Annotated in this window: 40 protein-coding genes, 1 tRNA gene and 1 other annotated feature; of the genes, 16 read left to right on the top strand and 25 right to left on the bottom strand. The window is 56.8% G+C overall.

Annotated elements, in window-relative coordinates; translation table 11 throughout:
• Positions 1-262: 262 nt before the first annotated feature.
• Positions 263-485, top strand: a binding site (T-box leader).
• A gap of 106 nt (positions 486-591) precedes the next feature.
• The 7 genes from LBO03_06320 (at position 592) to ligA (ending at position 11,474) form a co-directional block, all read left to right on the top strand.
• A complete protein-coding gene (locus LBO03_06320) occupies positions 592-2,058 on the top strand; it encodes a tryptophanase (protein ID MDR3349200.1) in 1,467 nt (488 codons plus the stop codon).
• 618 nt (positions 2,059-2,676) lie between these two features.
• On the top strand, positions 2,677-4,047 hold the full coding sequence (locus LBO03_06315; protein MDR3349199.1) for a phosphomannomutase: 1,371 nt from the start codon (positions 2,677-2,679) through the stop codon (positions 4,045-4,047).
• Positions 4,048-4,086: 39 nt separating this feature from the next.
• Positions 4,087-4,965 (top strand): UTP--glucose-1-phosphate uridylyltransferase GalU, encoded by an 879-nt coding sequence (gene galU / locus LBO03_06310; GenBank protein ID MDR3349198.1) that lies wholly within the window; start codon positions 4,087-4,089, stop codon positions 4,963-4,965.
• Between the two features lie 15 nt (positions 4,966-4,980).
• Entirely contained in the window at positions 4,981-6,447 is a 1,467-nt protein-coding gene (locus tag LBO03_06305; GenBank protein ID MDR3349197.1) for a glucose-6-phosphate isomerase, read from the top strand.
• A gap of 20 nt (positions 6,448-6,467) precedes the next feature.
• Entirely contained in the window at positions 6,468-7,073 is a 606-nt protein-coding gene (locus LBO03_06300; protein ID MDR3349196.1) for a response regulator transcription factor, read from the top strand.
• Between the two features lie 223 nt (positions 7,074-7,296).
• Positions 7,297-9,492: a UvrD-helicase domain-containing protein gene (locus tag LBO03_06295; protein ID MDR3349195.1), complete on the top strand. Its 2,196-nt coding sequence runs from the start codon at positions 7,297-7,299 to the stop codon at positions 9,490-9,492.
• Positions 9,489-11,474, top strand: a complete 1,986-nt coding sequence (gene ligA, locus LBO03_06290; GenBank protein ID MDR3349194.1) for an NAD-dependent DNA ligase LigA — start codon at positions 9,489-9,491, stop codon at positions 11,472-11,474. Before LBO03_06295 ends, ligA begins: the two co-directional genes overlap by 4 nt.
• 129 nt (positions 11,475-11,603) lie before the next feature.
• On the opposite strand, the gene LBO03_06285 is transcribed toward ligA, so the two are convergent.
• Positions 11,604-12,134 (bottom strand): hypothetical protein, encoded by a 531-nt coding sequence (locus tag LBO03_06285; GenBank protein MDR3349193.1) that lies wholly within the window; start codon positions 12,132-12,134, stop codon positions 11,604-11,606.
• A 303-nt stretch (positions 12,135-12,437) separates the two neighbouring features.
• Between LBO03_06285 and LBO03_06280 the strand changes: the two genes are divergently transcribed.
• From LBO03_06280 to typA, 5 genes are all read left to right on the top strand, one after another.
• Complete coding sequence (locus tag LBO03_06280; protein ID MDR3349192.1) at positions 12,438-12,896, top strand: tRNA (cytidine(34)-2'-O)-methyltransferase; 459 nt, start codon at positions 12,438-12,440, stop codon at positions 12,894-12,896.
• Entirely contained in the window at positions 12,893-13,762 is an 870-nt protein-coding gene (locus tag LBO03_06275; protein ID MDR3349191.1) for a TIM barrel protein, read from the top strand. The genes LBO03_06280 and LBO03_06275 overlap by 4 nt, the downstream gene beginning before the upstream one ends.
• A gap of 15 nt (positions 13,763-13,777) precedes the next feature.
• Positions 13,778-14,128 carry a YlbF family regulator gene (locus LBO03_06270; GenBank protein MDR3349190.1) on the top strand — a complete coding sequence of 117 codons (351 nt, stop codon included), beginning with the start codon at positions 13,778-13,780 and terminating at the stop codon, positions 14,126-14,128.
• Positions 14,121-15,026 (top strand): UDP-N-acetylmuramate dehydrogenase, encoded by a 906-nt coding sequence (murB, locus tag LBO03_06265; GenBank protein ID MDR3349189.1) that lies wholly within the window; start codon positions 14,121-14,123, stop codon positions 15,024-15,026. The genes LBO03_06270 and murB overlap by 8 nt, the downstream gene beginning before the upstream one ends.
• Positions 15,027-15,176: 150 nt before the next feature.
• Positions 15,177-16,979, top strand: coding sequence for a translational GTPase TypA (typA, locus tag LBO03_06260; GenBank protein MDR3349188.1), 1,803 nt, complete (start codon positions 15,177-15,179; stop codon positions 16,977-16,979).
• Between the two features lie 86 nt (positions 16,980-17,065).
• On the opposite strand, the gene csrA is transcribed toward typA, so the two are convergent.
• From csrA to LBO03_06230, 6 genes are all read right to left on the bottom strand, one after another.
• Entirely contained in the window at positions 17,066-17,284 is a 219-nt protein-coding gene (gene csrA, locus LBO03_06255) for a carbon storage regulator CsrA (protein MDR3349187.1), read from the bottom strand.
• Entirely contained in the window at positions 17,256-17,780 is a 525-nt protein-coding gene (locus tag LBO03_06250; GenBank protein ID MDR3349186.1) for a flagellar assembly protein FliW, read from the bottom strand. The genes csrA and LBO03_06250 overlap by 29 nt, the downstream gene beginning before the upstream one ends.
• 138 nt (positions 17,781-17,918) lie before the next feature.
• Positions 17,919-18,842 (bottom strand): flagellar hook-associated protein FlgL, encoded by a 924-nt coding sequence (flgL, locus tag LBO03_06245; protein MDR3349185.1) that lies wholly within the window; start codon positions 18,840-18,842, stop codon positions 17,919-17,921.
• Between the two features lie 162 nt (positions 18,843-19,004).
• A complete protein-coding gene (gene flgK, locus LBO03_06240) occupies positions 19,005-21,395 on the bottom strand; it encodes a flagellar hook-associated protein FlgK (GenBank protein ID MDR3349184.1) in 2,391 nt (796 codons plus the stop codon).
• A 12-nt stretch (positions 21,396-21,407) separates the two neighbouring features.
• A complete protein-coding gene (locus LBO03_06235; protein MDR3349183.1) occupies positions 21,408-21,914 on the bottom strand; it encodes a flagellar protein FlgN in 507 nt (168 codons plus the stop codon).
• Complete coding sequence (locus tag LBO03_06230; GenBank protein ID MDR3349182.1) at positions 21,914-22,210, bottom strand: flagellar biosynthesis anti-sigma factor FlgM; 297 nt, start codon at positions 22,208-22,210, stop codon at positions 21,914-21,916. Before LBO03_06230 ends, LBO03_06235 begins: the two co-directional genes overlap by 1 nt.
• A gap of 386 nt (positions 22,211-22,596) precedes the next feature.
• Between LBO03_06230 and LBO03_06225 the strand changes: the two genes are divergently transcribed.
• Positions 22,597-23,196 (top strand): HD domain-containing protein, encoded by a 600-nt coding sequence (locus LBO03_06225; GenBank protein MDR3349181.1) that lies wholly within the window; start codon positions 22,597-22,599, stop codon positions 23,194-23,196.
• A gap of 30 nt (positions 23,197-23,226) precedes the next feature.
• Here the strand turns inward: LBO03_06225 and LBO03_06220 are convergent, their stop codons facing one another.
• Together LBO03_06220 and LBO03_06215 are read right to left on the bottom strand one after the other, a co-directional pair.
• Positions 23,227-23,931, bottom strand: a complete 705-nt coding sequence (locus LBO03_06220) for a double zinc ribbon domain-containing protein (GenBank protein ID MDR3349180.1) — start codon at positions 23,929-23,931, stop codon at positions 23,227-23,229.
• On the bottom strand, positions 23,925-26,084 hold the full coding sequence (locus LBO03_06215) for an ATP-dependent RecD-like DNA helicase (GenBank protein ID MDR3349179.1): 2,160 nt from the start codon (positions 26,082-26,084) through the stop codon (positions 23,925-23,927). The genes LBO03_06220 and LBO03_06215 overlap by 7 nt, the downstream gene beginning before the upstream one ends.
• 155 nt (positions 26,085-26,239) lie before the next feature.
• Here LBO03_06215 and LBO03_06210 point away from each other — a divergent pair, with 155 nt between their 5' ends.
• Positions 26,240-26,713: an S-adenosylmethionine decarboxylase gene (locus tag LBO03_06210; protein MDR3349178.1), complete on the top strand. Its 474-nt coding sequence runs from the start codon at positions 26,240-26,242 to the stop codon at positions 26,711-26,713.
• Positions 26,714-26,820: 107 nt separating this feature from the next.
• Here LBO03_06210 and LBO03_06205 read toward each other — a convergent pair whose 3' ends face one another.
• The 9 genes from LBO03_06205 to LBO03_06165 form a co-directional block, all read right to left on the bottom strand.
• Positions 26,821-27,576: a tetratricopeptide repeat protein gene (locus LBO03_06205; protein ID MDR3349177.1), complete on the bottom strand. Its 756-nt coding sequence runs from the start codon at positions 27,574-27,576 to the stop codon at positions 26,821-26,823.
• Positions 27,577-27,611: 35 nt separating this feature from the next.
• Entirely contained in the window at positions 27,612-29,459 is a 1,848-nt protein-coding gene (glmS, locus tag LBO03_06200; protein MDR3349176.1) for a glutamine--fructose-6-phosphate transaminase (isomerizing), read from the bottom strand.
• A gap of 128 nt (positions 29,460-29,587) precedes the next feature.
• Entirely contained in the window at positions 29,588-30,928 is a 1,341-nt protein-coding gene (gene glmM, locus LBO03_06195) for a phosphoglucosamine mutase (GenBank protein MDR3349175.1), read from the bottom strand.
• Positions 30,929-30,957: 29 nt separating this feature from the next.
• A complete protein-coding gene (locus LBO03_06190) occupies positions 30,958-32,553 on the bottom strand; it encodes an FAD-dependent oxidoreductase (protein ID MDR3349174.1) in 1,596 nt (531 codons plus the stop codon).
• Between the two features lie 4 nt (positions 32,554-32,557).
• Positions 32,558-33,502, bottom strand: coding sequence for a hypothetical protein (locus LBO03_06185; GenBank protein ID MDR3349173.1), 945 nt, complete (start codon positions 33,500-33,502; stop codon positions 32,558-32,560).
• A 1-nt stretch (position 33,503) separates the two neighbouring features.
• The gene (gene cdaA / locus LBO03_06180; protein MDR3349172.1) at positions 33,504-34,337 is read right to left on the bottom strand and encodes a diadenylate cyclase CdaA; all 834 of its coding nucleotides are present in this window, start codon (positions 34,335-34,337) and stop codon (positions 33,504-33,506) included.
• A 250-nt stretch (positions 34,338-34,587) separates the two neighbouring features.
• Positions 34,588-35,460, bottom strand: a complete 873-nt coding sequence (gene thiD, locus LBO03_06175; GenBank protein MDR3349171.1) for a bifunctional hydroxymethylpyrimidine kinase/phosphomethylpyrimidine kinase — start codon at positions 35,458-35,460, stop codon at positions 34,588-34,590.
• 16 nt (positions 35,461-35,476) lie between these two features.
• A complete protein-coding gene (locus LBO03_06170) occupies positions 35,477-36,283 on the bottom strand; it encodes a hypothetical protein (protein MDR3349170.1) in 807 nt (268 codons plus the stop codon).
• Between the two features lie 92 nt (positions 36,284-36,375).
• Positions 36,376-36,452 (bottom strand) — tRNA-Asp (locus LBO03_06165).
• Positions 36,453-36,680: 228 nt separating this feature from the next.
• Between LBO03_06165 and LBO03_06160 the strand changes: the two genes are divergently transcribed.
• Positions 36,681-37,010: a transposase gene (locus tag LBO03_06160; protein MDR3349169.1), complete on the top strand. Its 330-nt coding sequence runs from the start codon at positions 36,681-36,683 to the stop codon at positions 37,008-37,010.
• Between the two features lie 80 nt (positions 37,011-37,090).
• Here the strand turns inward: LBO03_06160 and LBO03_06155 are convergent, their stop codons facing one another.
• The 5 genes from LBO03_06155 to LBO03_06135 all read right to left on the bottom strand — a co-directional run bounded on the left by LBO03_06155 (position 37,091) and on the right by LBO03_06135 (position 43,175).
• Complete coding sequence (locus LBO03_06155) at positions 37,091-37,273, bottom strand: hypothetical protein (GenBank protein MDR3349168.1); 183 nt, start codon at positions 37,271-37,273, stop codon at positions 37,091-37,093.
• A gap of 4 nt (positions 37,274-37,277) precedes the next feature.
• On the bottom strand, positions 37,278-38,114 hold the full coding sequence (locus tag LBO03_06150; GenBank protein ID MDR3349167.1) for a hypothetical protein: 837 nt from the start codon (positions 38,112-38,114) through the stop codon (positions 37,278-37,280).
• Positions 38,115-38,591: 477 nt separating this feature from the next.
• The gene (locus LBO03_06145; GenBank protein ID MDR3349166.1) at positions 38,592-39,959 is read right to left on the bottom strand and encodes an MmgE/PrpD family protein; all 1,368 of its coding nucleotides are present in this window, start codon (positions 39,957-39,959) and stop codon (positions 38,592-38,594) included.
• 20 nt (positions 39,960-39,979) lie between these two features.
• Positions 39,980-41,635, bottom strand: a complete 1,656-nt coding sequence (locus tag LBO03_06140) for a methylmalonyl-CoA mutase family protein (protein ID MDR3349165.1) — start codon at positions 41,633-41,635, stop codon at positions 39,980-39,982.
• A gap of 25 nt (positions 41,636-41,660) precedes the next feature.
• Complete coding sequence (locus tag LBO03_06135; protein ID MDR3349164.1) at positions 41,661-43,175, bottom strand: succinate CoA transferase; 1,515 nt, start codon at positions 43,173-43,175, stop codon at positions 41,661-41,663.
• Between the two features lie 112 nt (positions 43,176-43,287).
• Here LBO03_06135 and LBO03_06130 point away from each other — a divergent pair, with 112 nt between their 5' ends.
• On the top strand, positions 43,288-44,172 hold the full coding sequence (locus tag LBO03_06130; GenBank protein MDR3349163.1) for a LysR family transcriptional regulator: 885 nt from the start codon (positions 43,288-43,290) through the stop codon (positions 44,170-44,172).
• Here LBO03_06130 and LBO03_06125 read toward each other — a convergent pair.
• Complete coding sequence (locus LBO03_06125) at positions 44,130-44,660, bottom strand: transcriptional repressor (protein MDR3349162.1); 531 nt, start codon at positions 44,658-44,660, stop codon at positions 44,130-44,132. The genes LBO03_06130 and LBO03_06125 overlap by 43 nt on opposite strands.
• A 326-nt stretch (positions 44,661-44,986) precedes the next feature.
• On the bottom strand, positions 44,987-46,046 hold a 1,060-nt coding region (locus LBO03_06120), incomplete at its 5' end, for a porin (GenBank protein ID MDR3349161.1).

The raw sequence follows: 46,046 nt of genomic DNA, 5'->3' as shown, positions 1-46,046 counted from the left end.
GCCCGGCGCTTGTCAAGTGGTTTTTGCAATTTGCCGGTTTTGGAGATTGCGCTTTTCCCGCGTGCGCGAGAAAGTTTTTATATCGCGTTTGCGCGAAGGCGATTTAACTTCGGCGGCGGGAGCGCGGCAGACGCCGCCGCGCCCGGCATGATTTTAGGTTTTGCGGTCCGCCGCAAGGAAATTTTTCCCCAAGCAACCCTTGGCAAAATAGTTATAAAGTTGACAAAGCGGGGTTGCCCGTGATAGAATTTCAACAAACAACATACAGGCTTTGATGGAGAGAAAGACGATGCCGATGCCGGTTGCCAGAGACCCTGCGGCAGGTGCGAGCAGGGCCCGTTAGGCGCGTGTAAATACACTCCTGAGCCGGCGCCGCGTCCAAGCGGCGCCCGGATCGCCGCCGTTACAAGGCGCGCCGAGCGACAGCCGGGTTTTTCGGCTGTAATAAGGGTGGTACCGCGGGAGTTTTAGCTTTCGTCCCTTGAACATTGACTGTTTTGTTCAGGGCGCGGGGGCTTTTTGTTTTGAAGGAAAGCATCCGCCCCGGGGATTTCCTTGAGACTGATTTACTGAAATAAGGAGGAAAAACCAATGCCAAACGATCAAAGCGAAGAAAAAGTAACCTTTTTTTCCGGCGAAAACATCCCGCTGGAAATGCACAAAGTCCGCATGGTGCAGCGCGTCAACCTTCTGCCGGTCAACGAGCGGCTGCGCGCCGTGCAGGAAGCCGGCAACAACACCTTTCTCCTGAAAAACCGCGACGTTTTTCTGGACATGCTGACCGACAGCGGCGTCAACGCCATGAGCGACGCGCAGTATGCGGCCATGCTTACGGCTGACGACAGCTACGCCGGGTCGGAAACATTTTTCCGCCTGTCTGCCGCGTTAAGCGATGTATTCGGCACAAAATATTTCCTGCCGGCGCATCAGGGCCGGGCCTGCGAAAATATTATCGCCAACGCTTTCGTTGCCGAAGGCAAATATACGATAATGAACTATCATTTTACCACAACCAAAGCGCACATAACCCGCTTGGGCGGAAAAGTCGTCGAAGTCTGCTCCCCCGGCGCGACCAACGCTGTCAGCGGCGACCCTTTCAAAGGCAATTTCGACCTGGACTTGCTCAAAGCCGCCGTGGAAAAAGCCGGGGTTGGCAATGTCGCCTTCGTGCGCATTGAATCCGGCACCAACCTTATAGGGGGGCAGCCGGTGTCTTTGGCGAACATGCGCGAAGTCTCGGCCTTCTGCCGTTCGCGGGGGATACTCCTGATCCTTGACGCCAGCCTGCTCGCCGACAACCTCTACTTTATCAAGGCCCGGGAAGCGTCCTGCGCCAACCGGCCGCTTAAAGACATAGTGCGGGAAATCGCCTCGCTCATGGACATATCTTATTTTTCCGCCCGCAAGCTGGGCTGCGCGCGCGGCGGCGGCATAATCACGTCCAATGCCGAGTATTATAAAAAACTGCGTCCCCTGGTTACCCTTTACGAAGGATTTCTTACCTACGGCGGCATGTCGGTGCGCGAAATGGAGGCCATTGCCGTGGGGATAAAAGAAACGCTTGATTTTAACGTGATAAACCAAACGCCGATTTTCGTCGAGGCTTTGGGCAAAATGCTCACGGAAAACGGCGTGCCGGTCGTTACCCCGTTCGGCGGCCTGGGCTGCCATGTGGACGCTTCAAGGTTCGTTGGCCATATCCGGCAGGAAGAATACCCGGCCGGCGCCCTGGCCGCAGCTATCTACATCGTCGGCGGCATTCGCGGCATGGAACGCGGCACCTTGTCCGAGCAAAGAAATCCCGACGGCACGGAAAAAGTATCCGACATGGAATTAGTGCGCCTGGCCATTCCCAAACGGGTATTTACCTATTCGCAGATGAAATTTGTCGCCGACCGCCTGTCCTGGCTGTATAAAAACCGTGCCTGCATCGGCGGATTGGAATTTGAAGAAGAACCTGAAATGCTGCGGTTTTTCTTTGGGCGGCTGCGCCCCATCGGCGACTGGCAGGAACGGCTTGCCGCAAAGTTTTGCGCCGATATGCCCTCCGGCCTGTAACGCCCCTGCCGCCAACGGCCGTCCGGCTAAAGGCGGGCGGCGGTTGGCCGGATCAGCCTGCCGGCGCAAGCCGCTCCCTTCGGCGGACGGTCTGCCGCGGCGCCGATAGCGCTGCCCCGCCAATTCAGCGTTGCGCAATGGACGGGCGGGCAGCGTGAGCTTATGGGAAACAATTGGCCGGCCATATAAAATGCGCCATATTTAATCGGCATTTCAATGGCCCGGAGTATTACTGCGCGGCAAGCGGCGTTTTCAGGGGCAAAAGCGGTTTTGTGCCGCCCTTTATGCGGCCCATCCTAAAGGAAAAGTTGATAAACTGTTCTGTTGTGTGGTACAATGTTCCCATTATGAACCTAGTTCGTCCCCCGCAAAAACTGATTTTTCCGGGAAGCGGCCCCCTTTGATTATTGTCGGGCTTTTGGCCTTCATTGCCTTTCCGCTGCGGCCTAAAGAAGCGGGAAGCGGCGGGTTTTTTGCCGTTTCGGGCTGCGCCGGGAAGCTTTGCGCCGCTTCTTTTGAAACTTTTTGTTTTCATGGCGGCCGGCAGGTCAACCCGGTTTCAGCTTGAATATTTAAATAGCGGCGGCAATTTATTTTCGGGGAGGAACGGCTATGGATTTGACAAAATGCAGAAGCGCATTTAAGGCGTATGATTTGCGCGGCAAGGTACCGGACGAATTGAACGAGGAAATGGCTTACCGCATCGGCAGGGTTTTCGCCGGCCTGCTTACGGCAAAGAAGGTGGTTTTAGGGCGTGACGCGCGGCTTTCCGGCGAGAGCATACAGAACGCTTTGGCGGAAGGCTTGACGGACGCCGGCTGTTCTGTTTTGGATATAGGGCTTTGCGGCACGGAGATGGTGTATTTCGCCACTACTTTCCTGAAAGCGGACGGCGGCGTTATGGTTACGGCCAGCCACAATCCCAAAGAATACAACGGCATGAAATTTGTGCGGGAAGGCTCGCGCCCGATTTCCAGCGACAGCGGCCTCATGGAGATCGCCGACCGCGCGCTGGCGGGCAGTTTTACGCGCGGCGCGCAGGACGGGCCGGAAAAGGGCCTTGTTACCAAGGTGGATGTGATGGGGGACTATATCGGGCATCTTTTGAGCTATGTTGATTCCGGCGCTTTAAAGCCGCTGAAGATAGTGGCGAACGTGGGCAACGGCTGCGCGGGCGCGCCGCTTGAACAGTTGGAAAGGCGCCTGCCGTTCAAATTTGTCAAACTTTACAGCCAACCTGACGGCAATTTCCCTAACGGCGTGCCCAATCCGATCCTGCCGCGAAACCGTGCGGAGACAGCCGCCGCCGTCAAAAGAGAAAAAGCCGATTTGGGCGTGGCCTGGGACGGCGATTATGATCGTTGCTTTTTGTTCGACGCGGACGGCGAATTTATTGAAGGCTATTATATAGTAGGCATACTGGCGGAGGCTTTTTTGCGCAAGGTGCCCGGAGCCAGGATAATCCACGATCCGCGCCTTATATGGAACACGTTGGAGACGGTAAAGAGATTGGGCGGAGAAGCGGTTGAATGTAAAAGCGGGCACGCCTTCATAAAAGAAAAAATGCGCCAGGTGGACGCCGTTTACGGCGGCGAGATGTCGGCGCACCATTATTTCAAAGACTTTACTTATTGCGACAGCGGCATGTTGCCTTGGCTGCTGATAACCGAATTGATGTGCGTGTCCGGCAAGCCTTTGTCCGAAATGGTCGGCGAATGTATCGCCAAGTTCCCTTGCAGCGGAGAAATAAACAGGCGGGTGAAAGACGGCCCCGGCGTGCTTGCCCGCATCAAGGAAAAATACGCCGGGCTCGGCAAGGCGGAAGAAGTGGACGGCATAAGTTTTGAATTCAGCAAATGGCGTTTCAATGTCCGCATATCCAATACCGAGCCGGTAGTGCGGCTGAACCTGGAAACGCGCGCCGACCGGGCGCTCATGGAAGAAAAAACAGCGGAATTGCTGGCGGTCATCGGCGGCGAGCCCGATTGAAGGTTTAGATTTTGCGAAGGGCGGCGGAACGCGAAAGCAATGAAAAAAATCACCAAAGTAATAATCCCGGCGGCGGGCCTGGGCACGCGCCTCTTGCCGGCAACCAAGTCGCAGCCGAAAGAGATGCTGCCCATAGTAGATAAGCCGGCCATCCAGCATATCATAGAGGAAGCCCTGCTTTCGGGGATAGAAGAAATCCTCATAATCACCGGGCGCAACAAGCGCGCGCTGGAAGATTATTTCGACCGGGCGGTTGAGCTGGAACTTTTGCTGGAAAAGCAGGGCAAAGAAGAACTGCTGCAAGCCGTGCGGGACATTGCCGATATCCCGATACACTATATCAGGCAAAAGGAAGCTTTGGGGCTCGGCCACGCCGTGGCCGCCGCCCGCCAGTTTATCGGCGGCCAGCCCTTCGCCGTGATGCTCGGGGACGACATAGTGGACGCAAAAACGCCATGCCTTAGCCAATTGCTGGATGTCTACGGGGAATACGGCGGCAGCGTGATCGGCGTGCAACCGGTACCCAACTCCCAAGTGTCGAATTACGGCATAGTAAACCCGGCCGAACGGATCAAAGACGCTGTCTGGCGGGTTGCCAGCCTTGTGGAAAAACCGCCGGCGGAAGAAGCCCCCTCCAATCTGGCTATATTGGGACGCTATATTATCCGGCCGGGGATATTTCCCCTGCTGGCCAAAGCCAAGCCCGGCGCGGGCGGCGAGATACAGTTGACCGATTCGCTTTCCGCCCTGGCGCGCAAAGAAAAAGTTTTCGCCTTCAATTTTTCCGGGCGCCGTTATGATATTGGCAGCAAGAAGGGCTTTTTGGAAGCCACGGTGGATTTCGCGCTCAAAGACCCGCAGCTGCGCGATGATTTCCAGCGATACTTGAGCAAGGCCGTAAAGGGCAATCATACATAGAAAGGCGCGTAGACTATGCGAGACGACACGTTGGCCAATGCCGCCGGGATCTCCTTTGTTTATAACAACTTATATGGCGACAACATGGTAAGCGGCGCCATGTTGGCAGAAATATCGGACAAGATCAAAGCCGCTGCGTCCGCCGTTGCCCACATGCGCAAAAGCGGCGAGGTAAAGGGCCATCTGTCCAAAGACGGGCAGCCGGAAAAGGTTTTGTTCAGCCAACTGCCTTATGTGGAAAGAGGCCATATAAACACGCCGGAATCCATGGACGCTCTGGCGGCTTTCGGCGCCGGTTTAAGAAACCGCGTGGACGCCGTAATATCTTTCGGGATAGGCGGTTCTTTTTTAGGCAACAAAGTGCTTTTCGACGTAGGTTGCGGCGAATTTTGGAATCAAAAAGGGCGGGATAGCCGCAGCGGCTGGCCGCAGTTTTATTTCAGCGGCAACAATGTCGACGGGGCGCGCACGGACGCGCTTTTGCGGGAGATCGCGGCGCAAGCGCGGGCGCTGAAAGAAAACGGCGCCCGCCGGCTTTACAAAATTTCGCTTATCGTCATTTCAAAGTCCGGCGCGACCTTGGAGACCATGGCTTGTTTCATGTACGCGCTGGCGGAACTTGACAAACAAAAAGATGTTTTGGAGGTTGAAGTAACGGCGGTTACCGACCCGGCGGAAGGCGCGGGGGAAACTTTGCTGCACAAACTGGCGCGCGAGAACGGCTGGCGGCTGTTTTGCGTGCCGGACGGCGTGGGCGGGCGCTTCAGCGTATTCAGCGACGTCGGCTTGGTTACCGCTGCGGCGGTTGGGCTTGATTTCAAAAACTTCCTCGCCGGGGCCAGGGACATGGACAAAGCTTGCCAGTCTGACGACCCTTATGAAAACATGGCGCTTTTAAACGCCGCGCTGAAGTTTCTGGCGGCGGAAAAATTCGGCCGCGACATGGAAGTATTCATGCCCTACGCCGACAGCCTGAAATCGCTGGCGGAATGGTACATCCAGCTTTTGGCCGAGTCGCTTGGCAAAGGGCGTACCCGGGACGGACTGCCGGCGCATTACGGGCGCACCCCCATCGCCGCGGTCGGCACGACCGACATGCACGCCCAGACCCAGCAACATCAGGAAGGGAAACTTAACAAAGTCGTGCAGTTCGTCAAAGTTGCCGCCTGGGACAACGATCCCGCAATCCCCAACTATTTTCCGCAGGAAAGCGCGCTTGGCAAAATTTCCGGCGTTACTTTCAGCAAGGCGATGAATGCCGCGCTGGAGGCGAACGCGGAGGCTTTGGCCGGCAACGGGCGTTTCTGCGCCGTGTTTGTCCTGCCCCGGCTGAATCTTTACTATCTGGGTGCCCTCATGTACCTCTTGGCGCTCTCGATCGCCTACGAGGGAGAATTGGCCAATGTGGACGCTTTCGACCAGCCGGGCGTGGAGGCATACAAAAAAATACTGAAGGTAAAAATGGCCGCTTTGCAAAAATAGCTTTTGGAGACAAATGCAACATGAAAATCCTCATAGCTGACGGTTGTACGTTTGTCCGCGAAGGAATCAAAAGCATTTTGCGGGCGGAAAAGGACATGCATGTGGCCGGGGAAGCGGAAGACGGGGAAATTGCGGCAAAATTGGCCAAAGAACTGAAGCCCGACATCGTGCTGCTTGACAGCGGGCTGCCGAAAATGGGCGGATTTGAGCTGAATCGCCGTTTGCGCGGCCATTGCAAAGTAATTTTTATCGCAGGCGAAAAAAACGCCCCCGAAGCGGATCTTTCCCGCATAGAAGCTGCCGGCTGCCTGCGCGGGAATATTCCGGCCGCTTCGTTGGCCGGCGCCCTCCGCGAAATAAAAGGCGACGGCGCGGATTGGGCAAAGGGCGCCAAACCTTCGCCGCCCGGCGCAGGCGGGGCAAAAGAGATCCGGCTGACCGCGCGGGAGATGGAAATATTGCAATTGATCGGCTGCGGCATGAACAACCGGGACATTGCCGGAAAACTTTATTTAAGCGAAAAAACCGTCAAGAACCACTTGACCAACATATTCAAAAAACTCAAAGTTCATGACCGTACGCAGGCCGTGCTATATGCTTTGAAAAACAAAATGGTTTCGCTGTGAAGCGGCGCCGGAGGGCAAGATAGCGTCCTTGCCGCGACCGGCCAAGCCGCGTGGCGCCCCGCCTCGGCCCAAGGGCGCTTCCGGCAAGCGGCTGGCGCCGCTGCGCCGAATATTTTCATGCAGGGCATGCCGGCAAGATTTTTAGCCGAAGGCGCGCAAAAAAGCGCCGACAAGCGGCCGCCGCCGATGGCGGCTTGTTTTGCCAAGGGGGGCGTTTTTGTCATTGGAAGAAATATTAAAGGGCCTTAACGCCGAACAGGAAAGGGCCGCCAGGCACACTAACGGGCCGCTTCTTGTGCTGGCCGGCGCCGGCTCGGGCAAGACGCGCGTCCTTACGTCGCGCATAGCCTGCCTTTTGGCGGGCGGGGTGCGCCCTTGGCGGGTGCTGGCGATTACTTTCACCAACAAAGCGGCGCGGGAGATGAAAGAGCGGGTAGAGAGGCTGGTCGGCGCCGCCGCCAAAGACATCTGGCTTTATACTTTCCATTCTTTCTGCGCGCGCTTTTTGCGCACGGAAATATCCGCGCTCGCGGGATACAACCGCAATTTTGTCATATATGACACGGCGGACTCGCTGAACGTACTGAAAAGCTGCCTCAAGGAGCTGAATCTGGACGATAAGCGTTTCAAGCCCGGCAGCGTGCTGGAGGCAATATCCACCGCTAAAGCCGCGCTGCGCGGCGCGGCGGAATTCAGCCAAAACGCCGGCGGTTTTTATGAAGGCAAAATCGCCGGCCTTTACGAAATGTACGAGCGCAAGTTAAAAGAGAGCAACGCGCTGGACTTTGACGACCTGCAGCTTTTGACCGTGCGCCTTTTGAGCAAGGATGCCGAAGTCCGGGAGCGCTGGCAGGACAAGTTTCTCTATGTGCTTGTCGATGAGTATCAGGACACCAACAGGCCGCAATATCTGATAACGCGCATGCTTTGCGACAAAACGCGCAACCTTTTCGTCGTCGGGGACATCGACCAGAGCATTTACGCCTGGCGGGGCGCGGACATAAGAAACATTCTCGACTTTGAGACGGACTACCCGGAAGCGCAGACGATTAAATTAGAGTGCAATTACCGTTCTACCCGCAATATATTGGATGCCGCCAACGCGGTGATCAAAAACAACGCGCAAAGAAAGCCCAAATCGCTTTGGACGCTCAATGAGGCGGGCGCGGCGCTTGTTTATTGCCGCGCCGCCAACGAGCGCGCCGAAGCGCGGTTTGTGGTGGAGAAAATGATGGCTTTGCGGCGCGGCGGCGACAAATACGGTTCTATGGCGGTGCTTTACCGTACCAACACTCAGTCGCGCGTTTTTGAGGAAATGCTGATAAGCGGCGGCGTCCCTTACGTAATCGTAGGCGGCCTTAAATTCTACGAGCGCATGGAGATAAAAAACATGATCGCCTATTTGCGGGTGATCTTCAATCCCGGCGACGAAGTGAGCCTTTTGCGGATCATCAATGTGCCGGGGCGCGGGATCGGCGCGGCTACCGTCGCCAAATTGCGAGCCTTTGCCGGCAAGCGCGGCTGCATTTTGTACGACGCTCTGCTTGAGCCGGAAGCGGCGGGGCTTACGGGGCGGCTTGCCGGCAAGATCCGCGAACTGCGCGGCCTTTTGGACGGATTGCGCTCCGGAATGGGCGCCTGGCCTTTGGCTGACCTTTTGGAGCGGATTATGGACGATACCGGTTTCGCCGCGGAACTTAAAGCCGAAAACAGCGTACAGGCGCAAGGGCGGTTGGACAACCTGCGGGAGATGTTGACCGTGGCCCGGGATTTCGCCAAAGAAGAAGACGCTTCCTTGGAAACTTTTTTGCAGCATATCGCGCTGGTGTCGGACATTGACGAGGCCAAAAACAACGAGGACGCGGTTACGCTGATGACGCTGCATTCGGCCAAGGGGCTGGAATATCCGGTGGTGTTCATGCCCGGCATGGAGGAAGGCATCTTTCCCCATGAACGCTCTTTGCGCAATGAAAGCGCGATCGAGGAGGAACGGCGGCTTTGCTATGTCGGCATTACCCGGGCGCGGCGGCTCCTTTTTGTTTCCGGCACGGATTCGCGCTCAATTTACGGACGGACAGTAAGTTACCGGCCTTCGCGTTTTTTGCTGGAAATCCCGAAACAGCTTTTGGACGTTTGCGAAGGGGCAAAGGCCTTTTTGCCCCCTGCGCCGGCGCAAAGAGCCGCCCCTTGCAACAGTTTGCCGCCGCCCGCGCCGCCGCGGGCGGCGGGCGGCGCCGTGTTCGCGGCGGGAGACAAGGTGAGCCACCCTCGCTTCGGCCTGGGAACAGTCGTCTCTTCCATTGAGCGCGACGGTTTTCAGGAAGTGGCGGCCGCTTTCCCCGGGCAGGGAATAAAAAGGCTCAATACGAAGTACGCGCCGCTGACTAAACTTTATTTTGGCGGCCGGAGTCCAACATGAGAGAAATAGACGCTTTGCGGGCGCAAATCCGCCGACAGGAGTACAATTACTATGTGCTGGACCGCCCGGAAATATCTGACGCCGAATACGACGCGCTCCTACGGCGGCTGCGGGAATTGGAAACGGCACATCCCGAACTTAAAACGGCCGATTCCCCGACGCAAAGGGTAGGCGGCGCGGTCGCGCCCGGTTTTGGCGCGGCGCAGCATATTGCGCCGCTGCTGAGCCTTGCCAACGCTTTCTCCCTTGAGGATCTTGCGGCGTTCGATGCGCGGGTGCGCGGCGTTTTAGGCGGCGAGCCGGTTGAATATGTGGTCGAGCCGAAAATTGACGGCCTGGCGTGCAGCCTGATTTATGAAAACGGCGTTCTGACGCGCGCGGCGACTCGCGGCGACGGTTTTGCCGGCGAGAATGTAACGGCCAACATCCGTACCGTGCGGTCAATACCGCTGAAGCTGCTGGAAGAGAAAGAAACCGCTCCGGCGCTTCTTGACGTGCGCGGCGAGGTTTATATGTCGCGCGACGCTTTCGCCCGGCTGAATCAAGAAAAGGAAGACGCCGGCGAAAACGGGTTCGCCAACCCGCGCAACGCGGCGGCCGGCTCTTTGCGGCAACTTGACCCGGCGGTAACGGCCAGGCGGGAGTTGAGTTTTTTCGCCTACGCGGCCGGGACCGGCGCGCGGGCGTATCATTCGGAAACGCTCGGCATGTTGGCGCGCCTGGGATTTTTGGTGAGCGCGGGTTATAAAGTGATAAAAGATATAAAAGAAGTCGCGCCGCTCATTCAAGAGTACGCCGTTAAGCGGCAAGAACTGCCCTTTGCCATAGACGGCGTAGTGATCAAAGTAAACGACGCGGCGCAGCAGGAGCGCTTGGGCGCGACCGGCAAAGACCCGCGCTGGGCGATCGCCTATAAATTTCCGGCGGAAGAGGCGCAGACCCGGCTGAAAAAAATAATTTTGCGGGTAGGACGCACCGGCGTCGTGACCCCGGCCGCCGAACTCGAACCGGTCAAGCTGTCCGGCAGCACGGTCAGCCGCGCCACTTTGCATAATTTCGACTATGTGGCGCAAAAAGACATACGCGAGGGCGACGCGGTAATCATACACAAGGCCGGCGACATTATCCCCGAAGTAGTGCGGGTGCTGCCGGACAAGCGCCCGCCCGGGGCGCTTCCCTATTCCCCGCCCGGCGCCTGCCCTGAATGTGCGGCGCGCATAGAGCGACGGGAAGGCGAAGTGGCGTTTTATTGTTCCAATCCGCGCTGTCCGGCGCTCGGGCGCGAAAAAATCGTCCATTTTGTTTCGCGCCCGGCCATGGACATAGAAGGGGCGGGCCCTAAGCTGATCGGCGCCTTGACGGAGGCGGGGCTGCTCAAGGACGCGGCGGATCTTTACGCGCTCAAACGGGAGGACATCAGCCAGTTGGAGCGCCAGGGCGACAAATCGGCGGAAAACCTTGTCGCGGCAATCGCCGCCAGCAAAGGGCGCGGCCTCGCGCGGCTGCTTTTCGCCCTGGGGATACGCCATGTGGGGGAAAAGGCGGCCAAAGCATTGGCCGGCCAATTCGCCACGCTTGATCGCCTTTTCGCCGCCAAGGAAGAAGAAATAACATCCCTGCCGGACATCGGCGGCAAAATTGCCGAAAGCATCGTTTCCTGGTACGGCGTTCCCGCCAACGCCGAATTGATCGAGCGCCTGCGGGCGGCCGGCCTTGCGTTTGCGAACCGTCCGCCCCTTGCGGCGGACGGTCCTTTAAAGGGCGAGATTTTCGTCTTTACCGGCGCGCTGGAACGCTTCACCCGCGACGAGGCGGCAGGCATGGTCGAGGCCGCCGGCGGCAAAACGGCGTCCGCCGTAAGCAAGAAAACTGGCTATGTGGTGGCAGGCAAAGATGCCGGCGGGAAATTGGAAAAAGCGCGTTCCTTAGGCGTCAGGGTTTTGCGCGAGGAAGAATTTTTGGCCTTGCTGGGCAAATATTGAGCGTATCCTGCCGTTGCCGGTGAAACCGGCCCGCCCCTTTGCCGCCGTTTTAACGCCGGCAAAGGGGCGGGCCCTGAAACAAAACCGGTTCATCGCCGGCGGCCGCGCCGCCGGCGATTCATCCGCAAATTACCGATAATAACCTTTGCCGCCGCCGCGGCCATAACCGCCGCATCCTTCCTCGCCGCCGCGGCGGCAGCCGCCGTATCTATAGCCGCCGTCATTTTCCAGGCGTTCAATCATCCTCTCGCCCTTCTCTTTTTCTATCCGGCCGGCGGCAACCGCTTTTTGGATTGATGCGATTTCCAGCGCGCGCACTTTATCGAAATAATCGCGCCTGGCTTTGCGGGCGGCTTCTCTCTCCGCCGCGCTTTCGGCGCGGCGCCTCTGCCCGCCGTCCTTAATTTGCGCCAAACGTTCGTCCATCAGCGTGATATGGGCGTCCGCCGCTTGCCGCGACAGGCGGCCGGCGGCGACTTCGCCGTTTAGAAAGTCGGCGCGCAGTTTGTTTTTTTCGGCCACAAACTCGACCCATCCCGCCTTGCGCCCGGGATCAAACTCCCGGACTTGCCGGCCTTCCCGCCCGGGATAAGCCCATCCGGCGGCGCTGAAACAAGTCATTAGTAATACTGCGGCAATACCTGTAAATACTTTTTTCATTTCTTTCACCCCTTAAAATTTTCTGGCGTTCAGAAAACCGGCCAAATTCCCGGCTGCCAGCCGTTAAAAAGGCTTGCCCTTACGGGATCGGCCATGTCTTTGCCGCCGTGCTTATAATATAAAACAAAATTTTGACCAAAAAAAGGCCGTCAAGTGAACTGTTTGTGAACAATAACAGAAAAATCCGGGCGCGGCAAGCAAGCGCCGGCGGGCGCCATTTGCTCAAGGCGCTTTATGTTCCCGCCGCAGGTTTGATATGTTATAATTAACAAAAGCAACCTATGGCCATCCAGAGGGAAAAACATGCGCGTAGTCCTTGTCCAGCCAGAAATACCCGGCAATACCGGCAATATCGCCCGCCTTTGCGCGGCCAGCGGTTCTATCTTGCATCTCGTGCGCCCGCTCGGGTTTTCCACCGAAGACCGTCATTTAAAGCGCGCCGGCCTTGACTATTGGCATCTTGTCAACATTCGTTACCATGATTCGGTTTACGAAGTGCTGAAAGAATATCCGGAGAGCAATTTTCACCTCCTGACCACAAAGGCGGCAAAGAGACATTCGGACGCCGTCTACCGCGCGGACGATCTGTTAGTGTTCGGGCGGGAAACCGCCGGCCTATCGGCGGAGCTGCTGCAAGAACACCCCGGCCGTTGCGTGCGCATCCCCATGAAGGATCCCGCCCGTTCGCTCAACCTGGCCAATTCCGTGGCGGTGGTGGTCTATGAGGCTTTGCGCCAGACGGGTTATGGGGATCTGTCATGAAAACAGCCGAAAAAGCTTTGTTTGGCACGGCCGGCAGCCCGGCGGCGTTTTACGCCGACCGGCTCAGCGCATCCGCCGACATGCCGCGCTGGCTGGCGGACAAAGGCCTGGACGCCTATGAGTATTCCGCCGGGCGGGGAATGCGGCTGCGCGACGATGCCGCCGCCCTGCTCGGCGCGGCAGCGGCGGAGCGCTCCATTGTCCTCAGTCTGCACGCGCCTTATTTTATCAATCTGGCGACAACTGACCAAGCGCAGCAGGAAAAAAATCTCCATTATCTTATGTCTTCCATAAATGCCGCCGCCTTGATGAAAGCGGGCCGGGTGGTTTTCCATGCCGGCGGGCAAGGCAAGGCCGAACGTACGCGCGCTTTCGGCCAGGTCAAAAAAAATCTTGGGGCAGCGCTTGAAGAGTTGTCCCGGCGCGGCATGGACAAGACGACTTTGCTGCCGGAAACAATGGGCAAAAAAGGGCAGATTGGCTCGTTGGCGGAAACGGTCGAACTTTGCCGCCTGTGGCCGGAGATGTTGCTGCCGGCGGTGGATTTCGGGCATCTGCATGCGATAACGGGCGGCGGTTATATAGCCAAAAGCGAATATTTGGCGGCTTTTGACTATATCGGGGAAAATTTGGGGCCGGCGGCGCTGCGAAACTTGCATGTGCATTTCAGTTGCATTGAATTTACCGGCTCGGGAGAAAAGAAGCATTGGAGCTTCTCCGACCCTTACGGACCGCCCTTTGAGCCGTTTATTGAAGCCGTACTGGATTACGGCCTTGCGCCGCTGGTCATCTGCGAATCGGCGGGGACGCAGGACATTGACGCGCAAACTATGAAAAACTACTATATGGAAAGGTTGCCTGAATAAAATGGAGGGATTGCGATGAACGCTTATGATTTGGCCAACCAACTTGCCCGGGCGCTGAAAGAGGGCCAAGAATACAGCAAGCTTTTGGCGGCGAAGAGTGTCTTGGGCGCGGACGGCGACGCGCAAAAAATGGTGAAAGACTTTCTCGCCAAACAAGCGCAGCTGCAATTAGAAACGCTAAGCGGCAAGGAGGCCGCCGCCGGCAAACAGGAACAGCTGCAGAAGCTCTACGAACTTGTCGTCCAAAACCAGAAAGGGCGCGATTATCTGCAAGCGCTTATGCGCTTTCAGCTTTTGCTTGACGATATTTACAAAATTTTGGGCGATGCGGTAAAACCGGTACTGGGCGAAGAAAAAAGTGATTGAGGAAGGATTTTTGACCGCGCTGAAAAAAACCGGCGTGAAATACGCGACAGACGAGCCCATGTCCAAACATTGCTCTTTCCGGGCGGGCGGCCCGGCCGACGTTTTGGCCATGCCCGGCGACGAGGAGGAAATCGCCGCAGTCGCCGCCTTGGCCCAAAATTACGATCTGCCGTTGACCGTGCTTGGCAGCTGCACGAACGTTTTGGTAAAAGACCGCGGCATACGGGGGGTTACGCTTAAAATTGGCGGCGGGCCCACAAAAGTCCTGATCCTGGAAAACGGCATGTACTGCCAGGCCGGCCTGCCGCTTTCCGCCGCCGCGCAAAAGGCGGCGGCGTCCGGGCTGGCCGGCCTGGAATTTCTTTACGGCATACCGGGCAGCGTGGGCGGCGGCGTTTGCATGAACGCCGGCGCTTACGGCGGGGAAATAAAAGATTTTATCGTCGAAGTTGACTCGCTGGATCTTGCCGGCAAACGGTCCGCCCGGCCGGCGGCCGAACTTGCTTTCGGCTACCGGGCAAGCGCCTTCCTGTCCGGCGGCGAAATAATAACCGGCGCGCGTTTGCGGCTGGCGGCGGGCGAAAGCGAACAAATAAAAGCTAAGATGGAAGAATTTCTGCGAAAGCGGCAAGCGGCGCAGCCGCTGGAGATGCCGAGCGCGGGCAGCGCCTTCAAGCGGCCGCCGGACAATTTCGCCGGCAAACTGATTGAGCAGGCGGGGCTATGCGGCTTGGCGGTAGGCGGCGCGCGGGTATCGGAAAAACACGCCGGGTTCATCGTGAACGCGGCGGGCGCCAGCGCCGCCGACATTTTGCGGCTGATGGAGCAAGTAGCCGCAAGGGTCTATAAAACCTTCGGCGTGCCGCTGGAGCCGGAAATCAGGATAATCGGCGAGTAGCGCCCTGTTTTCCCGCAGCTTTGGATTTTCCGGCCACGATTCAAACCGTTGGGCTTGCCGCCATTTGAGGGGACGCCGCCCATTTTGCAAAAACGCCGTGATTTTAGTCGGCAAACAGTATTATAGCCGAAGCCTGGGAGGAAATTATCAATGAAAAAAAAATTGCGCAATATCGCTATCATAGCGCATGTCGATCACGGCAAAACTACGCTGGTGGACGCTTTGCTCAAACAAAGCGGGGTTTTCCGCGCCAATGAGCAGGTGGCGGACTGCGTCATGGACTCCAACGATCTGGAAAGGGAGCGGGGCATAACCATTTTATCGAAAAACACCGCCGTGCAATACGGCGACATCAAGATAAATATATTGGACACGCCCGGGCACGCCGACTTCGGCGGCGAGGTGGAGCGGGTGCTCAACATGGTGGACGGCGTGCTGCTATTGGTGGACGCTTTTGAAGGCCCCATGCCGCAGACGAGGTATGTGCTGCGCAACGCCCTGGAACGCAATTTAAAGCCGATCGTCGTCATCAACAAAATCGACCGGCCGGACGCGCGGGCAGAAGAAGTGCTGGACGAGGTGATAGATCTGTTCATTGATTTGGAAGCGAACGACGCCCAGCTTGACTTTCCGGTGGTGTACGCTTCGGCGAAAAACGGCGTGGCCAAACTTTCCATGGAAGAAGAAGGGCGCGACATATCGGCGCTCTTTCAAACCATAGCCGACAGCATACCGGCGCCGGAGGGCGACGATGGCGCGCCTTTGCAGATGCTGGCCAACACGCTCGATTACGACGATTATGTCGGCCGCATAGTCATAGGGCGCATAGTGCGGGGCGTAATCAAAAACGGCCAGCAGGTCAGCATTATCAACGAAACAGGGGAAAGAAAGGGCAAAATCGGGCGCCTGTACGAATATCAGGGCCTGAAAAGGATGGAAATCCCCCAGGCGGCCAGCGGCGAAATTGTCGCGCTCGTCGGGTTGTCCGACGTCAGCATCGGCGACACCATTGCCGACCCGGACGCGCCGGAGTCGCTTCCGGGGATAAAGATAGACGAGCCTACCCTTTCCATGGTTTTCAGCGTCAATAACGGCCCGTTCGCCGGCAGGGAGGGAACCTACGTTACCAGCCGGCATTTGCGCGACCGGCTGTTTCGCGAGGTTGAAACCAATGTCAGCATGAGGGTCGAAGAAACCGACAGCACAGATTCCTTTGCCGTTTCAGGGCGCGGCGAGCTGCACCTTTCCATACTGATAGAGACCATGCGCCGCGAGGGGTTTGAGTTGCAGGTCGGCAAACCCAAGGTAATTTATAAAACAATAAACGGCGAACTTTACGAGCCGATTGAAAAATTGACGGTTGACGCGCCGCGGGAATTTATGGGCACGGTCATGGAAACGCTCGGCCTAAGGCGCGCCGAACTGGTCAACATGCACGAAATCGCCGCCTGCCTGCGCCTGGAATTTCTGGCGCCGGCGCGCGGGTTGATCGGCTTTCGCAACGAACTGCTTACCAACACCAAAGGCAACGGCGTCATGCACAATGTCTTTAACGGCTACGCGCCCTATAAAGGCGACATTCCGGGGCGCACGCACGGCGCGCTGGTAGCTTTCGAGGAAGGCGAAACCACCGGATACGGCATATACGGCTTGCAGGATCGGGGCGTGATGTTCGTGTCCCCGGGCGAAATGGTGTACGAGGGCATGGTAGTCGGCGAGAACAGCCGCGAATTGGATATGGACGTCAATCCCTGCAAGAAAAAGCATGTTACCAACATGCGCTCCTCCAGTTCCGACGAAGCCGTCCGCTTGATCCCTCCCCGCGTACATTCCCTTGAGCAGGCGCTTGAATACATAAACGACGATGAAACGGTCGAGGTTACGCCCAAGAGCATCAGGATAAGGAAGAAAATACTCAGCCGGGTGCAAAGGGCGCGACTGCGCGGCAAATAGCCCATAATGCCGGACGGTTCCGGCAATAGGACAGCCGGGCGCATCGCTAATCGATGCGCCCGGCTGGCTTGGTTTTTCGTTGAAAACTACTTCGGCGCCGGCAAATCGAAATCATTCTGCGGCAGCCCCATGGAGGCCTTGTTTGCTTCGCTGATCGCATCGTATACTTCGCCGCGGTAAATTTTTATGGAGCGAGGGGCTTCTATGGCGATGCGCACGGTATCTCCCCGTATGTCGGCCACGCGCACGATAATATTGTCGCCTATGACAATGCTTTCACTTATTTTGCGGCTCAGTACCAGCATCTTGCGACACCTCCCCGCTTTTTTGCTCTTTTGGCGCATCCGTCATCCTTTCGCGGATGTCGTCGGAAAATATTCTGTGCCTGGTGCTGTATTTGTTGTTGTCAAGGATAAGCTGCGTGGCTTTGTGATTTTCTAAATTGAAAAGCACCGGCGCCACCAAGTTTATCGTCATGTTCTCCACTTTGTCCGGGATCATGGCGATGGACCAAACCATCGGCAGGTTGGCGGCCGAGGAGCCGAGACTTTCTTCGGTGGCGTCGTCTACGGTAAATTCATAATCAGGGAAAAAGGCGAAAGGATCCGCCAAGAGAAAGGTCAGTTCCGGCGTTGAAAGCGACTGCAGATAGGCGAAATTGGGTTTTTCGTTCTCGCCCGCGTCATGCGGCAGAAAAGCAAAGCGGCGCTCAGCGTGAAAACCGGGCAGGCCTTTGGAAAATTCAAAAATCTGCCGTTCGTCCACTTCTATCGCGCCAAAACGCATAGTATTTACCATCATTTGCGCAAATCCCCCATGTGTCAGAGTTTTTATTTTTTGCGGCCGCCGGCCCGCCGGCGCCAAAGATACCGCCACAAAAACGCGCGCCCACGCGGGCGCGCCCCATATCAAGCAAAGACGACCGGCGCCGGGCCCTTGTTACAAAAACTCAACCAAAGACATGGGCAGCACCATCGCCCCGGTTTTCAAGGCGGCGTTGTAGACATTGTCCCAGAGTTGGTATTCGCTTATAGCTTTGGCGTAGTCCGTATCCTCGTTGTTGCTTATGTCGATGTTGATGTTGGTGTCGCGATCGAGCAGCATGTTGCCGAGCATCTCATAGGAATTCATGCGCGCGCCCAAGGACGCGTCCGCCTGGAGGAGGCGCTCATGGTTTGTATCCACGTCAGCCAAGGCCACGTAAGAAAGCCACTGGCCCATAGGCCGACCGTCAGGCGTTTCGTTGCTCGTCAGCGCCTGCGCTATTTCATTTATTTTATTGAACATTTCGCAGTCGGCGCCAAAAGCCTCCGCGCAGGTTACGTTTATCGAATCCTGCACCGGGCTGACTCCGCCCGCCTGCAAGCGCATGGATATGAAATGGTTGTCGCCGGCAAAAGACACCGTGCCGTCGGGATTGCGGGTGTAGGGCTGGCTCCGGTCAGACTGCCCGCCGAAAAGATAGCGGTCGCCCACTTTGGAGTTGGCCGCGTCCACCAGGGTGTCCACCAATTTATTGATCTCCGTGCCGATCGATTTGCGCTCGTCCTCCGTGTTTGTGTCGTTGGCGGCCTGCACGACCAGTTCCTTCACCCGGATAAGCACCGAGCCCATGGTCTGGAGCGCATCGTCGCTGTTTTTCATCCAAGTTTCGGCGTCGCCGTAGTTGCTGACATATTTGTCGTTTTGTGCCAGCGCGCTGTGAAAACGCAAACTGCGCGATATGCGGATAGGGTCGTCGGAAGCGCGGTTAAGCGTCTTGCCGCTGGCCATCTGTTCCTGCAATTTGTTCTCCCTCACCAGCGCCCGGTTCAGATCGGTCAGATATTGAAAACTCATGTTGCTTGTGCTGATTCGCTGCATAACCTGAAAATTACCTCCTTATACTGTGCGTACTGTTCCCCGGCCCAAACATGGACAAAGCTTGCGCGGCGCAAAACGCAGGCGGACCGGGGGGCGGCGAAGATTCTGCGCAAAACGGTGCGGCAAAACAGACGCAAAGACGCCCCGAGCCTGCGAGCCGCATTATAGCCCAACCCGGCCGGTGCCGTTGATCAGCCGGTCAAGCATCTCGTCCATGGCGGTCAGCATACGCGCGTTGGAGTTGTAGCCCTTTTGGAACATGATCATATTGGTCATTTCCTCGTCAAGGCTCACGTCTTTGTAGTTGGCGCGCACGGTGGTTATCTGCTCCACCAAGGTAGTCTGGTTCATCCACATGCTGTAGCTTGTTTGGGTCTGTACGCCCAGCGCGCCCAGCCCGTCGTTGTATTCTTCGTCGATCGAGCGGGCGGAGAGGGCGGGCTTGTAGGTGGCGTCGCCCATGTACATGGAATGGACGGTTACGGCCGCGTCGTCGGCGCCGTATTTCAAAAACTGCGACAGCCGCACGGCATTGTCGCTGGCTGCCTCGCTCGGCGGCATTTTAAAGACATATTTGTCCGCTTTGGCGATGTCGGCATTTCCCACATTGCCAATATCGTCCTTGATCTCCAGCTCGAAGGTAAAGGCGTTGCCGTCGGGCAGAACGCCGGAGATGGTAAACACGTTGCCCTTGCCGTCGGCCGCAGGCTGGATCGGCCCTACGGTATAAGTGGCGTATTCATTTTTGCCGTCCAGGGAAAGCTTTATGGCGGTGACCCGTCCGGTCGGATCGACGGCGGCATCGGCGATGGTGAAAGTATACTGGTTGCGGCTCTCAAAGCGCGTGTAGGCGGTATTGACGAGTTGGGCGGCGCCGCCGGTCGAAGGATAAAGAACCAAGTCATAAGTGTCGCCGGCGGCGAGGGTGTTTTCGTCCGTCCGGGGATCAACGGCGACTTGAATGTTGTACTCAAAAGGCGCTATGCCCTGCAGTTTGAGCACGGAGCGGCCGGTATCGCTCGTGCAGTCGGCGGCCAGCCAAGTCGCGCCTGCGTCCATCGTGTAATCGGCGTTGTCGATGAACCCGTCCGCGTTTACGCTATTTACCCTTATCTGAATGCGCTGCTCGGCCGGCCCTTTAAAGACGATCTGCGACTCGCCGACGAAAATGGCCTTGGCCGGAGGCGGAACGGTTCCCGGAACGGTCGGCGCAATGGTGCTGACCCGGTTGGAGGTGGACAGCGTTACCTCAAGGTTGCCGGCCAAAGTCTTGGCCGCGATTTTTTCAAGGCCGCTGGTCGGGTCGAAGAATATATCGTTTACTTTCAGATGGCGTATCCAGTTGCGCTCGGTGTTGTTCGCGCCGCTTGCGGCCGGGTCAAAGCCGGCATCGGAGGAGATGGGCAGCCCGGTTATGGGATTGGTCCCCGGCGCAATGCTAAGGCCGGTGGCCGGATCAACGGAAAGCGTGGACCCTATGGCGGCGTATTGCAGCGCGCTTCGCGTACCGGTCAGCGGATCCACCCAGTCCTGTTCGCCGAAGAAATTAAGGCCGGTAGAATTGTCAAGCCCCAAACCTTCTTTGTGTATTTGGTTAAAATCGCAAAGCAACGCTTTGGAAATGCCGTCAAGCATGTTGAGTTTTGACAATACGCCCTGCCGGTCCGAGTCCCTTGCTTCCAGCAGGCCGGCGACCGAGCCGTCCGTAAATTTAAGCGGCACCGGCGGGATGGTCACCACCCTGACGTTGAGGGTCTGATAACCGTAGTGCCGGTATATTTCGGTATTTTTGTTTTCATATACTTCCAGCTTGGTAGCGGACATGGCGTCAGCCACTACCTGCCCGTCGAGCACGACCGTATAATTGCCCCGCTTGTCCTCGGTTACGTTGACCCGGGCGTACTGCGACAGCTCGTCGACCAAGAGGTCGCGCTTGTCGCGCAGGTCGTTGGCCTTGGCGCCGTTGACCTCCGACAGGGCGATTTGCTTGTTGAGCGAAAGTATTTCCACGTTTATCTGATTTATCCTGTCAACGCTCTTTCTGATGTTGTCATTTATTTCCACGACCTGATCGCCCAACTGCTTGGCCGCCGTCTGTATCTTGTCGACCAAGTCCACCGCCGATTGCAGCATGGTGGTCCTGGTGCCCATGTCGCCGGGGTTAGCCGCCACGTTTTGCACCGACGTCCAAAATTTGTCGAGCCCGGCCTGGAAATTAGTGTCCGAGGGTTCGGTGAAAATAGTTTCCATTTTCGACTGCACATAATTGAGATTGGAAAAATAAGCGTTGGTCGCCGTCTGTTTCCAGAACTGGCGGTCAACCAAAAAATCGCGCGCGCGGTTTACGGACTGAATGTCTACCCCGGTCCCGACCCAATAGCTGCCGAGCGCGCCGTTAACGTCGACGGACGGCATGGTGGCCTTGGTAACCATCTGGCGCGAATAGCCCACGGTATCCGCGTTGGCAATATTGTGCCCGGTCGTATAGAGGGCGCTCTGATGCGACATGAGCCCCAGTTTGGAAGTATTAAGCCCCAAAAAAGCTGATAACATGGCGATTCTCCTTTATGCCTTCCTGTCGAGGACGCCAAGCCTAAGGTCGCCCTTGCCGTCGCGCGATTGCCCGCCGCCGGCTTCATAAACGGGCGCCGCCTGCGCCCGCGACAGAATGTTGATATTGTAATCGACAATATGCATGGCCTGTTTCAGAAGATTGTTGTTGATTCCGTTCAACATGGCGATACGCATGACAATGTCGGCCAATTTATGGCCGGTCTGCTTCATGCGTTCCGCGAATTTTTCCGGCGCCCTTTCCACCAGATGCAAGAGCTTGATCTTTTGGTCGGTCCAGCCGCTTTCGGCCGCAATCTGCCCGACAAGGCCAACCCTTTTTTTTTCGAGCGCGCCTATTTGCCTGATGAGCGCCTCTTCCCGCGCGATGATGCCGCTGATTTTATTGGCCTGGACGTTAATCAGCGCGGCGCGCTTTTCCTCGGCCAGCCCGATCATCTCGAGATAATGTCCGGACATGGCGTCCAAGAGGCCAATCACCTCTTCCCACGCCGCATCCATCAAGGTTCGACCTTTGACGCTTCAATGATCTTGTCGGCAATCTCTCCCGCCTCAACGTAATAGCTGCCGTCGCGCATGCGCGTTTTTATTTGCTCCACCAATTCCTGGCGCAAATCTATAGTATCGCGGATTTGCTTCATGTCCGGGCCAATCTCCGTGTTGCGGCCGGAAAGTATCACCTCGTCCGGCTGCATGTTGGCGTTCTTTTTGTTTTCGGCGCCAGCGCGCTTTTGCTGGAGCGCCTGGCTTTTATAAGCTGACAAACCATGCAGTAAGTCGGTAGATTTTATGTTCATAATTGCCACCTCTTATTTTATTCGGCATGTAAAAATAAACTTCTTACTCATAATATCGTGTAAAAGCCGCCATAAATTAAATGTTTTATCATATTTTTTTGCCGTGCGGCAAAAAATAGGCCTTTTTTCCTATTTGAATGTTTCGTTGAAATCTGCTAAACTTCAAATGCCGCCTGTATATCTTCTTTCACGCCTGCGGTTGGGGCCTACAAAAAAATCGTTTTGTCAAGTTAAAAATTTTCGACTTTTCGCGGCCGTTATAAATTCCGGCCGCCGTTAGGATACAATTGCAAATCCAATCATAAGCGTTTAAACGCGGCGCGGCCCGACGACAACTGGACTTTCCCGGCGGTGCCGGCGCGTTTTTGCCGGAAAGGACGATTTTCTTGTCTGACTTTATTGATCAAACCACCTTGGCCCTGGAAGAAGAAGGTCCTGTAAACGCCATTGCCTTCACTTGGCTTAACCGTTTGCGCGTCAAAAACAAGACCGTTTATAATCACAGCATACAGGTCGCCAATTACGCCGTCAGCATAGGCGCCAAAATGGGCCTGCCCGAGGAAGAAATAAGCGTGCTGAAAGCGGCCGCCCTGCTGCACGACATCGGAAAGCTCGCCCTGCCCAACGAGCTTTTGAGGAGGCTGCCCTGCGTTTACAAGCGCGAGGTAAGCCTTTACAAGAGGCATTGCGACATGGGCATGAACATGCTGGAAAACGAACCGGGGTTCAAAGACAACATCTGCGTTTTCATTCGTTCGCATCACGAAAGATGGGACGGCAAAGGTTTTCCCAGACGGCTGAAAGGCTCTAACATACCGTTAAGCGCGCGGATCATCGGCGTGGCCGATTACTACGACACGGTCAATCCCTGCTCCGGCAACTGGCCGAAAACCGTCAAGGCGGCCATGCGGGAAGTTTTCGAACAGTCCGGCACGGCTTTTGACCCGGAGGTGGTCAAGGCGCTGGCCGGCGCCTTGGGGCATTGACGCCGCAAGGCGCCTGAAATCGGCCCCGCGTCAGTTTGGCGCGGGGTTTTGTGCATCGCTGGCCACGGCCAGCCCTACGATGATTTTCTTCGCGCCGCCCGCCGACCTGAGGGCGCGCGCGCACTCGCAAAGCGTCGCCCCGGTGGTCAATATGTCGTCGACAATCAGCAGGGCGCCCTCTTCCGGCACATATTCCGCCGCTACCGCGCCGGCCATGTTGTTGCGGCGCTCAAGGCCGGTAAGCTCGTATTGCGGCCGTTTGGCCGCGCATCTTTTCAGGCATTCCCGCCAGGCGTAGTTTTGGCGGCGGCTCCAGGCCTGAAAAATGACTTTGGGCAAATCATAGCCGCGCGCAATTAGCCTCTGCCCGTCCGTCGGGACAGGGATTGCGGCGATGCCGCCGCTGTAATTTCCCAGCAATCTTTCCAGGCCGGCCCTTCCCGGCCCTTCCCATAAAAATTCAAATTCCCCGGCCAAAAGTGGCAGCAGTTCCTTTTGCCCGGAGAATTTGACCTTATGCAGCAGCGTTTGCAGCCCGCCCCGGTAACGCGCCAGCGCCAATACGCCGTCTATGTGCGCAAGGCCGGCCTCGCGCGCCGCGTAGGCGCGGGGGTGGGCCGCCCGTGCGCGGCAGCGGCCGCACAAGCGGCCGCTTGCTTCGGCCGTTTCGCCGCAGACGGCGCAAACCGGCGGATAAAAGAAGTCCGCCAGCGCCGTGGCGAGTTTTTTCAACATAAAGGCGTCTCCCGCAATCTTTCCGTCAAAAGCGAATACCGCCGCCGCATACGGTCGTTGAGCACCGCCGTCTGCAAAGACTTTTTCTGCCCGGCGATCAGTACCTGCCGTCGCGCCCTGGTTACGGCTGTATAAAGGAGGTTCCGCTGCAAAAAAAGATAATGCGCGCGGGAAAGCGCCAGAATGACGATCGGGTATTCCCCGCCCTGCGATTTGTGTACGCTCATGGCGTAGGCCAATTGCAACTCGTCAAGTTCGCCCTGTTCGTAGCGGACGGCCAGCCCCCCGCCTATATCGGGGAAACGCGCCGTAAGCGTCCGCCCCTCGATGCTTTCCACCCAGCCGATGTCGCCGTTGAATACTTCTTTGTCGTAATTGTTGCGCATTTGCATTATTTTGTCGCCTTCGCGCAGCGCCTGGCGCGGCGTGGCTATCTCGCGCCGCTCGCCGCCGGGCGGGTTGAGGGTCTCCTGCAGCAGGCGGTTGAGGTTCTCCACGCCGCAGGCCTGCTTGTGCATCGGCGACAAAACTTGTATGTTTTGCCCGCCGTGCGCTTCGGCCAGTTTGACATACTCTTCGACGATCTTGGCCGCTACCGCGTCCTCGTCCGCGCATTCGGCCAGGGAAAATTCCTCCGGGGCGGTAAAGTCCGGCATGCGTCCCCGGTTGATCAGATGGGCGTTCAGCACGATCCGGCTTTCCCTTCCCTGCCGGAACACTTCATTTAACCTCAAGACCGGCACTTTTTGGGACCTGATGATGTCTTTGAGCACGCTGCCGGGCCCTACCGCCGGCAGTTGGTCGACGTCGCCGGCAAAAATCAGCCGGCAGCCGGGCGGCGTGGCTTTCAGCAAAAAGGCGGCCAGGGCTATGTCCAGCATGGAAGATTCGTCGACAATGAGCGCGTCGGCGTCCAAGGGGGCGCTTTCGTTGCGCCCGAAGGCAAACGGGCCCTCGTGCGGCGCGTATTCAAGCAGCTTGTGCACGGTAAGCGCCGGCCGCCCGGCGGAAGCGGCCAGCCGCCGCGCCGCCCGCCCGGTCGGCGCGGCCAGCTGTATCCGGCAGCCGGCCGCTTCCAAAACGGCAATGATCCCCCTGATGATGGTCGTCTTGCCGGTGCCAGGGCCGCCGGTCAATACCAGCACGCCGTGCCGGAGCACATTGTCGATCGCTTCCCTCTGCACTTTGGCCAATTTTATGCCGGATTGCCCCTCCCATTCTCTTATGACGGAGTCGGCGTCCGGCAGCCGCACGGAACGGGCGCGGCTTTTTAAATATAACAGACGCTGCGCCGTTTCTACCTCCGCCCTGTAGAGGTATTCGGGATAGACGAGGAACTCGCCGCCGAAATTTTCCGTGCGCAGGGCGCCGTTTTTCAATAAATCCTTAAGCGTCTCCTCTACGTCCGCCCCATCCAAGGCCAAAAGCGCGGCCGCCCTTTCCCGCAGCATCTCCTCCGGCACGCAGACATGGCCGGCTTGGGCGACCTGGCGCAAGGCAAATTCGATACCGCCGCTTATCCTGCGCCGGTCATTATAGGCAATGCCCAGCGAAACCGCTATCCGGTCGGCGATTTTAAAACCTATGCCCTCAACTTCATGAGCCAGCCGGTAAGGGTTGCTTTTAAGCAGCTCAATGGCCGCGCCGCCGTATACTTTTTGCAGCTTGGGCGCATAGTTGGCGCTGATCCCATTTTCTTCCAGAAAAAGCATGAGGCCCCTTATTTCTGCCAATTCGCCGTAAGAGGCCCCGATCGCTTCCGCTTTTTTTGTCCCGATCCCGCTCACCGCGGTCAGCCGGGACGGTTCCTCGCTCAGGACGCGCAAAGTATCCGGGCCGAAACACGCCACTATGCGCGCGGCCATGGTCCGCCCTACCCCCTTTATGGCGCCCGAGCCCAAAAATCTTTCCATCCCCCGGACAGACAGCCCGGCGGCGCTTTTAAAGGAAACGGCCTGAAATTGGCGGCCGAACCGGGCGTGTTCCACCCATTGCCCCTCAAGGGATATTTCCTCCCCCAGAAGCGGCGGCATGCCGCGCATGACGACGGCAATGCCGCCGCTTCTGGCGCCGGTAATTTTAAACACGCAAAAATTGCTGTCGCCGCTTTGAAAGATGATTGCGTCCACAACGCCCTCAAGCCGCTCGCACATTGGCGTTGTCCCCCGTCCCGGCGGCGCGCCGCCGAATATATCCTTTTGACATACGGCCTTTTGTGGCATATAATATTTATCACCGAACCCGGCGGGGATGGGCAGCCCGGCAAAGAAGCCCCCGCCCCGAAAAAACTGCGAAAAAGGTGATGTCGATGGTTATGTTACCAGGCCGGCAGATAATCCTCGATCTGTATAACTGCGATTTTGACAGGTTGACCAACCAAGCCGAGTTGTTGCCCGCGCTGGAAGAAATCATGGCGGACGGCTCCATGCCGGCCCTGTCTTCTTTCACGCTTCCGCAGGGCGGGGACGGCGGCTTTTCCCTGGCCGTTTTCCATCGGCACGGTCATGTGGTTGTCCATACTTTCCCCTCCACGGGCTTCGCTTCGGCGGACGTTTTTTCGGCGGCGGCGGATACTGCCGTCGAAAAAGTATCGGCGAAAATAAAGCAAATCTTAAAGTCGGAAAGAAACAAAAACACCATTTTGAAAAGGGGCGATTTCGGTTCGCTAAACGATATGAAACCAACCATGAGGCGGCAGATCAAAACCTGGCGCAGGGTGCGCAATGCCAGCGCGAAAATGCTCAACATGCTGGGAAGCAAAAAACCGCCGTCCATAGACTGATGCTGTTCCGATAGCGCAAGTGCGCCCCGAGCGGGCGCCAAAGCGCGGATTCCTTTAAGCGGCGCCGCCGGGCGAAGGGCTTTGCCCCTTCCCGGCGGTTTTTGCGCTCAAGCGGCCTCCGGCCTTTCGATTATGCCCTCCGGCAGATAAAGCGAGAGTTCCGGCCTTATTTTCACGGCCCGTCTCAAATCGCGCCTGGCCTCTTTGAAATTGCCGTCCTTAGATTGCGCCATGCCCCGGCCAAAATAAATGGCCGCAGCTTTTTCATCGAAAAAAGGCCTTTCCGCGCAATCGGCGAATTCATTCATGCCCCGCGCCCGCAATCTTTTGGGCATTTTTTTGTAAAGGCGCAGCGCCTCGCTATAATCGGCGATGGCCCGACTGAAATCGCTCAGTGATTCCCAAACGACCGCCCGGCCATAATAGGCGAAAGGGCTGGCGGGGAAAATTTCAACCGTTCTGTCCGCGAAGGCCACGGCCTCGTCCTGTTCGCCCATAAGATATAAAATGTAACTGTTAAGGCAGTACCCCTCTTCCCGATCCGGCGCGATTCGCACCGCCTCCCGCGCATCGTTCGCCGCCTGGGTCAGATCGCCCGCCTTGACCCAGGCTTTGGCGCTGCCCAAATACAGTTCCGCCCTTTCCGGGCTGTTGAGGATGGCCTTGCTGAAAAACAGCACGGACGCGCCATAATCTCCTTCCCGATAGGATTTTTGCCCCATCGCCGCGAAATAGGCGCCGGCGTCCGGCCCGATTGCGGCGTTGCCGGAGCGCGGCAAAAAGAGAAAAAGGAAAATGAACAAAAAAATCGCTGTTTGCCGGCATTTTGCCCCCAAAAGACGGCAACGGTTGCTTTCAGGCAAATTGTTCCCTCCCCGGTCGGCGCCGAAAGCGCCGCCTATTCCACAGTTACGCTTTTTGCCAGATTTCTCGGCATATCCACGTTGCAGCCGCGGCTTAGCGCCGCGTAATAAGCCAAAAGCTGCAAAGGTATGACCGTGAGTACCGGCGCAAGATATTTGTCAGTATGCGGTATATATATAGTGTGGTCAACGTATTTTTCTATATTGGCGCTGCCTGCCATGGCGATGCCGATGACCATGGCGTCCCGCGCTTTAACTTCTTTTATGTTGCTCAGGGTTTTTTCGTAAACTTCCTCCTGGGTTGCCAGCGCAATCACCGGCGTGCCGGCGACGATAAGCGCGAGCGTGCCGTGCTTTAATTCGCCGGCGGCGTAAGCCTCGGCGTGGATATAGGATATTTCCTTGAGTTTGAGCGACCCTTCGAGCGCCACCGCATAATCAAGCAGGCGGCCGATGAAAAATACGTCTTCGCTGGCGGCGTACTGTTGGGCGAATACTTTTATCGGATCGACGTCTTCCAAAAGTTCGTGGATCCGCTCCGGCATGCATTTGATCTCTTCGACGATTTTCTCAAGGCGCGCCGGCGGGGCGCTCCCGGAAATCTGCGCCATATAGACGGCCAAGAGCAGCAGTACCATGACCTGGGTGGTGTAAGCCTTGGTCGAGGCGACCGCTATTTCCGGGCCGGCGTAGGTATAAAGCGTTTTGTCCGCTTCCCGGGCGATGGACGAGTCCACTACGTTGGTTATGGCCAGGGTCAGCGCGCCGAGCCGTTTTGCTTCCTTGAGCGCGGCCAAAGTGTCGCTGGTCTCTCCCGACTGGCTTACCACGATCGCCAGGCAATCGCTGCCGACGACCGGCGCGCGATAACGAAATTCCGACGCGATGTCCGTTTCCACCGGCACGCGGGTCAATTGCTCAATATAGTGTTTGCCGACCATGCCGGCGTGATAGGCGGTGCCGCAGGCAACGATAAAAATCTTCTTGAATTTTTCCATCTCCCGCGCCGTCCAGCCCAATTCCTTCAGCGCCACCGAATGTCCGTCCTTGCCGACGCGCCCGCTCAAAGTGTCGCGGACAGCCTTAGGCTGGTCGTATATCTCTTTGATCATAAAATGCTCGTAACCGCCTTTTTCAGCGGCTTGCGCGTTCCAAGTCACGACAAATTCTTTTTTGTCGACAGGCTCGCCCTTGATGTTCTCAATCCGCACGCCATCCTTTGTAACAATCGCCGTCTCGCCGTCGCTCAATATATAGGTGCGCCGGGTTTTGGCGATAATCGCCGGTATATCGGACGCTATGTAGTTAGCCCGCTCGCCGAGCCCTATGACCAGCGGATTGTCTTTTTTGGCGCAAATAAGCCGGTCGGGTTCGTAGGCGCTCATAAACACCAGGGAATAAGAGCCTTCGATGATTGCCAGCACTTTTCTTGCCGTGCCGAGCAAATCGCCCGTATAATGCTTTTGCATGAGCTGCGCCACGACTTCGGTGTCCGTTTCGGACGAGAAAGTGTAGCCTTCGCTTAACAGGTCTTCCTTTAAATCAAGGTAGTTTTCGATAATCCCGTTGTGGACAACGACAAAATTACCGTCGGCGCTGGCGTGCGGGTGGCTGTTGCGGTCGGACGGGCGCCCGTGCGTCGCCCAGCGGGTGTGCCCGACGCCGACGCATCCTGCGGGAAGGGCCTGCCCCAATTTTTGCTTTAGGGCTTCCAAGCGGCCGGCCGTTTTCTCCACTATGATCTTTTGGCCGTCGCACACCGCTATGCCAGCCGAATCATATCCCCGGTACTCCAGCCTCGACAGGCCGTCAAACAAAAAAATCGCCGCGTTTTCTTCCCCGATATAGCCGACAATACCACACATGGCAAAATCCCCTTTCATATGGTCCGCCACGCATGAGCAGCGAATGCGGATCCTTACGCTTATTATAACAAAAGAACGGCAAAAATACCGCCTGCGGGGAAAATTTTCCGCCCTGGCCGTCCGGGGCAAAAAGTTGCGGCGGATTGTTATCCCAGCTCGTTTTCCACCGCCCGCGCTATGGATCTGGCCAGTTCATCAAGAATTTCCCGATCGGGCCCTTCCAGCATGACGCGCAGGAGCGGTTCGGTACCCGAAGCCCTGACCAGCACGCGGCCCGCTTCGCCAAGCGATTGTTCCGCGTGGGCGATCGCTTTGCCGATTTCCTTGTTGGTTTGCCAGCCTTCCTTGCTTTTTACCTTCACGTTATTAAGCACCTGCGGATATTTGGTCATGAGGCCGGCCAGGGCGGAAAGCGGCCGATTGTTCCTGACGGCGGCCCTCAATACCTGTGTGGCTGTCATCAGGCCATCGCCCGTCGTCGCGTAATCGCCGAATATTATGTGCCCTGACTGTTCGCCGCCGAAATTGTAGCCGTTTTTGAGCATCTCTTCCAGAACATAGCGATCGCCCACCGGCGTAACCACGCATTTGCCGCCCCGCGCCTTGAACGCGCAGTGAAGCCCTATGTTGCTCATAACGGTCGTTACCAGCGTATCTGCGGCCAACCTGCCCGCTTCCATAAGTTCCAGCGCGCAGATCAGCATCAGTTGGTCGCCGTCTACCAACTGACCGTTTTCATCCACCATCAGGCAGCGGTCGGCGTCGCCATCGTGCGCCACGCCAAGATCGGCCTTTTCTTCCAATACTTTTTTGCGCAGCCCTTCCATGTGCGTCGAGCCGCAGCCCTTATTGATATTGAGGCCGTCCGGCCGGTTGTTTGTAACGATCACTTCCGCCCCGAGCGCGCGCAAAACAAAGGGCGCCAGATCGGAAGCCGCCCCGTTGGCGCAGTCCAGGACTATTTTCAAGCCGTGCAGATCCGTATCGGCGGACTTGATCACATATTGGGCATAATCATCCGCCAGGCCGCTTCTGAAAACTATGCGCCCGATGCCGTCGCCTATCGGTTTGCCGGCCAATTCCTGCCCTTCAACCAGCCTTTGTATTTCGTCTTCAATTTCATCAGGCAGTTTGATCCCCGCATGGGAAAAAAACTTTATGCCGTTGTCCTCAAACGGATTGTGGGACGCGGAGATGACCGCTCCGGCGCAGGCGTTGGAATGGGCGGTAAGATAAGCGACGGCGGGGGTCGGCATGACGCCGAGCATATGCGCCTCGCCGCCGGCGGAAGATATGCCCGCCGCCAGCGCCGCCGCCAGCATGTCCCCGGACAGCCTGGTATCGAGCCCGATCATTATTTGCGGCCTGCCGCTTGCGCCCCGGGAAAAATAGCCGGCGGCGGCGGCCCCGAGCTTCAGCGCCAGTTCCGCCGTTATCTCACGGTTTGCCAATCCCCTGACGCCATCTGTGCCAAACAATCTTTGCATAAAATTCCCTCCCGGAATTTATTACTGGTTTAAGTCTGCCGATATTTTTTCATTATTGCCAGCGCCGTATAATAGCCGTCAAGGGCGGCGCTCATTATCCCCCCGGCGTAGCCCGCCCCTTCGCCCGCCGGATATACGCCTGTTTTGCCCTGCGCCTGCCGGCTTTCGGGATCGCGCAAAATCCAAAGGGGCGCGGACGTGCGCGTTTCAACCCCGGTCAGCAAAGCGCCTTTCGCGTCAAAACCTTTTATTTTGCGTCCGAAAAGCGGCAAGGCCGCCGCCAGCGCGTCAGTTACAAAGCCGGGCAGCACCTCCCGCAAGGATACCGGCCGGATCCCGGGCCGATAAGTGGCGGCGGTTTGGCCGTCCGCAACCGGGCGCCCGCCGGACAGGAAACTGCCTACCGTCTGCGCCGGGGCATGATAGCCTCCGCCCGCCTTCGCAAAGGCAAGTTTTTCCCAGCGCCTTTGAAACTCCACGCCGGCGAGCGGATGAAAGCCAAAGTCCGGCGGCGCGACCCCTACCGCCAGGGCGCTGTTGGCGACACTTGAATCGCGCCGCCGGTAACTCATCCCGTTGGTCACGATCTCTTCCTCGCCCGAACAGGAAGCTATCACCACGCCGCCCGGGCACATGCAAAAAGAATATACGCCGCGCCCGCTCCCTTTGTCATGCCAGGCCAAAGAATAGTCGGCCGCCCCCAGCTTAGGGTGCCCTGCCAAAACGCCGTACTGCGCCCTGTCGATGACCTCCTGCGGATGTTCTATGCGCACGCCGATGGAAAAAGGCTTGGGCGAAAGAGCAAAACCGCGCGCCAACAAAAGCCCGTAAACATCGCGCGCGCTGTGCCCGGTGGCGACAACAAGCGCCGCGCAGTCCACGTATTCGCCGGACAGCGCCGCTTTTTCCATCCGGCCGTTTTTCAGCTTTATATCGGAAAGCCTTGTCTCGTAGCGTATTTCGCCGCCGCTTTCGCATATGAGGCGGGAAAGGTTGCCGACTACGCGGCGCAAAAGGTCGGTGCCGATGTGCGGCTTGTGGCAGTATTCTATTTCCGGCGGGGCGCCGCAAGCCGCCAGCCGGCGCAAAATAAGCCCGGATGCCGGATCGTTTATCCGCGTCGTCAATTTGCCGTCGGAAAAAGTACCGGCGCCGCCTTCCCCAAACTGTACGCTGGCCTCGGGGGAGAACTCCCCCCGTTGCCAAAAATCCGCGACTTTGCCTACCCTCCGACCGACCGGCAAGCCGCGCTCGACGATTAGCGGCTTGTACCCGTGTTCCGCCAAGGTCAGCGCGGCGAACAGCCCGGCCGGCCCCGCGCCCGCAATCACTATCCGTCCGGGCGCCGGCTGTTTGCCGTAAACGATCTTGACCGGCGGCGGCGGCTGATAAAGCGCGAGATTTTTATCGCCCGCGTACTTTTTCAGCAACCCGTTTTCATCCTCGGCCAAAAGGCCGAGTTTGTAAACGAAAGATATCCTGTCTTTGCGCCGGGCGTCAATGGCTTTGCCAAGTATTTTTATCTTGGGGGCGGCGGACGGCGCAAGCCTTAAATAAGCCGCGGCGATCTCCGCCAGCGGCCGCTCGTCCGCGAGCGCAACCCTCAGGCCGGACAATGTCAGCACAGCCTTAAGTCCCCTGGCCGCTCTCGTTCGGCGCAAAAACAACCGTTGCCCTATCCGTGTCCGCCGTAACGCCCGGCGGCAGCTTGATTTCCAACAAAAGCGGCCCGGCGGGCAGTTTGTCCAAAACTACTTTCTCCGTAAATACCTCCTCAATTTGCGCAAGCTGCGCGAAAGGGCCGGTCAGTTTCACCTCCAGGGGCGTAAGCAGGGCTTGGCTCGAAGGGGCTGCCCCCGGCGGCGGGCCGGTAAAACCCGCTTTCACGGGCACGGTTTTTGTAATTATCCTGTCGGCAACGTCGACGGTTACAATTACCCCGTCAGGCGTCAGCGCGACTTTGCCGTATGCATTGTTGTCCTTGTCCAGCGCGTTCAGCCGCGCGGCCAGCTTGTAGCGCCCTTTGGACGCCAGGGCGCTGTCGATGTTCAGGACAGCCTCTACTTTCGTTATATTGCCGATTAACCGGGCGGCGCCTTGCGCCTGCACGGTATCAGGGTCAACGGCGGCGGCCACTATGGAAAGCTCCGGCGCGCCCTGCCCGCTGAAGCGGACGGCAACGGGGAAATCGCGGCTTACCAGCGTATCGGTCACGACTGAAACAACATCGGGCGTCACTTCGTCCAACTGCAATTCCGGCGGGGCGACCACCCATACCTTCCTGTCGTGGCTGCCCTTGTTTATGTCCTGCAAATCGACGTAAGCTTTTATGTCTTTCACGGAAACATTGGCCAGCACATAGCGCGGGCCGCTGACCTTGACTCTTATATCGGCGAAATCATCGGTTACTACCAGATTGGCCGGCAAGTTGCGCTTTTCCAGTTCCAGCGCATAAGTGCGGCTGATGGAAGGGTTCTGCTCGTTCATCACGTACAGCCACAAAACGAAGGCGGCGATAACTGACAGGGCTTTGACCAAAGTGCTGTTGTGCGGCAAACGTTTAGGCAATCGCATGTCAGGGCAGCCTCCAATTTTTAAATAACGCGTTAAGGGAACTTTTCAGGTCAATGTTCTGGGAATCCGCAAGCAAAACCGGCCGCAAGGTTTTCCGTATATCCTCGCCGGTCAGTTCCCGGCGCAAATAGCCGCCGCTGGCCAGTGAAATCGTGCCGGTTTCCTCGCTTACCGCCAGAACCAGCGCGTCCGTCTGTTCGCTCAGGCCGATGGCCGCCCGATGCCGCGTGCCCAGCTCCTGGCTGAGCCCGTGCGCTTCCGTAAGCGGCAGCAGCGCGGCCGCCGCCGCAATCCTTCCCCCTCTCAGGATGACCGCCCCATCGTGCAGCGGGGTGTTGGGAATGAAAATGTTTATCAAAAGCTCGCTTGACACCACGGCGTCAATACGGACGCCCGTTTCTATGTAATCGTTCAGCCCGATGCTGCGTTCGACGACGATAAGCGCGCCGATTCTGTGTTTTGCCATATTCAGCACGGCCGAGGACAGCGCGGCGAGCAAATTTTCCACCGTCGCCTCGTCAAAAAAATTTTTGGCGAAAAAATTGCCTCTGCCTATATGTTCCAAGGCGCGGCGCAATTCCGGCTGAAAAACCACCGGCAAAGCAACCAGCAGCACGGTCATGCATTTTTGCAAGAGCCAATAAACAACGTGCAGTTCAAACCAGCCGCTCAAAAAAGTGAGCACGAGAAGAAAGGTCAGCCCTTTGACCAATGAGATTGCACGGGTGTCTTTCAGCAGCATGTAAAGGTAATAAAACACCACCGAAATAATAAATATATCAAAAAGGTCCCATAACCGCAAACTCAAAAAAAGCGATTGCAATTGAGCTATCATCGTTCCACGCCTTTACGGAAAAAATAACCCGCCCCTGAAAACATCCACTCTTATTAAATTATACAAAAAAAAACCCCCGCAACGCAACAAACCGGCAAAAAACAGCAGGACGCGCTGCTGCCGCCAAGCGCGAAGCCGGCCTTTGCGCCGGGCGCCCGGCAACATCGGACGGCGCGCCCCGGCAAAAAAATGCCGGCTTTGTCACGTCAGGGATTTAAGTTTGCCGCAAACATGTCCGGGCGCGGACGCATCACTTGCCCGATCCGCCTGCCGTTGGCGCGCGCCGCCGCGCCGCGTGGTCCAGCGGGCCGGCGAATTTGTTGAGCGGGAAAGATGCCTTGATCGCGCCGGCAATAAATTCCTTGGCGTTGAAAACCGCGTCCCGGATGCTCTCGCCAACGGCGATTCCCGCCGCTATGGCCGCCGAATAGCTGCAACCCGCTCCGTGCGTCCAACTGGTGTCGATACGCTCGCCTTCCAAAACAATGACTTCCTTGCCGTCATAAAAAACATCCACCGCCAGCGGATGCTCAAGTTTAGCGCCGCCCTTGGCCACTACTACCTCCGGCCCCAAAGCGTGTACGCGCTTGGCCGCTTCCTTTAACTGCTCAAGCGTCGTTATCGCCCCCAATCCGCTCAAAAACCCGGTCTCGTAAAGATTGGGAGTGGCGACCTTGGCCAAAGGCAAAAGGGTTTTGCTAAGATACCGCACCGTGTCCGGGTTCATAACGTCGTCCGCCCCCTTGCAGACCATGACCGGATCGACGACCAAGTTTTTCACGGCATATTTTTTTACATAATGAGCGCCTACCTCAATGATCTCATTGGTTCCGAGCATCCCCGTTTTCATGGCGTCAACGCCGATTCCCGCGAGAATGGTGTCAAGCTGTTTCGCGATGACCGAAAGCTCGACCGGGAACACCTCGTGCGCCCACTCGCCCGGGGTCTGCGCCACGATTACAGTTACGGCGGTCATGCCGTAAACGCAAAACTCCTGAAATGTCTTCAAATCCGCTTCCAGGCCCGCGCCGCCGCTGGCGTCCGAGCCGGCCAGCGTCAGGGCCCTTGGTATTTTAACTGTATTTATAGTGTTCTCCCCCTTGCCATGATCGTAATCGGACAACGCCCGCTTGCGCCGCTCAATCCCAGGACAGTTCCCGCATGGCGTCAAAATCTTCCTTGCGTGAAAATTCCAGCCGGAAGGCGCGCCCGTCCTTGGCCAGCCATTCCCCCAAAAATTGGCCTTCCTGTTCCCACATATCTATCCCTTCCAACTGATAAACCGGTAAAATCAAGCTGTGGACGCCGTTTTCTATCCAAAAGAAAAAAAAGGAGTTGTCGCTGAAAACCCCGTATCCCTTTTTCCCCTCGAAAAACATATCTTCGCTGATGAACTTGACATTTTCGCCCAGCCACATCGCCTTGGGCGCGCTTTTCAAAATCGCCCGCCCAGCTTTGCCCAGATTGGCAAAATGAACCGATTTATAAAAAATACCGTAATCGAAATTTCCCTCGACAACGGCGTAAGCCGCTTCCGCGTCCCTCAGCGCGGCAACCACCTCGTTGACGGCCTCGATATTGGCCTTGTATAAAAGGACTGAAGGCATAGCGGCAACGGCCAGGCGAATCGCCTGCTCTCCGCGCGTAAGCACCTGATTGAGACAGGCCACCAGCGCTTCCTTGTTTTCGCATCCTTTGAGCGCCAACGTGTAAACATCTTCCGGCAAAGGCACCTTCACCCGCGGGTCGTTTGCTTTGCCGGCATACTTTTCCCGCGTTGCGCGCTGCTGTTCTTCCAAAGACAAATGATTTTGCGCGTTTGTTTCTCCTTCGCCGCCCTCGCCATTTTTCGGCAGGGCATCTCCGCAGTAGGGACAATAGCACATTCCCCTTAAACGGGGCAAGGCGGCATTGCAAACAACGCAGGTCCCGGCTGTCTTTTCCAAAACCGTCACCTTCCTTGACTTTCCTAAAACGCATCCTCGCCCGTAACGCCCCGGCAATTTGAACGGGGCCGGCATGTCCGATTGTTCTGAAGTGGCGACCCGGATGGGACTCGAACCCACGACCTCCGCCGTGACAGGGCGGCATTCTAACCAACTAAACTACCGGGCCGTACGAGGCGGCCTTAAAGCGCGCCCTTTACTTATTGTATAACTACGCCGCTTGCGCTGTCAACCGCTTATCCGTCAAATTCGGGCTGAATTTGCGGGCAAAAATTCCGCGCGCCCCGCCGCGAGCGGATGCCCGGCCTGACGGCAAAAGACTTGAGACGAAACTTTTCGCAAAATATCCGTGGCCGGGTCTTGTTTAAAAAACAAATTTTGCAGTATAATTGAAATAATGAAACGACATGAACTGACAAACGAAGAATGGGAACGGATAGAAAGCCTGATGCCGCCGAAATTCGGCAGCAAAGGCGGCCGTCCGCGCAAAGACGACCGCGCGATGCTGAACGCGATGCTGTGGATTGCGCGCACTAGCTGCCAATGGCGCGAAATCACGAAGCGCTACGGCAAATGGGAGGCGGTGTACGCGCGGTTTCGCAAATGGCAGGGCAACGGCTTGCTGGAGCGGCTATTTCAGGCTTTGGGCGCCGAGGCGGACCTGGAGAACCTGTGCGCCGGTTCCCGCTCGCGCGAAGGCGCCAAGGACGACAAAAAGAAACAGTAAATAAGGCGGCCGCGCAGTCCGACACAAAAAACCACGCCGGCGCGGACAAATGCAGCTGCGCCCCGGCGCCCGTGCCGTGTTCAAACAGGCCCGCGGCGTTCGGACAACACGTTGTAGTGCATCTGCAGTTCGTTGATCTGTTTTTTCAAAGCGGCCGCAGCTTCGGCGTCGGCGGCGGACATTTCTTCTTTAAGCTGGTTTATTTCCTTTAATATCGCCAGCATTTTCGGGTCGTTAAAACTGACCGTTGGATCTTTTTGCATACAATTAACCACCTTTTTCTTTTTTAACCAAGCCGCGCCAATCATAGGCAACGCGCGTGCCCGCGGGAAAAACCCTGGCCACGCCGTCCGTTGTGTAAAGCCGCTCGGCATAAAGCAGTACGCCGCCGGCAATGTTGCCGTCCGTGTCGAAAAGGGCCTCTGTTCCTTTTTGGTAAAAAAGCGAAAAATGCCCGTTGGTCAATTCCTGATCGGCGGCCAGCACTCCCCGCACGATAAACCCGGCGTATTTAAATTCCACGGGATAGCCGCCGCGGAAAAAACATTTCTGGGCGTTCGCGCCGATGATTTGATCATTGAGAAGGGTCCCCTGCGTCAGGTTGCCGTCCTGGTCAAAGTAAACTTCGCTGCCCGCCTTGTAACGGAAAAAATTGCGGCCGTTAAAAATGGTTTCGTTGGCGAGCAGCGTGCCGTAGCGCAAATGGCCGTCGCCGTCAAGGACGATCTTCGTGCCCTCCTTAAAGCGCAACGAAACCCGGGCGGAGGCGATGAACTGGCTCTTGGCCAAAGTCCCTTCCAATACATGTCCTTTTTCATTGACGACGACGATGGTTCCCGCCTTTAACAGCACATAATTTTTCCCGGTGGGAACGCTGCCGTCCTTGGCCATCCGGTAGTGCGCGTTCGCCATATAAGCGGGGGAAGGGAAAGCGACCGCCAGCAGCAGGGCAACCGAGAGCGCAAAGAAAAACGCCCCGCCCCGCCACCCGCGAACGCCCTTTGCGGCGTCCCTATGCGCCGGTACAGTTTTTTGCCCTTTGCCCGGCTTGGGCAGGCGCCTTTTCGGTTGCGGGCGCGTTAAGCCGAATAAATTTGCCGGCATCTTCCTTCAACTCCTTTCGGCGCACGTTGCCCGCCCGGGAAGAAACAGGCGCTTATTTTCGGAGGCTTGGCGCGGCGTTTGGGAAAACGGAAAGAATGGAATGATGATACATATTTTAAATATTCGCGCTAAAACAAAATAATCCTGCCGCCGCATCGCCAAACGCCGCCCGCGTTTCAGGTGTGGGCGGCGCAGCGTGCGCCCTTGGCCTAAAGCATGGATAGATTTGCGAACCATTGTGCCGCCCTGCGCGGCGCAAAATTCACTCTTGTAATCGGCGGGGTTTAAGAGCAAAGCCGGGCGGCAAATTGGGCGCAAAGAAGCCTGACTTAACTCGAGAGCATAGGCCGCAATCTTGGCCGGAAAACAGCATTGGCGCAGCGCCCCAAAAGCAAGCTGCCGCACGCAAAAACGTGCGGCAGCTTGCTTTTTATCTCGCCCCTCCGAGAAGGGGCCGGCGGCTTGCCTTTTCGTCTTTCACGCGAAACAGGCGGCCACCGCTTGTCGGAAATTATCGTATTTTTCCAGTGAGCCGATAAATTCGCACAGTTTTTCGCAGATCCTGCGCCCGTAGACCGGTTCGGCCAGCGCCAGGAATTTTTCCACGCTTTCATCCCAGGTCATGGGATTGGGCGGGTCGCCCTTGGGATATTCGACAAATTTGCGCAATAGGCGGCCTGTCTTGTCCGTAACGGCCAGATCCACCGACCAACGTTCCGGCCTTTCTTTAAATTCCCGTTCCAATTCGGGATCGACTTCAACCGTGAATTTGCGCATGGCTTGCATAGTGTCCGGGTCGGCGAGGTTTTCCGGGCTGAATTCGTCAACGCCGAGTTTACCGTATTTGATCATGGCGGACACACAATATTGTATGGAAAACTTACTGCCGTAAGGGTTTTGCGGATCGGGGTTGTCCACAAGGCTTTTCGCGACGCTGTTGGTCTTTATCCTGACCGATTCCAGATCGCTTAGGGCGAGGCCGTTTTCGGCGCGCAGAAGCTGGGCGGCGTAATTGGCCGGATGGGTATGTTTGCAGCAGGCGTAAGGCTTGAAAGAATTTTCGTCGATTTTATATTTGCCCGCGCCGCCGCGCGTTAGGGCATCCCAATGGGGGTTGGGCAGCATGGCGAGGCAAAAGCCTTTTTCGCCTTCAAGTATCCTTTGGGCGCCGGTAAAACCTTTTTGCGTCAGTTCGGCAGCCAACAGGCCGCCGAAAACCGCCTTGCCGATATGCAGGGTCTTGCTCATGGCGCCGTCGATCAAAAATTCCCAAAGGCCGGCGGCTTGCGTGCCGGCCGTGCCAAGACATTCCACCATTTCTATGGGCCCGAGTTTTATAAGGTTGGCGGCGGCGGCGGCGGCGGCGAAAACGCCGCAGGTGGCGGTGGTATGCCAGAAATGATAAGACTCCGGATTGACGCACTCGCCGATGCGCGCGCCGGCTTCGTATCCGGCGGCGACCGCCGCCAGAAAGTCCCGGCCGGCCAAGTCGCCCCTTTCCGCCGCCGCCCAGGCGGGAGGGATGACCACGCAGCCTAAATGTATGATCGAGGCGTTGTGCAAATCGTCAAAATCCAAAGAATGGGAGGCGGCCGCGTTAAGCATGGCGGCGTAATATATGGAATGTTTCGCGCCTTTTTGGCCGTTAAACAGCGTTGCCGGGCCGTCCGGGCAGCGCCCCAGCGTTTCCGACATAATGGCCATGTTTTTCTGCCCCCAGCCCCGGATGCTGTTGCCCAGCCAGTCCAGGACGCACTGTTTGGCCATTTGCGCCGTGCCCTCCGGCAGGTCCCGATAATTGATGCCGGCGATCTTTTCCGCCAACAGTTTGGTATATGCCATCATTTGCCCGCACCTCTTTCGCCTTAAAAATAAACGGAAGGTTTATATTCGCCAAATTCATCGCGCAGCACGCCGCAAATTTCGCCCAAGGTGGCGTAAGTTTTCACCGCCCCGATGAGATACGGCATGAGATTGTCCTCCCCCCGCGCCGCCTTTCTAAGATCCGCCAGGCTGTTTTTGACCGGGGCGCCGTCGCGGGCGGCCTTCATTTTGTTGAGTTTGGCGGTCTGCCTCTGCCCGACCGAAGGATCGACGGTCAGGTATTCGCCTTTGCTGTCATCGGCGGCGGCGAACTTGTTTACCCCCACGACCACCTGTTCGCCGGTTTCCACCCGCAACTGGCGGCTGTAGCCGGAATTGGCGATCTCCGCCTGCATGTAGCCTTTTTCGATGGCTTCCACCGCGCCGCCCATTTCGTCGATTTTCCTGATGTACGCATAAGCTTCTTTTTCTATCTTGTCGGTCAAAGCCTCTATATAATAAGAACCGCCGAGCGGGTCGACCGTGTCCGTAATGCCGCTTTCGTAAGCGATCATTTGCTGGGTGCGCAGCGCCAGGGTAGCGGACGCTTCCGTGGGCAGGGCCACCGCTTCGTCCTTGGCGCAGGTCGCCAGCGACTGGCAGCCGCCGAGCACCGCCGCGATCGCCTGCCAGGCGATGCGGACGACATTGTTGTCAACCTGCTGCGCGGTCAGGACGCTGCCCGAGGTGTGGACGTGAAAGCGCAGCATTTGCGCCTTGGCGGCTTTGGCCCCGAACCTTTCTTTCATAATTTTCGCCCATAGCCTCCTGGCCGCCCTAAACTTCGCCACCTCTTTGCAAAGGTCAAGGTCGGCAGTGAATATCCACGATATGCCGGGCGCGAAATCGTCCACCTGCTGCCCGGCCCTGACGGCCGCCTCAATGTAAGCGATCGCGTTGGAGAAGGCGAAAGCGACTTCCTGCACGGCGTCCGAACCCGCCTCCCTGATGTGATAGGCGCCGACGCTGATGGTGTTCCATTTCGGAATGTATTTGGAACAATATTCAAAGGTATTGGTGATAAGGCGCATGGACGGGCGCGGCGGGAAAATGTAAGTGCCGCGCGCGATGTATTCTTTCAAAACGTCGTTTTGGATGGTGCCGCTGAGTTTGTCCTGCGGTATGCCGTTTTTCTCCGCCACCGCCGCGTACATGGCCAGCAGGACGGCCGCCGGGCCGTTGATGGTCATGGAAGTGCTTACCTTGTCGAGCGGTATGCCCTGAAAAAGTTCTTCCATATCCGCCAGCGAGTCGATCGCCACTCCCACCTTGCCGACTTCGCCCGCGGCAAAAGGATGGTCGGAATCATAGCCGATCTGCGTCGGCAGATCCATGGCCACCGACAGGCCCATGACGCCGTTTTTCAAAAGATACTTGTACCTGGCGTTGGTCTCTTCCGCCGTCGCGAACCCCGAATACTGCCGCATGGTCCAGAACCGTCCCCGGTACATGGTGGGCTGGATTCCTCGGGTGAAAGGATATTCGCCCGGAAAGCCGGTTTTTTCCGTATAATCAAAATCGGCGACGTCCAGCGGCGTATAGAGCCTGTTCGCTTCTATTTTCCTGCTCTCCGGCGACTTTTGCAGGAACTTTTCCAGCTTGCCGTCGTACTCTTTTTGGCCGGCGGCAATCTTCTCCAACTCTTTTTTTTCAAACATTTTGCTCTCTCTCCCTTTTCTCCTTTTATTGGAAACGAACATTTTTCATTGCGCCCGTTTCCTGGAAAGCGCAATGCATTTTAAAGGCGTTTTTAAGATCGTGCGGTATGTGTCCCGGCCCTTTTTCCGCCCGTTCGAGATATTCATAGAGCGCGGGCTGAAAATCGGGATGGGCGCAGTTTTTGATGATGAGGCGCGCCCGCTCGTGCGGGGCCAGGCCGCGGATGTCCGCGACCCCCCTTTCGGTGATGTAGACCATGACGTCGTGTTCCGAGTGGTCCGTATGCGCGGCGAAAGGCACGACGCGGGACACGTCCCCGCCTTTGGCGGTGGACTCGGTGGCGAAAATGGAAAGATAACCGTTGCGCATATAGTCGCCCGAGCCGCCAATGCCGTTGAGAATGGACGAACCCATGGAATGGGTGGAATTGGCGTGTCCGTAAATGTCAAATTCCAGCGGGGTGTTGAGCGCGATGACCCCCAGCCGCCTGATTATCTCCGGGTGGTTGCTGATGTCCAGCGGGCGCAGGACGATGGATTTTTTAAAGAGGGCGGCGTTCTCGCGGAAAAGTTTCAGCACCTTGGGCGATGGGGTAAAGGCGCAGCCGGAAGCGAATTTCACCTTTTCCAGCAAAATAAGTTCAAACACCGCGTCCTGCAGTATTTCCGAATACATCTCCAGGCCGGCGTAGTCGGAATCTTTGAACCCCGACAAGACGGCGTTGGCAATGCTGCCGACCCCTGACTGCAAAGGAAGCATTTGCGCGGGCAGAAGGCCGCGTTTTTGCTCGCTTTTTAAAAACTCGATCAAAAGGCCGGCGATTTGTTTGCTCTTTTCGTCCGGCGGGGCAAGATCGCGCACCTGATCCGGCACGGACGACTCAACGATGGCGTCTATCCGGTCAAGGCCACATTCGACGTAAGGGGAACCCACCCGGTCGCCGACGCTGTAAATAGGTATCTCCCGCCGGCGCGGCGGCTTTTCCTGGATATATATATCGTGCATCCCTTCCAGCTCCAGCGGCTGCGCCGTGTTTACCTCGACGATGATCTTTTCGGCGCCTTTGACGAAAATCGGCGCGTTGCCCACGCCCGGCCCTAAAACAATATTGCCTTCCTCGGTTATGGCGACGGCCTCAATCACCGCCACGTCCACTTTGCCGAAAAAGCCATAATGCACCTGCTGGCCGAAATGGCTAAGATGCAGATCCGTATAATTTATCCGGCGCTCGTTGATGCCCTTTTGCATGGAACGATTGGAAAAAGCGTAATACGGGGCGCGTCCGGCTATGCCGTCCACCGCCGCCAGCTCCTCCTCGATCTCTTTGCCGACCGATGCGCCGGTCCACAAATTTATCCGGCATTTTTTGCCTTCCCGGATTTGCCGGGCAAGGGCGACGGTCGTCATTTTCGGGTAGCCTGACGGGGTAAAGCCGCTGGTGGCGACGTTCATGCCGTCCAGAATGAGATCGGCCGCCTGCCCGGGCGCGAGGATTTTTCCAAACAGGCGGGGGTTGCGCAGACGGGTTTTGTCAAGCATCGTTCATCACTCCTGTAACAATTTGCTCTTGCTTGCAGTATAGCAGACTTTCAGCTATAATGAAAATATCAAATTAATATATCTGCCATAACCTTTCGCTATGGGGGAAAAGATGGATCTCGGGCATTATCGCAATTTTATGAAAATAGTGAAAACGGGGAGCATTTCGGCCGCCGCGCGGGAACTCCTCATCGCCCAGCCGGCCTTGAGCAACCAGATCAAGTCCATGGAAAAAGAATACGGCGCGCAGATTTTTCAAAGGGGCGCGCGGCGCATCAAACTGACGGACGCGGGGCAGATACTTTACGAAAAAGCCAAGCTCATCTGCTCGTTGGAAGAAATGGCCCATGACGAAATAAGCGCCTGTCTGCTGGGCAACCGGGGAACGTTGCGGCTGGGCCTTACGCCTTCTTACCCCGATTTGTTCATGGAAGGGCTGCTGTCAGGCTTTTATTCCCTCCACCCCCATGTCGCCTATGAAATCCACGAAGCAAGCTCCGATCAGATCATGGATTTACTGGTAAGCAACATAATAGAAATAGGCATCATAAGGACGCCCGCCTATATCAATCCCATGTTCCGATCCTACGGCGCGGTCAGCGAACAGCTTGTGGCCGTGTTCCACAAAGAAAACCCCTGGCTTTCGCCGAAACTCAAAACCGTGCCGATTAAACTGTTGCAAGGCGTTCCCTTGAGCGTTTCCCGGGGGTTCAAGGCAAAAGTCACGGAAATATGCGGCGACGCCGGATTTGCCCCCGTCCTGCTCAGCGTGTCCTCGTCCCGTCCCACTACCCTGATGTGGGCGCGCAACGCGAAAGCGGTGGGGCTGGTTACGGCCGGCTCCACGCGGGAAATCGAAACGGACGGCGTCTGCTGCCGTCCGCTCACCGGTGGCGACATGTCGGCCAAACGCTCCTTCGCCGTACTGAAGGAACACAAATTGTCCGCAGTCGCTCAATTGTTTTTGGATTTCGCGGCGGCGGGAGAGGCTTTTTGACCTTTGCCCGCCCAGCCGGCGCTTGCCGCAAAACCTATCTTCCGGCGTTCGTCAAGGGCTGGCCGCGCGCTTTTATCCGGCGCGCACTCCGGGCACAAACCGAAAAAATATATCTGCTGCCCGGATATCGCGCAGCCGGTTTCCGCTTCCGCTTCTTTTACAATGTTGCCGGCGTCCACGGAAAAGACATCGGACACCCGGCCGCATTTTTCGCAGCGCACATGCGCGTGGTCGCTCGTGTCGGCGTCATAGCGGAAAGAAAACTCGCCGGTGTTCAGCACTTTGATCAATCCCAGTTCCGCGAGTACGTCGAGAGTTTTATAAACAGTAGCCAAGCTCATGGTGGGAAAATGCGGCCGCAAAAGCGCAAAAAGCGCATCGGCGGTCGGATGCGCCTTAGTGCCGGCCAAAGCGTTATATACGGCCAACCTTTGCGGCGTGGCCTTAAAGCCATTGTTTCTTAAAAAAACGGTTATGTCTTCAACCATGACAACTTCACCTGCCTGTCGGACAAAGTTTAGAAAAATACCTAATAGCTATTATCTGTTGCTACAATCATATCCTTATTGTCCCTCGGTGTCAATAGCCAAAAAACGGCGTGGCGGCGCGCCGTTTTGCCGACAAACCCCAACGCCGCCTTAAAAGCTTGGCCTGACCTAAAGGCGAAAGCGGCGGGAGGCCAGCCCCGGGGCGCCGGTTTGCAGCTTGCGCGCGGCTTGCTTTGCAAAGCCGAAAACCGCAAGCGGCGGCCTTTATGGCCGCCGCTTGGCGTAAAGCGCTGTTTTGTTGTTTTTGACAAGCCGCTCTCCGGTTTTTAGAAGTAGAAGAATAACTTCGTCCAGAGAAGATCTTCTTCTAAATTATGCAGATTTTTTCTGCCTTCAAAATCGAAATAGTCGACGGCAAGTTCAACATTTTTGGCCAGCATGTAAGAAGCGCCTATGGAGTAGCCTTTGAAGCCCACGCCGAAATCAAGTTCGGAAGTGTGGTCAATCAAGGCACCGGTCGGGATGTCGTAATAATTGGCGCGCACGGCGTAGGTATTGGCCTTGGCACGACTGAGGGTGCTGTAGACTACTCCGGCTGCCCAGCCGGTTTTGCTGTCTCGGTAAGTACCTCCGCCCAAAGATTGAGGCAAGGTATATTCCGCTTTCCTACCGGCACGGATATATTCGGCGTAAGCGGAAAGCTCTTTGCTGAATTTATAGCCGAGTATGACCTCAAGGCTGCTGTCGTCTATATCCATAACCGCATAGTCACCCTTGCCCTTAATATCAAAATAAGCAACCCTTAAATCAAGATTTTTGTTAAATTTATAACCAACCTGTCCACCGAGAACCTGCACTTTCTGAGCGGCGGGGCTACCAATAGTAGTAATAGCATTGTTAACAATAGTTGCTACAGAACCTAACCACAAACTGGATGTTTCCGGTCGTACAGCAAACAAGCCTACGTCAAAATTTCCTTTCTTGTAGGTAAGGTCAATGCCATCGGCCTCGTTGTCGACTATGGCGCCGTAGGCCACTTTGAACGGGAAGCGGCCAAGACGCACACCAACGTCGCCGATTGAGCCGGTTACCCAGGCGCGGCGCAGATTGACACCGCCTTCGGAATCGTTGAACCTAAGATTTTGGGTATTCTCGAACATACCGGTATATTTCCAGCGGTCGTTGACTTGGCCGTTGATGAATATACGGCTACGAAGATTTTCTTTGTTCGCAAATAATTTATCATAAGTATAATTGGAAAAACGGACTTCCCCGGTGATGGTGACGTTGTCGAGTTTCTTCTCCAGTTTGCCGACGCGCACGCCGAGGCTCTCCAGCTCATTGGCGAACTCCGCCGCCAGGCGCTCTATTTGCGCCTTCTGCGCC

It is taken from the genome of Acidaminococcales bacterium (genome assembly GCA_031290885.1).
GTDB lineage: Bacteria > Bacillota > Negativicutes > Acidaminococcales > JAISLQ01 > JAISLQ01.
The sequence above is the reverse complement of the archived record's forward strand: the minus strand, read 5'-3'. Positions and strand labels throughout refer to the sequence as shown.

Excerpts from the sequence above, each read along its gene's own strand:
- flgK (MDR3349184.1), bottom strand. The coding sequence starts at position 21,395 with ATGTTATCAGCTTTTTTGGGGCTTAATACTTCCAAACTGGGGCTCATG.
- LBO03_06210 (MDR3349178.1), top strand. The coding sequence starts at position 26,240 with ATGGTTATGTTACCAGGCCGGCAGATAATCCTCGATCTGTATAACTGC.
- cdaA (MDR3349172.1), bottom strand. The coding sequence starts at position 34,337 with ATGATAGCTCAATTGCAATCGCTTTTTTTGAGTTTGCGGTTATGGGAC.
- glmS (MDR3349176.1), bottom strand. The coding sequence starts at position 29,459 with ATGAAAGGGGATTTTGCCATGTGTGGTATTGTCGGCTATATCGGGGAA.
- LBO03_06235 (MDR3349183.1), bottom strand. The coding sequence starts at position 21,914 with ATGGATGCGGCGTGGGAAGAGGTGATTGGCCTCTTGGACGCCATGTCC.
- galU (MDR3349198.1), top strand. The coding sequence starts at position 4,087 with ATGAAAAAAATCACCAAAGTAATAATCCCGGCGGCGGGCCTGGGCACG.
- LBO03_06150 (MDR3349167.1), bottom strand. The coding sequence starts at position 38,114 with ATGCCGGCAAATTTATTCGGCTTAACGCGCCCGCAACCGAAAAGGCGC.
- LBO03_06250 (MDR3349186.1), bottom strand. The coding sequence starts at position 17,780 with ATGATGGTAAATACTATGCGTTTTGGCGCGATAGAAGTGGACGAACGG.
- LBO03_06130 (MDR3349163.1), top strand. The coding sequence starts at position 43,288 with ATGGATCTCGGGCATTATCGCAATTTTATGAAAATAGTGAAAACGGGG.
- LBO03_06300 (MDR3349196.1), top strand. The coding sequence starts at position 6,468 with ATGAAAATCCTCATAGCTGACGGTTGTACGTTTGTCCGCGAAGGAATC.
- LBO03_06185 (MDR3349173.1), bottom strand. The coding sequence starts at position 33,502 with ATGCGATTGCCTAAACGTTTGCCGCACAACAGCACTTTGGTCAAAGCC.
- LBO03_06155 (MDR3349168.1), bottom strand. The coding sequence starts at position 37,273 with ATGCAAAAAGATCCAACGGTCAGTTTTAACGACCCGAAAATGCTGGCG.
- LBO03_06140 (MDR3349165.1), bottom strand. The coding sequence starts at position 41,635 with ATGTTTGAAAAAAAAGAGTTGGAGAAGATTGCCGCCGGCCAAAAAGAG.
- LBO03_06215 (MDR3349179.1), bottom strand. The coding sequence starts at position 26,084 with ATGTGCGAGCGGCTTGAGGGCGTTGTGGACGCAATCATCTTTCAAAGC.
- LBO03_06145 (MDR3349166.1), bottom strand. The coding sequence starts at position 39,959 with ATGATGGCATATACCAAACTGTTGGCGGAAAAGATCGCCGGCATCAAT.
- LBO03_06135 (MDR3349164.1), bottom strand. The coding sequence starts at position 43,175 with ATGCTTGACAAAACCCGTCTGCGCAACCCCCGCCTGTTTGGAAAAATC.
- LBO03_06320 (MDR3349200.1), top strand. The coding sequence starts at position 592 with ATGCCAAACGATCAAAGCGAAGAAAAAGTAACCTTTTTTTCCGGCGAA.
- csrA (MDR3349187.1), bottom strand. The coding sequence starts at position 17,284 with ATGCTGGTACTGAGCCGCAAAATAAGTGAAAGCATTGTCATAGGCGAC.
- LBO03_06125 (MDR3349162.1), bottom strand. The coding sequence starts at position 44,660 with ATGGTTGAAGACATAACCGTTTTTTTAAGAAACAATGGCTTTAAGGCC.
- LBO03_06230 (MDR3349182.1), bottom strand. The coding sequence starts at position 22,210 with ATGAACATAAAATCTACCGACTTACTGCATGGTTTGTCAGCTTATAAA.
- ligA (MDR3349194.1), top strand. The coding sequence starts at position 9,489 with ATGAGAGAAATAGACGCTTTGCGGGCGCAAATCCGCCGACAGGAGTAC.
- LBO03_06275 (MDR3349191.1), top strand. The coding sequence starts at position 12,893 with ATGAAAACAGCCGAAAAAGCTTTGTTTGGCACGGCCGGCAGCCCGGCG.
- glmM (MDR3349175.1), bottom strand. The coding sequence starts at position 30,928 with ATGCAAAGATTGTTTGGCACAGATGGCGTCAGGGGATTGGCAAACCGT.
- LBO03_06160 (MDR3349169.1), top strand. The coding sequence starts at position 36,681 with ATGAAACGACATGAACTGACAAACGAAGAATGGGAACGGATAGAAAGC.
- LBO03_06270 (MDR3349190.1), top strand. The coding sequence starts at position 13,778 with ATGAACGCTTATGATTTGGCCAACCAACTTGCCCGGGCGCTGAAAGAG.
- LBO03_06285 (MDR3349193.1), bottom strand. The coding sequence starts at position 12,134 with ATGAAAAAAGTATTTACAGGTATTGCCGCAGTATTACTAATGACTTGT.
- LBO03_06305 (MDR3349197.1), top strand. The coding sequence starts at position 4,981 with ATGCGAGACGACACGTTGGCCAATGCCGCCGGGATCTCCTTTGTTTAT.
- LBO03_06220 (MDR3349180.1), bottom strand. The coding sequence starts at position 23,931 with ATGTTGAAAAAACTCGCCACGGCGCTGGCGGACTTCTTTTATCCGCCG.
- flgL (MDR3349185.1), bottom strand. The coding sequence starts at position 18,842 with ATGCAGCGAATCAGCACAAGCAACATGAGTTTTCAATATCTGACCGAT.
- typA (MDR3349188.1), top strand. The coding sequence starts at position 15,177 with ATGAAAAAAAAATTGCGCAATATCGCTATCATAGCGCATGTCGATCAC.
- LBO03_06280 (MDR3349192.1), top strand. The coding sequence starts at position 12,438 with ATGCGCGTAGTCCTTGTCCAGCCAGAAATACCCGGCAATACCGGCAAT.